Raw genomic sequence first — 56303 nt, 5'->3', positions numbered from 1 at the left:
CCGCGTCGGCCTCATGTTCCTGCCGATCGCCGCATGGATCGTCGGCTTCCTCATCTGCTCGATGAGCGGCCCCGGTGGCGACATCATGCTCGGAAGCGATTGGCGCACAGTGCTTCTACTGTTCTGTGGCCTGCTGCCGCCATCGCTGTACCTCTATGTGCGGCTCAACCCGGGGCTGTTCAGCCGCCGCTGAGTTCTGTTGCCGCCGTGGGTGTGCGGTCAACGTGGCGACGGCCCATCCGCCACCCAGCGACACCGCCGATTTCGCGCAGGTCACTTCGCGGGACTTGAACGTGGCCGAGCGGGCCGGCAGCAAAGGGTTCCGCCGCCGGGACGCGCTGCCGATGGCTGCTGCGCGGGATCAACGGGCCCCAAGCCGCCCGGGAGTAACTGCCTCGATGAGCGCCCATGCCTGGTCGATCGGGATGTCGATCACCAGGTAGCGCTTTTTACCCGCGGCGGTAGCGGCGACCACGGTGGCCACCCCGGAACGGTGTTGCCAGAAGGACTGGCGGACCGTCCAGCCGATCACACCGGGGGCCTCCAGGCAGTCCCGGTCGCGGTCGAGCGCGCCTGCGCGGGTGATCAGCCAGGCCGGACTGTGGTCTGTGGCCGGTAGGACGGTGTGGCCGAGCCCCCGGTAGCGGTCTTCGGCCAGTGCGGCGGCGATGACCGCGGCGATGACGGGCAGCAACCACCACCACGCCGAATACTCCACTCCGGCAAGGGAAATGATCAGCATGGCGGCCGCGACGAGGAGTATCGGCACCAATGCGCGGGAGTACCTGCGGCGATGCGCGGCCGGTCCATGCGCAGCCAGCGGCGCCGAGCCCAGCCGGGATGCGTTGTCCTGTCCGGTATTCGGTCGGTTCGGATCGTTCGGCGCGGCATCGGAATTCCCGGCGCCGCGGGGTACGAGCAGTTCTGCGAGCGTGCGTTCGACAGCCCAGCGCGGGGCTTGGGGCAAGATCTTCTGCCGAGGGTTGGTGCCGACCATGATGGCTTCGAGTTCAGCGGCGCCCGCCAGCCGCAGCAGCAGCGGCTCGTTGACCGTGGCGCCGCGGAAGCGGGCCAGGTCGAGGGTGATCTGGCGGGTGGTGAGCAGGCCGTGGCGCACGTGAAGAGTGCGGCTGTCGTCGAGGACGCGCAGGCCGAAATACGTTGCCAGATAACGGGCGCAGGCGGCCAGGCTGACCACGAGTACGAGGGCGACGAACACCGCGAGTCCGGCGAGCGCGAGAAATATCGCGGTGCCCTGTTCGATGCTGTGCACCGCGCCCGAGCGGAAGAGCCGCTCACCGAGTCCGTACTGGAACGCCAAACCCACGATCGGCGCGATGATCGCGAAGCCGGTCAGTGACAGCGGCGCGTAGCGCACCCAGCTCGGCTGCCAGTGTCCGATCTCCCGCGCGGCTCTGATGGGCGCGCCGGATGCATCCTGCGGCAATCCTTTTCGTAGCGGATCGGCATTCGAATCGGTCGCATCGACGTCGGGCGAGAGCGGAACCTGTTGTCCGGCATCGCCTGCGGTGTGTGCGAGTAGCGCCGCCCGCAGCGCGGGCACCACCCGTACGTCCAATGCGTCGAGCTTGAACTGTTCGCGCTTGTCCGCGTGCCGGCCGGTGCCGATCGCCAGGACCGCGAGCCCGAGCACCCGGTGCAAGAGGTCGGCTTCGATATCGACCGACCGGATTCGGGTGCGTGGCACCGAGAGTTTCTTGCGCTGAATCAATCCGGTGCGCAACTCGACGTGCGTCGGGCCGACCCGATAGGTGGTGGTGAACCAGCGGGTCAGTGCGAACCCGACGATGAGCGCAAGCACGATGATGCTCCACCCGTGATTGCCGCTGCTCGTGCCGAGAATGATCGCACCGATCAGCGCCGGGATGAACCTCACCACCTCGTTGATCGGGTGGACCAGCAGCATCCGCTTGTCGAGCCGCAGCCACGGCTGTTCGGTTTCCGCAGCGGCGGGAGCGGCGGGCTCGGTCATGTCGCGTCCCCGCGGTGCAGCGCGGCGATTTCGGTCAGCCGGGTGACGGTCTGCTCGGCGACCGGCAGATCGAGTGCGGAGATCTGCACCGCCCCCGCCGACGAGGCGGTCGTGACGGTCACCGTGGCAAGTCCGAGCAGCCGCTCCAACGGCCCGCGTTCGGTGTCCACGGTCTGCACCCGGGAGATCGGCACGACCCGGCTCTCCTGGGTCAACCAGCCGATTCGGGTGTAGACGGCCTCGTCGGTGACCTCCCAGCGATGCACGGCGTACCGCCACAGCGGCACCACACCGATGCTGAACACCGCGAACACCGCGAGAACCGCGAACACGATCAGCTGCGCCGCACGGTGCCCCGAGTCCACCACCACCCAGACGATCAGCGCTGCCAACGGAATGATCCAGGCCAGCACCGCCTGAACAGTCCACAACAGTTTCGCTTTGGGGCTGGGGCGCCAGGCGGGATCGGCCATGATCGTGCGCGGCTGCGACATGCCTGACATGGTTGCACGCTTGGGGGCCGGGGCTCGCGGTTTGTCACCACTCATGAGCACCGGAGGGAAGACGAATCCGGATGTTTGGCATCCTCCCCACTCTGCAGCTGCAGGTCGGGGATTCCTGCAAAGGCCTGGTGGCCTTCTCGATGGGTTCCTGCTTCATTGCGCCCTGCGGACATCGCTGCAGGTCTTACTGGTTGGCGAGACGCAACGGACTTGACGCGCAACGGGGAATAGCCCGCGCTGTCGCGGAGTTGTCACCGCCAACCACAACGGCGCGGATTTCGTGAACCTGGTCTGGCCGCGAAGACGCCGCGCGCAGGCGCGGCCAGTTCAACACCGAAGGAGACACACCGGGATGTGTAGCGCATGATCGAGGGCGTGACCGAGCTAGCGACCCCGAGCGTCCCGCCCGCACCGCCCACGCCGTCGGCCATGCGCCGGGCGTTGCGGCGGGCCCGCGATGGCGTGACCTTGAACGTGGACGAAGCCGCCGTGCTGCTTCACGCACGCGGCGAGGATCTGGTCGATCTGACCCAGAGCGCGGCCAGGGTGCGTGATGCCGGGCTGGAATCGGCGGGTCGGCCCAAGACCATCAGTTATTCGCGCAATGTGTTCATTCCGTTGACGCGGCTGTGTCGGGACAAATGTCACTACTGCACCTTTGTCACGGTGCCGGGCAAACTGCGCGCCGAGGGCAAGGCCATGTTCCTGGAGCCCGACGAGGTGCTCGAGATCGCTCGCCAGGGCGCGGCGCTCGGTTGCAAAGAGGCGCTGTTCACCCTCGGCGACCGTCCCGAGGACCGCTGGCCGGAGGCCGCGCAGTGGCTCGACGAGCGCGGTTACGACTCCACCCTGGACTACCTGCGCGCCGTGTCGATCATGGTGCTCGAGGAGACCGGGCTGCTGCCGCATCTGAATCCCGGTGTGATGTCGTGGGAGGAGATCTCGCGGCTCAAGCCGGTGGCCCAGTCGATGGGCATGATGCTGGAGACCACCTCCACCCGGCTGTTCACCGAAAAGGGCCAGTGCCACTACGGGAGCCCGGACAAGGATCCCGCGGTCCGGCTGCGCGCCATCACCGACGCTGGTCGGCTTTCGGTGCCCTACACCACCGGCATCCTGGTCGGCATCGGCGAGACGCTGCACGAGCGGGCCGAGTCGATCATGGCGATTCGCAAGCAGCACAAGGCATTCGGGCACATCCAGGAAGTGATCATCCAGAATTTCCGTGCCAAGAACGACACCGCCATGCGCGATGTCCCCGACGCGGGCCTGGAGGAATTCCGCGCAACCATCGCGGTGACCCGGCTGCTGCTCGGACCCGACGTTCCGGTGCAGGCGCCGCCGAACCTGGTGTCGCACGAGGAATGTCGCGCCCTGATCGACTCGGGCATCGATGACTGGGGCGGCGTGTCACCGGTGACGCCGGACCACGTGAACCCGGAGCGGCCGTGGCCGAACCTGGACACGCTGCGAGAGATCACCGAGGCCGCCGGTTACCAGCTCGTCGAACGCACCTCGGCGCACCCGAAGTACGTGCGGGCGGGCAACCCGTGGGTTGATCCGCGCATCGGCGCACACGTCGGCGCGCTCACCGACCAGGCCACCGGTCTGGCGAACCCGGACGCGATGCCGGTCGGCCTGCCCTGGCAGGAGCCGGACGAGTCGTGGGAATCGGCCGGACGAGTAGACCTGAACACCTCGATCGACACCGAGGGCCGTAACACCGAGAGCCGCAGTGATTCGGCTCTCGGCCAGGATATCGTCGGCGCCTTCGGCGATTGGGACACCATCCGTGAGCAGGCCCGCGACCTCGCGGTCACCGCACCCGAGCGGCTCGATTCGGAGGTGCTCGCCGCGCTGCGCGCCGCCGAGAGCGACCCGGCAGGACTCTCCGACGCCGAGTACCTGGCGTTGGCCACCGCCGACGGACCCGCGCTGGAAGCCGTGGCCGCGTTGGCCGATCAGCTGCGCCGCGATGTCAACGGTGACGACGTCACGTATGTGGTCAACCGGAACATCAACTTTACCAATATCTGCTACACCGGCTGCCGCTTTTGTGCGTTCGCCCAGCGCAAGGGTGACGCCGACGCGTTCACCCTGAGCATGGACGAGGTCGCGGACCGGGCCTGGGAGGCGCATGTCGACGGCGCCACCGAGATCTGCATGCAGGGCGGCATCGACCCGGAACTGCCGGTCACCGGCTACGCCGACCTGGTGCGTGCGATCAAGGACCGGGTGCCCTCCATGCACGTGCACGCGTTCAGCCCGATGGAGATCGTCAACGGCGCCTCCCGTGGCGGCCAGAGCATCCGCGACTGGCTGGTCGCCCTGAAGGAGGCGGGCTTGGACACGATTCCCGGCACCGCCGCGGAAATCCTCGACGACGAGGTGCGCTGGGTGCTCACCAAGGGCAAGCTGCCCACCTCGGCGTGGATCGATGTGATCACCACCGCGCACCAGGTTGGTCTACGCTCCAGCTCCACCATGATGTACGGCCACGTCGACAACCCGAAGCATTGGGTCGGACACCTGCGGGTGCTGCGCGGAATCCAGGACGAGACCGGCGGTTTCACCGAATTCGTGCTGTTGCCGTTCGTGCACCAGAGCTCGCCGCTGTATCTGGCGGGCGCGGCGCGGCCGGGACCGACCATCCGGGACAACCGCGCGGCGCACGCGCTGGCGCGGATCATGCTGCACGGCCGCATCGACAACATCCAGACCAGCTGGGTGAAACTCGGCACCGCGGGCACCAGGATGATGCTCAACGGCGGCTGCAACGATTTAGGGGGTACGTTGATGGAGGAGACTATCTCCCGCATGGCGGGCTCCCAGCACGGCTCCGCCAAGACCGTCGCGGAACTCACCGAGATCGCCCAAGGCGTCGGCCGTCCGGTTCGCGAGCGGACCACCACCTACGGTGTCCCGCAACACAAAATGTCGGTTCTGCCGCTATCGGTGGGATAGTTCGAGGCGCCGCAAAGACGCGGAGGCAAGGGGGTTCACACACCTTTCCGTGGTGTGCGGAACACAGTTGGTTAGGGCAGACTGACCCGGAGTAACCTGGGCTGCCCGGATAGTGTGACGCTGGGCGGACTATCCCCGCAGGTGAGGACAGACTAGGAGAGCGGCAGTGCCGTACATCATCGCTGAACCGTGCGTTGACGTGAAGGACAAGGCATGCATCGAGGAATGCCCCGTGGACTGCATCTACGAGGGTGGTCGCATGCTGTACATCCATCCCGACGAGTGCGTGGACTGTGGTGCGTGTGAACCGGTGTGCCCGGTGGAGGCGATCTTCTACGAAGACGACACCCCGGACCAGTGGAGTGGCTACGTGAACGCCAATGTCGACTTCTTCGACGAGCTGGGTTCGCCCGGCGGCGCGACGAAGGTAGGCAAGGTGGATTACGACCCGCCGTTCATCAAAGAGCTACCCCCCATGGCGAGTGAGTGAGATCTGACGTGTCACCGCGTGGCCGGGTCAGCAGTCTGCTACCCGATTTCCCTTGGGACACCATTGCTTCCGTGAAAGCGAAGGCGGCGGCGCATCCCGGCGGGATCGTCGATCTCTCGGTCGGCACCCCGGTCGATCCGGTGGATCCGCTGATCCGCGCCGCGCTGAGTTCGGTGGCCGAGGTGCCCGGCTACCCGACCACGCATGGCACGCCGGAGCTGCGGGCGGCGGCGGTCGACGCGCTCGAGCGGCGCTTCGGGATCACCGGCGTCGATCCGGCGGCCGTGCTGCCCGCGATCGGCACGAAGGAACTGATCGCCGGATTGCCGAGGCTGCTCGGCCTCGGCAGCGGTGATCTGGTCGTCATTCCTGAGGTCGCGTACCCGACGTACGAGGTGGGCGGGCTGCTGGCCGGTGCGCGGATCGCCAGGGCGGACGGTCTGACCCAATTGGGTCCACAGTCGCCCGCGCTGATCTATGTGAACTCTCCGTCCAACCCGACCGGCCGCGTGCTCGGTGTCGATCACCTGCGCAAAGTGGTGGCATTCGCCCGCGAGCGCGGCGCGATCGTCGCCTCGGACGAGTGCTACCTCGGCCTGACCTGGGAGGGGCACGCCGTCTCCATTCTCGACCCCGAGGTCTGCGACGGCGACCACACCGGCCTGCTCGCGATCCACTCGCTGTCCAAGACCTCCAACCTGGCCAGCTACCGCGCCGGTTTCGTCGCGGGCGATCCCGAACTGGTCGCCGAACTGCTCGAGGTGCGCAAGCACGCCGGGATGATGGTGCCGTTCCCGATCCAGGCCGCGATGACCGCCGCCCTCGGCGACGACACGCACGAGGCGCAGCAACGCGAGCGCTACCGCGCGCGCCGCGAGATATTGCGAAAGGCGTTGCAGGCGGCCGGTTTCCGGATCGATCACTCGGAGGCGGGCCTCTACCTGTGGTCCACCCGCGGCGAGAACTGCCGTACCACGCTGGAATGGCTGGCCCACCGTGGCATCCTCGCCGCACCAGGCGACTTCTACGGCCCGTCGAGCACCGAGCATGTGCGCATCGCGCTCACCGCGACCGATGAGCGGATTGCCGCCACGGCGCGGCGACTGAGCGACAACTGACAGTTCGGCGACACCTGCGAACCGGTCGGCGGGAGCAGATCCTTGCTGAGCCTTCGGTAGGGCGCGGCTACCACGTGACCGCGGCAACGGCGTTAGCCTGGTTTATGGACGCTGTCACGGTTGTCCCCACCCCCGGCAATGAGCCGGTGCACTCCTACGCACCGGGCAGTCGCGAGCGGGAATTGTTGGTTACCAAGCTTGCCGAGATCTCCGCCGAATCCGTCGATATTCCGCTGGTCGTCGGCGGCAAACATCGGCCGGGCATCGGCGAGCGGCACAATATCGTCGCGCCGCACCGGCACAGAAAGGTGCTGGGGACCTATACCGACACCACGCATTCGGAAGCGCAGGACGCCATCGATACCGCGATGGCGGCGGCGCCCGGCTGGCGGACGCTGCCGTTCGACGAGCGGGCGGCCATCTTCCTGCGGGCGGCCGACCTGCTGGCCGGGCCGTGGCGGGAGACAGTGGCCGCCGCGACCATGCTCGGGCAGTCGAAGACGGCCCAGCAGGCCGAGATCGACGCGCCGTGCGAACTGGTGGATTTCTGGCGATTCAATGTGGCGTTCGCGCGGGGAATCCTGGAGCAGCAGCCGGAGTCGAGTGCCGGAGTCTGGAACCGCCTCGACTATCGACCGCTGGAGGGGTTCGTCTACGCGATCACGCCGTTCAACTTCACCGCGATCGCCGGGAACCTGCCCACCGCACCCGCGTTGATGGGCAATACCGTGGTGTGGAAGCCGTCGCCGACGCAGACGCTGTCGGCGTTCTACACGATGCGGCTGCTGGAGGCGGCGGGTTTGCCGCCCGGTGTGATCAATATGGTGACCGGCGACGGCGTAGAGCTATCGGAGGTGGCGCTGGCCGATCCCCGGCTGGCGGGCATCCATTTCACCGGCTCCACCACGACATTCCAGTTCCTCTGGGGACAGGTCGGCGCCAATATCGGCCGCTACCACGGGTATCCGCGGTTGGTGGGCGAGACCGGCGGCAAGGACTTTATCGTCGCGCACCCGTCCGCCGACCCGGATGCCTTGCGTGCCGCGCTGATTCGCGGTGCCTACGAATATCAGGGCCAGAAGTGTTCGGCCGCATCGCGCGCCTACATCGCGCGATCGGTGTGGCGAACCATGGGCGACGATTTCCTGAATCTGACCAGGGAACTGAGCTACGGCGATGTGACCGATCTGTCGAATTTCGGCGGGGCACTGATCGATCGACGCGCCTACGACAAGAACGTGGCCGCCATCGAGCGAGCCAGGGCGGCGGGCATCGCGATCCCGGCGGGCGGCGAATACGATGACAGCGAAGGGTGGTTCGTGCGGCCGACCGTGCTGCTGGTGGATGATCCGCACGACGAGTCCTTCGCCACCGAGTATTTCGGACCCATCCTGTCGGTGCACGTCTACGACGATGCCGAACCGGGCGCCTACACCGCCGTGCTCGCCGAGGTGGAATCGGCGGCGCCCTACGCGCTGACCGGCGCGGTGTTCGCACAGGACCGCCACGCCGTCGAACAGGCCACCGCCGCATTGCGATTCGCGGCGGGCAACTTCTACATCAACGACAAGCCCACCGGTGCGGTGGTCGGCCAACAGCCCTTCGGCGGCGCCAGAGCCTCCGGCACCGACGACAAGGCGGGGTCGCCGCTGAACCTGCTGCGCTGGGCCTCGCCACGCACGATCAAGGAGACGTTCGTACCGCCGACGGATTACCGGTATCCGCACATGGGGGAAGCGTGATGAACTGCAGTTGTCCGGCCGCACGCCTTTGTCGCCGGGCTGGGGCGGCGTGATGAATCCGCTGAGACCTGTCATCCTCGCCGCGGCGGGGTCGCCGCGGATGAAGAAGGCGCTCACCGGAATTCCGGTTACCGCGAGCATCGTGCGGCGCTTCGTCGCGGGCGAGACCCGCGACGAGCTCACTCCGGTGGTGCGCGAATTGCTCGCCAGCGGCCGGACGGTCAGTGTCGACTTCCTCGGTGAGAACACCACCGATCGTGCGCAGGCGGATGCCACACTGGCGGAATATCTTTCGCTGATCAACGACCTGGCAGCGCTGAATGATGTTGTGGCGACGCTGAACGACGCGGCAGAGCAGGGTGGCGCGGCGGCGCGGGTGGAGGTGTCGGTAAAGCTGTCCGCGCTCGGGCAGGCGGTGCCGGAGAGCGGACCCGCGATCGCCACTGAGAACCTGCACATCCTGTGCACCAAGGCCGCTCAGGCGGGCGTGTGGGTCACCGTCGACGCGGAGGATCACACCACCACCGATGCCACGCTGGCGACGATCCGCGAGGTGCGGGCCGAATTCCCCCGGCTCGGTGCGGTATTGCAGGCATACCTGCGCCGCACCGAGGCGGACTGTCGCGAGCTGTCCGGCGGCGAATCGCGAATCCGGTTGTGCAAGGGCGCCTATCGCGAACCGCATGCCGTCGCCTTCCAGCGCGCGTCCGAGGTGACCGATTCCTACCTGCGCTGCCTGGAGATCCTGATGCGCGGGTCGGGTTATCCGATGGTGGCCTCGCACGATCCGGTCCTCATTGCCGCGGGCGAGTGCCTTGCCGCCGAAACCGGCAGGGGCGCGGACCGATTCGAGCACCAGATGCTCTACGGGATCCGCGACGTCGAGCAGTTGCGTCTGGCCACCGCGGGCAATGCGATGCGGGTGTACGTGCCGTACGGCAGTCAGTGGTACGGGTATCTCACCCGGCGTCTCGCGGAGCGCCCGGCGAATTTGACGTTCTTCCTGCGTGCTCTGGTCAGCAAATCCTGACCCGACACCGCCGTATTACACCAGCGGCTTGCCGAGGCGATGGCGCCTGCGCATGTCGTACAGGAAGGCATTCATCGGAAAGAGCCTGGCCTGCTTGGGAAGTCGGCTGTGCGCGGCGCCGATGACGCGCAGCAGCAGGTTCGCGAACCGATCCTGGCGAGGGCTCCAGGTCATGCGCATCTCGTCGCGCAGGTGCTGCGGCAGCAGGCTGGTGACGAAGAACCGCTGCACCGGGGCGAAGACGCGCAGCGGCCGGGCGACCATCTTCAGGTCGATGAGATGGTCGAAGTAGGCGCGGGTGCGTGCATCGATGGTCTTGGTGGCCAGGTTGGTGTTCCAGTACTCCTCGAATGCCTTCCGGTCGGCGGGCCACATCTCCGGCCGCATCTGCAGGGTGGTGCCGAATCGGGCGGCGTACTGGTAGAACACCGCCGCGGTGTCCTCGTCCAGCGGGCCGTGCAGCCGTTCCTCCAGATCGACGACGCCCCAGTACAGGCAGGCCGCCACCCACAGCTGCAACTTCGGGTCGAAAGCGTTGTACTCGACCGCGTCACCGGGCTTCGAGTGCACCGGTCGGTGCGACTGGTTGACTGCTTCCCGATAGACCGCTTTGTTCTGCTCGGTGCCCATCATCGCGACCGCCAGATATGTGAGCGTGGTGCGCAACCGCTTCCAGGGGTGCAGATCCACCCGGCCGGTCTCGACGGTGCTCTCTAGCACGCCGTAGGCCACGGGCTTCAGGCTCAGCTGCATGATGACGTTGGCAGTGCCGCCGAGGAAGGCCGCGACACCGCTCCAGAACTCCTCGATGGCGAAGTCGTCCGCTGTGCCGTAGCGACAGGTGATTGCCGGTCCGTGCGTCGTTGCGCGAAGGGGCGCGGTCATCGGCGGCCTCGTCTTTCCAGTGAGAAGATTGCATTTTCACCTTCTCATTGACTCGTTGGTATGTCAATCGGGCGGTATCGCCGCTCTGGACCAGCGGTTAGCTCAGTCGCATACGCCGCCGCAGGTCGAACATGTAGGCGTCTCATCGACCGGAACGTGTGTCAATCGACACGTACGGGCCAGCCGGTCGATGACTCTATGCAATGCTCGAGTTGTCATCGTTTCGGCGAGGTGGATAGGAACGGACATGGCGCGATTTGCCAGGCTGCTGCCGCTGTTGCGCAGCGCGAGGCCCGAAGACCGTAATCAGACCCGAGTGCTCGACGCGGCGCTGTTGGCGTTCCTCGACTTCGGCATCAAGCGCACCAGCATGGTCGAGGTCGCGCGCCGCTGCGGGCTCTCGCTTGCCACGCTCTACCGGCGCTTCGCCAGCAAGTCCGATCTCATCCAGGCTGTCGGGATGCGGCAGGCGCGGCAGTTCATCGACGAGGTCGACGCCACGCTGCAGCGGCAGGTCGATAATGACGCCAGCGCCGAGGATCAGATCGTCGAACTGTTCGTTGCCTTCCTGAATGGCTTGCGCGGCAACAAGTTACTGGATCGGTTGCTCAAGACCGAGCCGGAGATCGTGCTGCCCTACCTCACCGTCAAGGGCGCTCCTGTCATCGAGCTCGGTCGCGACTACCTGGCCGAATTCATTACTCGGTTGCAGGCGGAAGGGAAACTGCCGGAATACGATTCGGAACCGCTCGCGGAGATGATCGCGCGCACCGCGGTATCGCTGGCTCTAACGCCGCAGACCGTCATTCCGCTTGGCGACGACGCCAAGTCGCGACAGTTCGCGCGCGATCACGTGGTCGTCTCGTTCCGGGTTTGCTAGCGGGCCTGTCACACCGGCTGCAGGCCGAGTCGTCGCCGGACGCACAGTCGGCCAGGTAGAAGTTGATCGGAAACAGCTCGGCCTGCTTCGGCATTCGTGCCGATACTGTACCGAGGGGTGCGCAGGAATCCGGCGAGTTTTCGATCCTCGCGTGCGGTCCAGGTCATGCCCATCTCGGCGCGTAGCCGTTCGGGTAGCAGACCGGTGACCACAAATCGGTGCAATCTGGCGAAGGGCAGCCGGGCGGGCAGTGGCAGCATTTTCAGGTCGATCAGGTCGTTGAAGTAATCGCGCACCGCGTTCTCGTCGTTGAGAAAGATGTGAATCAACATTCTCACTCCCTCATAGGGGTGTCAACCGGCACCGGATCGGTTCATCGAGCTGTGTCGGCGTGATCGGCACCGGCGAGTCGGTAGCCAGCGTGGCTGCGTCGCGCATCGCCGAAGTAGCGTGAGCGAATGTCGTCCGGTGCGCCAATGCTGCTTTCTTCCCTGAACCCGCTCGCGGTCGCCGCCGGGGCGGACATCCCCGACGCGGTCACCATCGACGGGGTGACGCTCTCGCGCAGCGATTTGCTCGGCGCCGCGACCTCGGTGGCAGAACGCATAGCCCGCGCGGACCGGGTGGCCGTGCTGGCCAGGCCGACCGTCAGCACCGTGCTCGCGGTGGTCGGCTGCCTGATCGCGGGGGTCACCGTGGTGCCGGTGCCGCCGGACTCCGGGACCGCCGAACTCGAGCACATCCTCGGCGATTCGGCTGCACAGGCATGGCTGGGCGAGGCGCCCGCGGAGACGAACCTGCCGGTGGTGCCGGTGCGGGTGCATGCCCGCTCCTGGCACAGCTACGCCGAACCCGAGCCTGCCGCACCGGCATTCGTGCTCTACACATCCGGGACGACCGGTCCGCCCAAGGGCGTTGTGCTGAGCCGCGGCGCTATCGCCGCCGGGCTCGACGCGCTCGCCGACGCCTGGGCCTGGACGGCGGACGACATACTGGTGCACGGGCTGCCGCTGTTCCATGTGCACGGTCTGATCCTCGGCGTGCTCGGTCCGCTGCGGGTGGGCAGCCCATTGATCCACACCGGCAAGCCGACCCCGCAGGCGTATGCGGCCGCGGCGGGCACGCTCTATTTCGGGGTGCCGACGGTGTGGTCGCGCGTCGCCGAAGATACCTCTGCTGCACGGCAATTGGCCACGGCCCGACTGCTGGTCTCCGGCAGTGCGCCACTGCCGGTGCCGGTATTCGAGCGGCTGCGTGAGCTCACCGGCCAGGCGCCGGTCGAGCGCTACGGGATGAGTGAAACCATGATCACGCTGTCCACTCGTGCGGACGGTGAGCGGCGACCCGGCTGGGTCGGTGTCCCGGTCGCGGGCGTGCAGACCCGGATTCGTGATGAATCCGGTACACCGGTTCCGCACGACGGCGACAGCATCGGCGGCCTCCAGGTGCGGGGACCGATGGTGTTCGACGGCTACCACAACCGCCCCGACGCGACGGCCGAATGCTGGACCGACGACGGCTGGTTCAAGACCGGTGACGTGGCCGCCATCGACGCCGACGGCTTCCACCGCATCGTCGGTCGGGAATCGGTCGACCTCATCAAATCCGGCGGATACCGCATCGGCGCAGGCGAAGTGGAGACCGCGCTGCTCGGACACCCCGAGGTCGCGGAGGTAGCGGTGGTCGGACTGCCCGACGCCGACCTCGGCCAGCGCATCGTCGCCTATGTCGTATTACGTGGCGAGGCAACCGATTCCATCGAGAAGAACCTCATCGAGCATGTCGCCGAGCAACTTTCGGTGCACAAGCGTCCGCGCGAGGTCCGCGTGGTGGATTCACTGCCCCGCAACGCCATGGGCAAGGTGCAGAAGAAGCTGCTCGGCTGAGCGAGCTCGCCGAAGTCCGCGGCACCGCGGAGGCATTGACCGACGTGAAGACCTACCTCACCGGTGAGATCAGCGAACTGATCCGCATCCACCCGGAGCGGATTATCGCCTTCGGTCTCGCCGAATCGGCCTCGTAGTAGACGGCGGGGCCGGACCGCGGTCAGTCGTTGGCGTGCAGGGCGGCGTTGAGTTCGATGCCGGTGCCCTTGCGCAGCACCACTTCCACCGCCCCGGTGAGCGAGTTGCGGCGGAAGAGCAGGTTGTTCTGCCCGGCCAGTTCCGATGCCTTCACAACGGTGCCGTCCGGGGTGCTGACCTTGGTGCCCGCGGTCAGGTACAGGCCCGCCTCGAGCACGCAGTCGTCGCCGAGCGGGATGCCGAGGCCGGCGTTGGCGCCGAGCAGGGAGCGCTCACCGACTGAGATGACGGTCGTGCCGCCGCCGGACAGGGTGCCCATGATGGACGCGCCGCCGCCGATGTCGGAGCCGTCGCCGACCACCACTCCCGCGGAGATGCGGCCCTCGACCATCGAGTTGCCCAGAGTCCCGGCATTGAAGTTCACGAAGCCCTCGTGCATGACCGTGGTGCCCGAGGCCAGGTGCGCGCCGAGCCGGACCCGGTCGGCGTCGCCGATGCGCACGCCCGACGGCAGCACGTAATCCACCATCCGCGGGAACTTGTCTACGCTGTAGACGGTGACCGGACCGCGGGCGCGCAGCTTGGCGCGGGTCACCTCGAAGCCCTCCACCGCCGCTGGGCCGCAATTGGTCCACACGACATTGCTGAGCAGGCTGAACTGGCCGTCCAGGCTCACGCTGTGCGGGCGCATCAGCCGATGCGAGAGCAGGTGCAGGCGCAGGTAGACATCGTGCGCGTCGACGGGTGCGGCGGACAGATCGGCGATCGTGGTCTGTACCGCGATCACATCGACGCCGCGGGCGTCGTCGAAGCCGACCAGGCCCGCGAGCTCGTCGGGAGCCTGGTCCAGCCGCTTGGTGCCGGTCTCGGTGAACTCGCCCAGTCGCGGGTTCGGGTACCAGGTGTCCAGGACGGTCCCGTCCGAGGTCACGTTGGCGATACCGACTGCTGTTGCTCCCTGAATGCTCACGTCAAGAGAGAATACCGACTGCGACCGCCCAGCAGGACGCCACGTCGATGACCTCGAGCCCAGCAGGCACGCACCGCGGACTTAGGCTGACACGATGACCTTCGACCTGCGCGCCGACCCGATCCAGCTCACCGCCGCCCTTGTCGACATCGAGAGTGTCTCCCGCGATGAGGAGCCGATAGCCGACCTCGTCGAGCGGGCGTTGCGCGAGCAGACGGTCGGCTTCGAGGTGCTGCGGCACAAGAATGTGGTGCTCGCTCGCACCGACCGGGGGCTGCCGACGCGGGTGATCCTGGCCGGGCACCTGGACACCGTGCCCATCGCCGACAACGTGCCGAGCCGGTTCGAGGTGGAGGGCGGGGAGCAGGTGCTCTACGGCTGCGGCACCGTCGACATGAAGTCGGGTGACGCGGTGTTCCTGCATCTGGCCGCGACCGTCGCCGAACCCGTGCACGATCTGACGTTGATCTTCTACGACTGCGAGGAAATCGCCGCCGAATTCAACGGACTCGGCCGCATCGAACGCGAGCTGCCGCAGTGGCTGGCGGGCGATCTGGCGATTCTGGGCGAACCGTCCGGCGGCTGGATCGAGGCGGGTTGCCAAGGCACGCTACGTGTTCGGCTGACCACCTCGGGCGTGCGCGCGCATTCGGCGCGGGCGTGGCTGGGCGACAACGCCATTCACCGGCTCGCGCCGGTCCTGCAGCGACTCACCGACTACAAGGCACGTGAGGTCGATATCGACGGCTGTATCTATCGGGAGGGGCTGTCCGCGGTCCGGGTCGCCGGTGGCGTGGCGGGCAATGTCGTCCCCGACGCCGCCGAGGTCGACGTCAACTTCCGCTTCGCACCCGACCGCACCGTCGACCAGGCGGTCGACCACGTGCGCGAGGTGTTCGCCGGTCTCGAGCTGAGTTTCGAGGTGACCGACTCCGCGCCGGGCGCGCTGCCCGGCCTGACCGCCCCGGCCGCGAAGAACCTCCTCGCCTCGGTGAACAGCCACGGTGGTGGCGGCGTGCGCGCCAAATACGGCTGGACCGATGTTTCCCGCTTCGCCGCGCGCGGCATCCCGGCGGTGAACTTCGGCCCTGGCGACCCCAACCTGGCGCACAAGCGAGAGGAGCATGTGCCGGTCGCCCAGATCACTGCGGTCACCGCCATGCTGCGCACCTATCTCACCGGCGCCGTCTGATCGGAACCAAGGTAGCGACCTGCACTCGGTTACGGCCCGGTAGCGTGGCACCCATGTCCACCGAAGCCGCCGATGACGAGGTTGCCAGCACGCCGAAGTCGACCCCCAAATTCCGCGGACCGATAATGTTTCGCCGCGACCGCAAGCCCGGTGGCACCGCAGATCAGAATCTGTTGGACCGGCACGGACCGAGCGACTGGGTGCACACCGACCCGTGGCGGGTGCTGCGCATCCAGGCCGAGTTCGTCGAGGGCTTCGGTGCGCTCGCCGAGGTGCCGCGCGCGGTCACCGTGTTCGGTTCCGCGCGCACCCAACCCGGCCATCCGGAATACCACGCCGCCATGGCCATCGGCGGTGCGCTGGCACAGGCCGGGTTCGCGGTGATCACCGGCGGCGGGCCCGGCGTGATGGAGGCGACCAACCGTGGCGCCTCGGAGGCGGGTGGATATTCGATAGGCCTCGGCATCGAGCTGCCGTTCGAGCAGAGCCTCAACGAGTGGGTCGACCTCGGTATCAACTTCCGCTACTTCTTCGCCCGCAAGACGATGTTCGTGAAGTACTCGCAGGCATTCGTCTGCCTGCCCGGCGGTTTCGGCACCCTCGACGAGCTGTTCGAGGCGCTCACCCTGGTGCAGACCCACAAGATCACCCGCTTCCCGATTATCCTGTTCGGCACCAAATATTGGGCGGGACTGGTGGATTGGCTGCGCGATTCACTCGGTGGCTCGGGCAAGATTTCGCCGGGAGACCTCGGTCTGCTGCATGTGACCGACAGCGTCGAGGAGGTCTGCGACATCGTGCTCGGTGCGGTGGAGGCGGGCGGCGCCAAGGACGCGATCGGGACGGAGGACCAGTGGTGAGGGAGTCGGTGTATTCCGTATGCGTCTACTGCTCGGCCAGCACCGCCGACCCGGCCCACATTGCCCTGGCCGCGCGCGTTGGCACCGAGATCGCCAGGCGCGGTTGGCAATTGGTTTCCGGCGGCGGCCACGTCTCGATGATGGGCGCGGTGGCCACCGCGGTGCGGGCGGGCGGCGCGAAGACCATCGGCGTGATCCCGAAGCACCTGGTGCACAGAGAGGTCGCGGATGTCGACGCCGACGAACTCGTCGTCACCGACACCATGCGCCAACGCAAGCAGACCATGGAGGATCGCGCCGACGCCTTCCTGACACTGCCCGGCGGCATCGGCACCCTCGAAGAATTCTTCGAGACCTGGACCGGCGGTTATCTCGGCCAGCACGACAAGCCGGTGGTGGTGCTCGACCCCGTTGGCTTCTATGACGGCCTGTTCCGGTGGCTGGACGAACTGTACGACCGAAAGTTCGTGTCCGACTTCGCCAGGGATCGAATCACCGTCGCCACCGATCTGCAGTCGGCCTTCGCGGCGCTGGAACCCCTTGCGGCGCTGGATGACAGCGCCACCCCGGACGAGGAGAATTGACTGCGTGAGCACCGATGCCCGCCCGACGGTCAGCCTGTTGGATATCGCACGAGGACTGCCGGGCATGGCCCTCGACGCTCCGTCGATGCTGCGTAGCGCCCGCGGCATGCTGGTCGGGCCGGGCGACAAGTCCTCGGTCGGGTTGTATTTCCAGCGCAACGCGCACCGGTATCCGGACCGGCTGTTCCTGCGGTTCGAGGGCAAGACCTTCAGCTACGGCGACGCCAACGCGGAGGTGAACCGGTACGCGAGCGTGCTCGCACAGCGGGGCGTACAGCGCGGCGACGTGGTCGGCGTGCTGATGACCAACCGGCCAGAGACCATGTTCGTGGTGCTGGCCACGGTGAAACTCGGCGCGACCGTCGGACTGCTCAACCACAATCAGTGCGACACCGTGCTTGCGCACAGCGTCGGACTGCTCGACAGCGTGCTGAACGTGGTCGGCGAGGAATGCCGGGAGGCGTTGGACTCGCTTGCCGAGCCGCTTGCCGATGTGCTCTACGCGCAGGATCTGGACAACGCCGCCCGGGATGCGAACGCCGCCGATCCGCCGGTGTGTGCGGAGATCACCGCGCGGGAGCGGGCCTTCCTGGTCTTCACCTCCGGCACCACCGGGCTGCCCAAGGCCAGCGTGATGACGCACCTGCGCTGGACCAAGAGCATGGCCGGACTCGGTGGACTCGGAATTCGCTTGCACGGCACCGACACTCTCTACTGCTGCCTGCCGCTCTACCACAACAATGCGCTGACCGTCGCGCTGTCGTCGGTGCTGGCCGCGGGCGGCACTTTCGCGCTCGGCCGGAAATTCTCCGCGTCCGGATTCTGGGACGAGGTCATCCGGGAGAAAGCCACCGCATTCATCTATATCGGTGAACTGTGCCGGTACCTGCTCAACCAGCCTGCCAAGCCGGTGGAGCGCCAGCACAAGATCCGGCTCGCCGTTGGCAATGGTCTGCGGCCGGAACTGTGGGATGAATTCAAGAACCGTTTCGGCATCGACCGCATCGTAGAGTTCTACGGCGCCAGCGAGGTGAATATCGCCTTCGTCAATGCGTTCGGGGTCGACCGCACCGCCGGATTCGGGCCGCTGCCGTACGCGATCGTCGAATACGACGATGCCACCGGAAAGGCCAAGCGCGGCAACGACGGTCGGCTGCGGCGGGTGCCTTCCGGCGGAGTCGGGCTGCTGCTGGCCGAGGTCACCAGTCGCTCACCGGCCGACGGCTACACCGACAAGGCCGCCTCCGAGGCCAAGCTGGTACGCGACGGTTTCACCGACGGCGACGTCTGGTTCGACACCGGCGACCTGGTCCGCGATCAGGGCTGGCACCACATCGCCTTCTTTGACCGACTCGGCGACACCTTCCGCTGGAAGGGCGAAAACGTCGCCACCACCGAGGTCGAGGGCGCGTTGGCGCAGGCAGACGCGATCTCACAGGCCGTGGTCTACGGCGTAGACATTCCCGGTACCGACGGCAAAGCGGGCATGGGAGCGGTGACGCTGTATCCCGAGGCCGAATTCGATGGGCACGCGCTCGCCGCGCAGGTCTATGCGCAGTTGCCCGGATACGCGGTGCCACTGTTCGTCCGGGTGGTGCCCGAACTGGAGCAGACCTCCACCTTCAAGAGCCACAAGGTGGAACTGCGCAAGCAGGGTTACGAGCCGAACGACGACAGCTCGCTCTACGTGCTGGCAGGCCGATCGGAAGGCTATGTGCCCGCCTACGACAACTACGCCGCCGATGTCGCGGCAGGCCGCGCACCCAAGAACTGACGGAGACCCCGCTGGTTCCGGTGATGGCGGGACCTAGCGAGCTCAGCGGCGTTGATACTTCCCAATCTCGCGCTCGGGGTGTTCGGGTCGGTGTCTCGATGCGCCCGCACCGGGTACTGGTTGCAACACGAGTCGGTACAGTCGGAGCCATGTTCAGCCCCACCGCAGCGCCGCTTCCGACTTTGTGCGGCAGGCCGGTGGCGACGGATCGCGCGCTGGTGATGGCGATCGTCAATCGCACTCCTGACTCTTTCTACGACAAGGGCGCGACGTTCACCGACGCGGCGGCCATGGACGCTGTCGCGCGGGCCGTCGACGAAGGCGCTGATCTGGTCGATATAGGTGGGGTCAAGGCGGGTCCGGGTGCGATGGTCAACCCGACCGAAGAGGCCGGGCGGGTGGTCCCGTTCGTGGCGGCGATCCGGGACAAGTACCCCGAGCTACTCATCAGCATCGACACTTGGCGTGCCGAGGTGGCAGCGGCCGCGGTGGACGCGGGCGCGGATCTGATCAACGACACCTGGGCGGGCGCCGATCCGGATCTGGTCTGGATGGCCGCGGATCTGGATGCCGGAATCGTGTGCAGCCACACCGGCGGCGCGGTGCCGCGGACCCGGCCGCATCGGGTGCGCTACCCCGATGTGGTGGCCGAAGTGACCGATACCGTGGTGCAAGCCGCCGAGAATGCGGTTGCGGCAGGGGTGGGCAAGGATTCGATTTTGATCGATCCGACGCATGATTTCGGCAAGAACACCTATCACGGGCTCGAGTTGTTGCGGGGAATCGACGTTCTTGTAAATACCGGATGGCCAGTCTTGATGGCGCTCAGCAACAAGGATTTTATCGGGGAGACTCTAGGTGTCGGTCTTTCCGAACGGTTGGAGGGCACATTGGCAGCAACGGCATGGTCGGCCGCGGCCGGCGCCCGAGTCTTCCGAGTCCACGAGGTTGCCGAAACCCGGCGCGTAGTAGACATGATCGCCGCGATTCAGGGCATCCGGCCCCCCGCACGAACCTTGCGAGGTCTGGTATGAAAATCCAACACCGCGAGCCCGCCTGGGCGACGACCAATACATGGGACACACCCGATTGGACGGTCGACGAACTCGTCGCCGCCAAGGACGGGCGCACCGTTTCCGTGGTGCTGCCTGCATTGAACGAAGAACGCACCGTCGCCGACGTGGTGGCCAGCATCCGGCCGCTGCTCGGCACACTTGTCGACGAGTTGATAGTGCTGGACTCCGGATCGACGGATGCCACCGCCGAGCGCGCCACCGCCGCGGGCGCCGAGGTGATCAGTCGGGAGGAGGCCGTGCCCGAACTCGATCCGCAACCGGGCAAGGGCGAGGTGCTGTGGCGGTCGCTGGCCGTGACCAGCGGTGACCTCATCGCCTTCGTCGACTCCGACCTGATCGACCCGGATCCGGCCTTCGTGCCGAAGCTGCTCGGTCCGCTGCTGATGGTCGACGACATGCATCTGGTCAAGGCCTACTACCGCAGGCCGCTGCGCCAGGGCTCCGCGGTCGACGCACACGGCGGCGGCCGCGTCACCGAGCTCGTCGCTCGACCGCTGCTGGCCGCATTGCGTCCGGAACTGTCCGACGTGCTGCAGCCGCTGGGCGGCGAATACGCGGGCACCCGCGACCTGCTGACCTCGGTGCCGTTCGCGCCCGGCTACGGCGTGGAAATCGGGCTGCTGCTCGACACCTACGATCGCCTCGGTCTGTCCGCGATCGGCCAGGTTAACCTGGGTGTCCGGACCCACCGCAACCGCCCGCTCGCCGACCTCGGCGTGATGAGCCGCCAGATCATCGGGACCGTGCTCGGTCGTAGCGGGGTGCAGGACTCCGGTGCCGCGCTCACCCAGTTCCCGCTGATCGGCGACGCCTTCACCGCACACAGCACCGCGGTGTCGCTCGCCGACCGTCCACCGATGAACACGCTGCGACCCGCTCGCGCAGCGGCGTGACCGGTCGCCGGGGAACCACCACGCTGCCACGTACATGCTCTGGTCGTGCTGAGCTGGTTCCTCGGTGCCGTTGTCGTCCGCGTCGGCCTCGACCGGCATCGAGCATCCAGCTGTAGTCGATCAGTGGTGGATGGGTCCGTCGAGCGGGCGGGCGGATCCGCGACCGCGTTCGGCCAAGATCTGGGCGGCGATGGAGATCGCGGTCTCGTCGGGGTGCGGGCGCCGGTGCGGCACCCCTTCGGCGGCGGTCAGGATCTCGATGACCAGTGCTTCGGCGGAACCCGTGCACTGCACCGAACTCGTGCCGGGCGCCGAGCTGATGGCCGCGGTGATCTCGGTGGCGGGGACCGCAGAATGCGTCGGCCGCAGCGGTCAGGGGCCTTCGACTCTGCGTCTCATGGCGGATATCGAGGACCTTGGCTCGTGGTCGTGGCGGTAGACGGGGGTGAGGAGTTCGGCTTCCTGTGGCTCACCGGTCGCGCGGTCGTAGCGGACGGCGACGAGCACGGAGAACAGGTGGGCGGCCGAGCGCTCGTGCAGGGTGGCAAGCCGGGTGGCGAGCAAACGGATGGCACCCAGTGAACCCGGCGGATGCAGGCCGTCGATGATCAGAACGGTGCCACGCCCGTCGGGACGGGGTAGGCGGGCCAGATAGGCGATGTCGTGTGGTTCGGGACCGCCGGGCCGGTACACCCGCCGGGCCGCGCGGTCCTCGATGCCGCGGCGGGCATCGCCTGCCCTGGCCACCGCGCGACGCAGCCGCGGATCGGCCGTGATCAGCTGGCGCACGCTGGGGGACAATTCGGGACCGCCGAGCACGATCAACCCGTCCCGGTTCAGATCGATCGGCCTGCCCGGCAGGAAATGCTCGACCGTGGCGGTGAAGCCTAACTCGTGCAGCAACTCGACGAGCCGCTGCGCCGCCGCGGGATCCGGAGCGCCGAGCACCCGGCCGCTGCGCACCTCCGGGGCGAGCACGGTGAGCGACCCGTGCCCGAAGAACAGACCCTCGGGCGCGGGGCCCTGGGTACTCACCTGATGGATCCGGGCGCGGGAAAGTCCCGCCGCCGCACCGATTCTTGCGAAGGTCCAGCCTTCGGCGTGCAGCTCCCTGATCACCGCACGGCGGATCCTGGTGAGTTCGTTGACGGTCTGCTGCGCCGCCGCCACCCCGTCGGTGGCTGCCTTCAATCGCTCGACCTTGTCTTCGATCGCGAAAACGCGCGCCACGTCATCGGCCGACATGTGCGAAGTCTAGACATCTGGACACGACCCGGTGTCTAGCCTGCTTGACAAGAGGCGGGCTTTTCAGGTCGCGTCGATGTCGATCGGGGGACGTTCGTTGCGCTCCAAGGGCTTTTCCAGCTTGGGCATCGGGTACTCGGGCATCCCGCCGCTGCTGCCCAACAGGTCCTTCTTGTCCGGCACCGCGCTCTCCAAATCGCGGAACAACGAATCGTCGCCATTGAGAAGGTGTTTGGTCACCATCGAACGCGGCGACATCTGGCGCAGCTCGTTCAGATCGGCCAGCGGCTTGCGCAGTTCATCGAATTCCGGGCCGAGCTCCTGCTGCAGCTGCTGGGTGGCGCCACTGGCGTAGTCACGCACTTGGCGCAGGCTGCGCGTAGTCCAGCGAACCGCGCCGGGCAGTCGCTCCGGGCCGAGGATCACGAGGGCGGCGACGAGCAGGATGACCATCTCGCTCCAGCCGATGTTGCTGAACACAGGTCTAGGCTACCTGGGTATCCCTGCCCAGCTCAGTCGGATTCCAGCGTGACCGGCACGTCAACCTGCCTGCCGTCGCGGATCAACTGCACGTTCACCGTCTGGCCGATCTTGCTGGACTGCACCGCGACGACCAGCTCGTCCGGACCGGTCACCTCGCGGTCGCCGATCTTCACGATCACATCGTTCTCGACGATCCCGGCCTTCGCCGCCGGACCGTTGGGCGTGACATCGGCGACGGCGGCGCCGCTCATCACGTCGTTGGCAACCTGCTTGGTGCGGGCGCTGAGCCCGATCATCGGATGGTGCATCTGACCGTCGCGGATGAGGGTCTGGGCCACCTCGGCCATCATGTCAACCGGAATGGCGAAGCCGAGACCGACCGAGCCGCCGGTCTCGCTGCGGATCGCGGAATTGATGCCGATGACCCGGCCCTCCATGTCGACCAGCGCGCCACCGGAGTTACCCGGGTTGATCGACGCGTCGGTCTGCACTGCATCGATCACAGCCTTGGTGTCGCTGCCCTCGCCGGACAGCGCGACCGGGCGGTGCATCGCACTGACGATGCCGGAGGTGACGGTCTTGCTCAGGCCGAGCGGCGAACCGATCGCCAGCACCTCGTCGCCCACCTGGACGTCCTTGGACTTGCCCAAATTGGCCACGGTGAGATTCTTCACATCGACCTTGAGCACCGCCAGGTCTGTCTTCGGGTCGCGTCCGACGATGTGCGCGGGCACCCGGGTGCCGTCGGAGAAGGTCACCTGGATGGCCGCGCGATTCGACTTGTCCTGCGCCGCCATCGAAATCACGTGATTGTTCGTCGCGACATAGCCCGCGCCGTCGATCACCACGCCGGAACCGGTCGCGCCGTTGTCGCCGACGGTGACCCGGATCGACACCACCGCCGGCAGCACCGCGTTGGCGACCTTGGCGATCTGACTGTGCGGCCGCTCGATATCGGCGTTCTGCGCGAGGGCGACCTTGCGCGAGGTCAACGGCGCGGCGGCCTCGGCGGTCAGCCTGCCGGCCAAGCCGCCGAGCACGCCGATCGCGAGAGCGACCACGGCGAGCAGGACCAACGCCTTCGGCGCCACCCGGGAACCGAACAGCACCTCGCGGGCCGAGACCTTCTTCGCCTGCGGTAGCGGTCCGGGCTGCGGCGTGGACACGGCGGGCGGACCGAGGCGGGCGCCGGTCTCCGGATCGCGCCACGGGTCGACCGGACCGGCCACCGGGGCAGTCGGGTCCACCGCGGCGGGATCACGCTGCAGGATGTCGGTGGAACCCTCGGGACGCCCGAATGCCTCGGCCAGCACGGCGTCCGGCGGGCGGTTCTGCACATCCGGGCCGAGTTGCGCTGCAGCGGATCCGTTCTGGGGTGTCGCGGGCCCGGCGAACGAGCCGGTCAGGCCCGAGGGGCGGCGGAAGGCCCGCGCGGTATGCGTGTCGACATGGGGTCGATAGACCGGGCGCGGCCCGAGCACGGGCGCGTCCGACGGCCTCAGGTTCCCCCGGTTGGCCGCCGAATCCGGGGTGTCGGCCGATCTGCTGTTCGTCGATTCGGTGGTCACTCGCCAAACTCTACTTGCGCCACCACGTTGTCCACCGGGTCGCGGTGAACGAATCGGTCAAAAAGCCGAAGACAGCCTCATTGCGCGGGGTCCCGGTGGTGGGCCGTGCCGAGGCGCTCGTCGCGCCGCCCGGCAGTTCGGCCAGCGGAATACGCGTCAGGCTGTCATGCAGGCCGATGGGGATGGAGACGTGACCGCCCTGGCGCAGCGCAATACGCGCCTGCTGCTGCGCATCGACCTCCGCCGCGCATTCCGGGCAGAGGGAAAGGTGTTGAGCGGCCCGCAAATAAGCATTCATCCGTAGCTCGCCGTCGACATAGGCCGCGATTGCCTCGCTGGCCAGATGTTCGGTGGGGCGAAAACGCGGCTGCCTGGCATTCGAGCTGCCTGGCACCCCGTGCGGCGAAAGACCTGACGTGCTGGAGTCGCCACTCATTCGGTGCTCATCCTTCCGACATCATCCAATGCTCGGGTGACGTCGGCACCCGACAAATCACCCTATGTTCGCGTCAGCGGTGAACTGCTGCTCACTTCCATTATGCGCAAGGTAGTCGCGCAGTGCCTGACGGCCGCGGTGGATCCGGCTGCGCACGGTGCCGAGCTTGACCCCGAGGGTCGCGCCGATCTCCTCGTAGGAGAGGCCCTCGATGTCACACAACACGACCGCGGCGCGGAATTCCGGAGCCAGCGAGTCCAGCGCGGACTGCAGGCCGGGGTCCAGCCGGGCATCGTGATATGCCTGCTCCGGGCTGGGACCCTCGGCGGGCACCCGGTCGTAATCCTCCGGCAGCGCCTCCATCCGGATCCGGTTGCGCCTGCGCACCATGTCCAGGAACAGGTTCGTGGTAATGCGGTGCAACCAGCCCTCGAAGGTGCCAGGCTGGTAGTTCGACAGCGAGCGGAACACCCGGATGAAGGTCTCCTGGGTAAGATCATCGGCGTCTTGGGCGTCGCCGGAGAGACGGTAGGCCAGCCGGTATACCCGGTCGGCATGTTCACGGACCAGTTCGTCCCAGGACGGCATCACCGATCGGTCGCCCGTGGCATCGAACGCAGCGGTACCGCTCAGCTCGTTCATGGACTCTGCTGCCGTCTCGGCTTCGATCGGCAGTACTGGCTGGGTGGCGTAATCACGCGCCGCATCGACCATGTGGATGGAGCTACCTCCTACTCGGGACCGTGAGCTCTGGGACTCGGCGCCGATCCGTATCCGCGGATCTTTGCTGACAGTTACAACCGACAACGTGTATGTCGTTGTTCCCGCGTCCCGCACCGGGCGGTCAGCTGGTCTTGCGTAGAGCTCACTCTTCTTTGTTCCGATATGCCGGGGATATGGAGACCCTGAGGGACACCTGAGAATCTGAAGCCGGGCTCCCCGAGCCTGTCTCTCGAATCGGTTATCGCTTCTTATGACGCCGTTGTTGCCACGAACGAAGGACATAAACGCGTGCGGCCGAATCGGTGTCGGCACTTCGGGCATGGGCCTGCCGCACAACATTCGACGCACTCACTCGTGTGCTGAAAACGCGGGGAGGCGGACTCGCGGGATAGCCTGCTTACGTGGCATCGAACTTGGAGCGAAATCTCTCCTACGTGGAGGAATCCGTCGTGGAGGACGAAGTTCTCGTCAGTGCGCGTGAACGGGCCACCGAACTCGGTGCGGCGCCGGTGCCGCCGTCGGTCGGCGCCCTGTTGAGCATCTACGCACAGCTGCTCGGCGCGCGGACGGTGGTCGAGGTGGGTACCGGGGCGGGCATCAGCGGGCTGTGGCTGCTGGATGGGATGCGCGAGGACGGCACGCTGACCACCATTGATTCTGAGCCCGAACACCAGCGTGCCGCCAAGGAGGCGTTCCGTGCCGCCGAGATTCCGCCCGCCCGCACCCGGCTGATCAACGGACGCGCCCTCGATGTGCTGCCCCGCCTCGCCGACGGCGCCTACGACCTGGTGTTCATCGATGCCGCGCCGCTCGAGCATCCGCAGTACGTCACCCAGGCCGTGCGCCTGCTGCGTGCGGGCGGCGCCATCCTGCTGCACAATGCGCTGCTCGGCGGTCGCGTCCCCGATACGACCCAGCGCGACGCGGCCACCCAGGCCGTGCGCGCGGCCACCAGGGCGATCGCCGAGGACCCGGAACTCACCAGCGTGCTGATTCCGGTCGGTGACGGTCTGCTCTGCGCCTCGCGCGGATAGTTTCGCCGGGGGGCCTGATTCCACCGTCCGATGACGGGTACCCGATCGCGTGCAAGGCCGCGACACAGCGCGGTCCCGAAAGCGGTAGAGGTACAACCATGTTGGAACGTGGATCGCAGATCCTCGAAGTCGGCCAGTGCCGCGCCCCGCTCACGGCACGGGCGCCCGTGGGCGCTCGCACAGTCGGCCGACCAGTGCGCGGGCACGGGGCCACTGCCTGGCGATCGCGCTGAGTTGACGGACCTCGTCGAGCAGATCGCGGGCCGCGGGCAGGCGTAGGACGCCGGTACCCTCGGGCCTGCACTTGCGGATGTCCAGCGCGGCTAGACCCAGACGCCCTTGCCGACGGTGACTACGCCGCCGTGGCTCACGGCGAAGCGTTCGCGGTCGCGATCGGTGTCCACGCCGATGATTTCGCCCTCGCCGACGACCACGTTCTTGTCCAGGATGGCGCGGCGGACCACGGCGCCGCGACCGATGCGCACGCCGGGCATGAGCACGCTGCCCTCGATGGTGGCGCTCTCGTCGACCATGACATTGGAGCTGAGCACCGAGTTGCGAACGGTGGCGGCCGACAGGATGGAACCCGAGCCGATGATGCATTCCTGCGCCAAGCCACCCTGCGCGAACTTCGCGGGCGGCAGGTTTTCCGCGGCGCCGCGAATCGGCCAGTGCTTGTTGTAGAGGTTGAACACCGGATGCACCGACACCAGATCCATGTGCGCCTCGTAAAAGGCGTCGATGGTGCCGACGTCGCGCCAGTAGCCGCGGTCGCGGTCGGTGGCGCCGGGAACGTCGTTGTCGGCGAAGTCGTAGACGGCGGCCTCGCCCGCGGCAACCAGCGACGGGATGATGTCGCCGCCCATGTCGTGGTCGGAGTCGGCGCTGTCGGCGTCCGCGCGGATCGTATCCACCAGGACCTTCGTGGTGAACACGTAGTTGCCCATGGACGCGAAGGTCACGTTCGGGTCGTCGGGCGTGCCGGGGGGATGCGCGGGCTTTTCCAGGAACTGGGTGATACGCCCGGACTCGTCGGAGTCGATGCAGCCGAAGGCTCTCGCCTCGCTGCGCGGCACCCGGATGCCCGCCACGGTGACGCCCGCGCCGGAATCGATGTGCGCCGCGAGCATCTGCTCGGGATCCATCCGGTAGACATGGTCGGCGCCGAAAACCACGATGTAATCGGGATCCTCGTCGTAGATCAGGTTCAGCGACTGCATGATCGCGTCCGCGCTGCCGGTGTACCAGCGCGGACCGAGCCGCTGCTGGGCAGGCACCGGCGTGATGTATTCACCGCCGAAACCCGATAGTCGCCAGGTCTGCGAGATATGCCGGTCGAGCGAATGCGATTTGTACTGCGTGAGTACACACAATCGCAGGAAGCCCGCATTGACCAGGTTGCTCAGCACGAAGTCGATGAGCCGGTAGGCGCCACCGAAGGGGACTGCCGGCTTGGCCCGATCCGCGGTGAGTGGAAATAGGCGCTTCCCCTCGCCACCGGCGAGCACGATCCCGAGTACGTGCGGCTGGCTCCTCACAATGCCCAAACTACCGTGTAGTACGGGCGCGAGTGGCCTCTGTGGATATGAACGTCTACTTTGAACCGGTGAGCTTGGGCACGGACGGCGGGGGATCGGCGGAATCCGGCGGTACCGGCGGAAGGGAGCACAGCGCTGAGCGCCGGGAGCACAGCGCCGAGCACGACAGGCTTCGCGTCGCCATGTTGACTCGCGAATATCCACCCGAGGTCTACGGCGGGGCGGGCGTGCACATCACCCAGCTGGCTGCACAGTTGCGGCAGTTGTGCGAGGTGACCGTGCATTGCATGGGCGTACCGCGCACGGATGCCGTGGTGCACCAACCGGATCCGATGCTCTATGCCGCCAACGCCGCGCTGCAGATGATCTCGGCCCAGCTGCGCATGGCCGATGCCGCCGGGCAGGTGGACGTGGTGCATTCGCACACCTGGTATACCGGGCTGGCCGGGCACCTCGCCGCCACGCTCTATGGGATTCCTCACGTGTTGACCGCGCATTCGCTGGAGCCGCGGCGGCCGTGGAAGGCCGAACAGCTCGGCGGCGGCTATCGGCTGTCCTCGTGGTCGGAACGCAACGCCGTCGAACACGCCGACGCCATCATCGCGGTGAGCAGGGGCATGCGCCACGATGTTCTCGACGCCTACCCGGCGATCGACCCGGATCGGGTTCATGTGGTGCGCAACGGCATCGACGCTACCGTGTGGCATGCTGGTCCGCCCGCCGTGGACTCCCGCCAGATCCTGACCGAGCTCAGGGTGCGCACCGATCGGCCGATCGTGGCCTTCGTCGGTCGGATCACCCGACAGAAGGGCGTCGGGCACCTGCTCGCCGCGGCGAGGAACGTCGATCCCAATATCCAACTGGTGCTGTGCGCCGGTGCGGCCGACACCAGGGAGCTCGAGCAGGAGGTGTCCGCGGCGGTCGGCGAGCTGCAGCGCACTCGCGGCAATGTGTTCTGGGTGCAGGAGATGCTGCCGACCGAGCAGATCCGGCAGATCCTGGCCGCCGCCACGGTATTCGTCTGTCCCTCGGTCTACGAGCCACTGGGCATCGTGAACCTGGAGGCGATGGCGTGCGCGACCGCGGTCGTCGCCTCCGATGTCGGTGGTATCCCGGAGGTCGTCGCCGACGGCGCGACCGGTCGGCTGGTGCACTACGACGCGGGCGCGGGCGAACAATACGAGCGAGAACTGGCGGTGGCCGTGAACGAGGTCGCCGGTAACCCCGTGCTGGCCGCGGAATTCGGCGCCGCCGGCCGGGCGCGGGCGATCGCCGAATTCGATTGGTCACAGGTCGCGGCCCGCACGGTTCAGGTCTACGAACAGGTCCGCAATCTCTGACGCCGAGCCGGTCCCCGTTCTCAGTTCGACGGTGCCCGATAGGTGGACACCAGTACCGACGCGGTGACGTCGGCAACCTCCGGTATGGCGGCCAGCCGCGAATCCTCGGACAGTTCCGCATGGTGTGCGGATGGGCCCATTACCACGACATTCCGCACATCGGCACGGGCGAGCCGCATCGAATACTCGACGACGGTACGGTCCACGCTCTCGAAATGGCCGGACATCGCCTCGGCCAAGCGCCGATCCTTGTCCGGGTCCACACTCACCATGCCGAGCGGTCCGATCAGCTCGGCCAGATGTCGTTCGGTGGGGGTGGCAACGACGAACAGACCGTCCGTCGCGAGCGCCCTGGCCACCTCGCTGGGATTGCGTGGCGCGAACACCGAGAGCACCCGGCTCAGCGCGCCGTCCCGGATCGGCAGTCCGCGCCAGGCGTCGGCAAGCACAGATGCGGCGCGCGGATGCGCACGGGCGCCGCGCCGCGCCGCGGGCTTGGCCACGTCCAACGCGATCCCGCGAGCGTCCGGCGCGGCGACGAGCACCCCGTTGAGGTAATAGCCAGTGCCTGCACCGACCTCCAACACGGTGGCGGGCGCGTCGTCGCCCGAGGTAACGGCCGCGGCGACCGCAGTGGCGATCGGCGCGAAATGTCCTCCGCCCTGGAATGCGGCACGCGCGTCGAGCATCGCCGCGGTATCACCGGTCATCTTGGTCGACGCGCCAGTCAACAGACTGACGTAACCCTGTCGGGCAACGTCGAAACTGTGCCCGGTTCCGCAGCGCAAAACCCGATCCTGAAATTCGAATCCCAGGCCACATTCCGGGCAGGCCAACAGACCGGCCACATCAGCAAGTGCCGAGCGACTAGCTGGTGACACTCTTCAGTTCGTCACCGAGCGCTGCTGCCTCATCCGGCGTGAGTTCAACGACCAAACGCCCGCCACCCTCGAGTGGAACCCGCATGACGATTCCACGCCCTTCCTTGGTTGCTTCGAGGGGACCGTCCCCGGTGCGGGGCTTCATGGCCGCCATCCTCTGCTCCCTCCAGATCTGCGCGATATGCTGCGCACTTTCTTGGAACTCCAGTTGTCACCAACAGGCGAGCTCGCCGGCATTTGGCGAGCTACACCGGTCCTATTCTTCCCTATCGCCGGAGTGGACGGATACCTGAGTTCGAAATGTGACCGCTGGGTCGGTGTTGGGCAGGTCACCTCAGACCCAGCAATCGGCCAGGTGATCGTCGACCATTCCGGTCGCCTGCATCAGTGCGTAGGCGGTTGTCGGGCCGACGAAACGGAATCCTCGTCGCTTCAATTCTTTTGCCAGAGCAATGGATTCGGGCGTGGTCGCGGGTACGTCGCCGACCGCGCGCGGGCGCGGGCGCGGCGGTGGCGCGAACGACCAGATCAACTCGTCGAGGCCGCTGTCGAGGTTGCGAGCAACCCGGGCGTTGGCAATCGCGGCGTCGATCTTCAATCGGTTGCGCACGATGCCGGGATCGGCGAGCAGCCGGGCCACATCGGCGTCGCCGAACTCGGCCACCCGGTCGATCGCGAACCCGGCAAATGCGGTGCGGAAGGCGGGCCGCTTGCGCAGGATGGTGATCCAGGCCAGCCCCGATTGGAACGCCTCGAGGCACAGCCGCTCGAACATGGCGTCGTCGCCGTGCTGCGGCTTGCCCCATTCGAGATCGTGATAGTCGCGGTAGAGCTGGGATGCCTCCGACCACGGGCAGCGGATCCGGCCATCGGTCGCCACAGCGTCGACCGCGGTCGTCTCAGCGGTCACTTCGGCTCGGGCGCGACCGACGCCTGCCGTGCGACGCTGCGCGCCTCGGCCAGCTGTAGCTGCAGCTCGTCGATCCTGGCGGCCAGCCGGGTCAGCGCCCAGTCCACCTCGCCCGCCTTGTAGCCACGAACCACCTGCTGGAACCGCAGCGCCCGCACATCGGCGCCGCTGATCCCCTCGGTGGGCAGCACGGTCGCCGTCGTTCCCTCCGGTAGTGGGCCGAGCTCCTCCGACCGCCCGAAGACCGCACTGGCGACCAGAAACAGCACCGCGGCGACCAAGCCGACGATCAGCACATACAACAGCAGCGTGAGCATGCCTACGAGCTTATTGGGCCGCACCGACACCGGGCACGGCTCACCCCGCGGAAATCAGTCTTTTGTCGCGACGACTGATTTCGCACGGACATGGGTAACTCGTCGGGTACGCCCAAAACCCGATTAGCGGCGCGTCGTGTCGATGCCGAGGGACATGCCCGCCAGACCCCGGCGGCGGACGGCGAGTTTGTCGGCGATGTCCAGCAGCGCCTTGGCGGCCGGGTTCTCCGGGTCGCGCAGCACGAGGGGGGTGCCTTCGTCGCCCGACTCGCGCAGCGCCTGTTCGATCGGGATCTGGCCGAGCAGCGGAACATCGGCGCCGACGGCCCGGGTCAGGCGCTCGGAGACGGCCTGGCCGCCGCCGGAGCCGTAGAGGTCCATCCGGGTGCCGTCGGGCAGATCGAGCCAGGACATATTCTCGATGACACCCGCGATGCGCTGGCGGGTCTGCAGTGCGATCGCGCCCGCGCGCTCGGCGACCTCCGCGGCAGCGGGCTGCGGGGTGGTGACGACGAGGATCTCCGCGCCGGGAATGAGCTGGGCGATGGAGATGGCCACATCGCCGGTGCCGGGCGGCAGGTCGAGCAGCAGGACGTCCAGATCGCCCCAGAACACGTCGGCGAGGAACTGCTGCAGTGCCCGGTGCAGCATCGGGCCGCGCCACACCACCGGCGTATTGCCCTGGGTGAACTGCGCGATGGAGATCATCTTCACGCCGTGCTTGCTCGGCGGCATGATCATTCGCTCGACCTGGGTCGGCCGGGCGTCGGTGCCGAGCATGCGGGGGACCGAGTGACCGTAGATGTCCGCGTCCAGCACACCCACCGAGAGACCGCGCGCGGCCATCGCGGCGGCGAGATTCACCGTGACACTGGACTTTCCGACGCCGCCCTTACCGGAGGCCACCGTGTACACGCGGGTCAGCGACCCGGGCTGGGCGAAGGGGATCACCGGATCGGCCGAGTCGCCTCGCAGTTGCTTGCGCAGGTTGGTGCGCTGCTCGTCGTCCATCACGTCGAGCTCGACCGTGACGGCGCCGACGCCTGCGACGTCGGCGACCGCCTTGGTGACCCGCTGCGTGATCTCGGTGCGCAGCGGGCAACCCGCTGTCGTCAGATAGACCTCGATGTGGACATTGCTGTCGGCGCCGATCGCAATACTTTTCACCATGCCGAGTTCGGTAATCGGTTTGCGGATCTCCGGATCGTCGACCTTTGCGAGGGCTCCCCGCACATCCGCTTCCGTAATCACTGACATGGCACAATTTTACGTTGTGTCAGATTCGTGGCAGCTGTCCGGGCCGCGGAGCGATGCCGCTGCTGTAGGACGTTGCCCATGCCATGACGTTCGCGACATAGGCCATCGAGTTGTTGTAGCGCAGAATCGCCTTGGTCTGCTGGGTGAGATCGCGCATGTTCAAACCGCCGTCACACAGGTACTTTCCGGCGGTCAGCGCCGCGTCGAAGAGGTTCTGTGGATCGGCGATGCCGTCGCCGTTGCCGTCGGAGGCGTAGTGCTTCCACGTCTCGGGCAGGAACTGCATCGGTCCGATGGCGCGGTCGTATCCGGCGAGACCGTCGAGCGCGCCGCCGTCGGAATCGTGGATGACGTGGTTGCCCGACAGGCTGCCGTCGAGCACCGGTCCGTAGACCGGCGTCAGCGGATTGCCGTCCGCGTCGGCCTTGCCGCCGAAGTCATGTGTCGATTCGACTCGGCCGATGCCGGCGAGTAGATACCAGGGCATGCCGCAGGCCGGGTTCTCGGCGGCGAGGGTGCGTTCGGCGGATTGGTAGGCCGCGATGGCGATGCCGGGGACACCCAATGGCCCTGCGGGCAGGGCTGCGGGCTGTCTACCGCCCGGCAGCGCAACGGTTTTCACGACGGGCGGCGCGCTCGGCGCCGGTCGGGCCATTGCGTGGGCGACGAATTCGGCCGCCGCTACTGGTTCCGTGACGGCCGGGGGCCTGGGCCCGTGCTCCCCCGGAAGATGTTGCTGGACTGAAGCTGCAAATTGATTGGTGCTACCCACGTCGCTCGCGGCGGTGACCGCCACGAGTCCAGCGGGAACCAATCCGGTCAATGCGATTACGGAGCTGCGCCTAACGGTCGCGGGCGGCTGTTTTCGGTGACGTCCCACTGTGCGGTGACCCTCCATTGACTCGATGACGAGCCCTTCGTGATGGACGAAGAAGAGAGTACCGCATTCGAGACCTTTTTGTTATTACTTCGTTACCTGTTTCCCAGTGTGGCTCAGCCCTGTGGTGCCTGAAGTGGGATAACGATGCCGAACGGCAACGTAATGCCCGGCGCCTGAGTGGGGGTCGGTGCGACCGGAGGCGCCGGTTCGGCGGACTTCGTCGGGCCCGGCTCGGGAGTCTCGGCGGGTGTCTGAGCCTGCTGCTCCGGCGTCTGCTGAACCTGCGGCTGAGCCGCCGCGTCGGGCCCGGGCTGCGGCTGTACGCATTCGGCGGGGCGGGGTTGGTTCTGCTCGTGCTGGGGCTGGTCGGTGGCGTAGGGTTCTTCGCCCGCCCCGTAGGTCTGTCGGGGTGCGAGGGGTTTCGCGCGTTCGCCTGGACGTGGCATCACGGCCGGAACCACAGGCGGGTCACAGGGATTCGCGGGTTTCGGTGCGGGCGGCGGGCAGAAGATACCGCACGGGATCGGCGGCAGACCGGGGATGGTGATCATCACTTGGGTCGGAGCCGCGGGGTTGACGGTGGTCGCGGTGTTCGGTGGCAACTCGGTGGTGGTCGTGGTGACCGTCGTGTTGACCGCGGCCACGTCCGGCCCGGCCTGAATGGGCGAGGTGCCCGGCGGGATCAGATCGGGGGCGATGCTGACCTGGCTGGGAGTGCCGCCGGTGCGGTAGGCCACCGACCAACTCAACACGTTGACGGCGTAGGCCATCGAGTTGTTGTAGCGCAGCACCGCGCGTAGTTCCTGGGCCGGGTCACGTAGGTCGAGCCCGCCCGAGCACAGGTACTTGCCCGCGGCCAGCGACGCGTCGAACACGTTGTGCGGGTCGGCGATTCCGTCACCGTTGCCGTCGGCGGCGTAGCGAGACCAGGTGCCTGGCAGGAACTGCATCGGGCCGATGGCGCGCACCGCGCTGCCGTCGGCGGCCTTGATCACTTCGTTACCCGGCAGGCTGCCGTCCAGCGCCGGGCCGAAGATCGGCGCGACGGTCGTGCCCGCCGCATCGGTGCGTCCGCCGCCCGCGTGCCCGGATTCGATGCGGCCGATACCGGCAAGCAGGCTCCAGGACAGACCACAGCCGGGCATCGAGGATTCCAGCGCCAGTTCGGCATTGCGGTAGGCCGCGAGCACGAGCTCCGGAATGCCCAACGCGCCGCCGGTCATGGGCAGCGAGATGTCGTACAACGGCACCGAACCCGCGAACATCGGCATGCCATCGACCCCCGGAGTCATCGCTCGAAGTTTGCGGGGCGGCTCAGGCGTCACCGGAAGCAGGCCAACAGTCCGGGACAATGGCGCGTCCGCGGCATTGCTCGCCGCATCACCGACGCCGCCGGGGCCGGTCGACGCGGCGAGCAGCGCCTCCGGAGCCTTGGGTGGAATGCTCGATTGTGTTGTGTGAGAAGCCGATCCAGCGGAGACGAGACCCGCGACGACAAGGGCCGACACGGTTATCGGAGCAGATATTCGCATTCGGCCACACCAATCCTCTACGTCGTGAGAGCACGTGTCCGGTACATCCCCTGCCCGGCAGCTCGGGACAACGTTCTCCAGGTTACCCACCAGTAGGTGTGTTGTTGAGCATTTCCGGTCAATCATGAGCTCGTAGCGGCCATTCCGGGTCCACGCCCTGCTTTCGGCCGGAGCTTTTCTTGCGATTCGCCTTTGCGGGCTTATCGGAGCTGGGCGCCTGATCCGAAGACCCGGCCGCGGCCTCGATGCGGTCGAGCACCTCCCGCATCTCGTCCAACTCCCGGCGCAGGTAGTCGCGGGTGGCCACCTCTCCGACCGCGATGCGCAGTGCCGCGAGTTCGCGGGCGAGAAACTCGGTGTCCGCCTTGGTCTGTGCGGCGCGGGTCCGGTCCTCTTCCAACGACACTCGGTCGCGATTGTCCTGTCGGTTCTGCGCGAGCAGGATCAACGGCGCCGCGTACGCGGCCTGGGTGGAGAACGCCAGGTTGAGCAAGATGAACGGATACGGGTCCCAGCGCAGCGCGATTACGAACACGTTCAGGCCGATCCAGAAGATCACCATGACGGTCTGGATCGCCAGGTATCGACCGGTGCCGAGGAACCGAGCGACCCGTTCACTGCTGCGGGCCAGCGCCTCGGCATCCCAGTCGATCCGGAACCGGGATTCGACCGGCGTCTCCAGACGCTGACGCGCCGTGCTCAGTCCCGTCTTGCTCCCGCTCGAGGGTTTGTCATTCATGTCCCGCCACTCCCTCGTGCGTCTCTTCGTGCTCGCGCCAATCCTCCGGCAGCAGATGATCGAGGACATCGTCGACGCTCACCGCACCGAGCAGGTGATTCTCCTCGTCGACCACCGGCCCGCAGACCAGGTTGTAGGTGGCGAAGTAGCGCGTCACCGCACCGAGCGGGGCATCGGCCCGAAGTGGGGCCAGGGTGTCCAGGACGCCGCCGACCAGATGCGCGGGCGGCTCACGCAGCAGCTGCTGGGTGTGCACGCAGCCGAGGTAGCGGCCGGTCGGTGTCGCGGTCGGCGGGCGCACCACGAACACCATGGAGGCCAGCGCCGGAGTCAGATCCGGATTGCGCACCCGGGCCAGCGCCTCGGCGACCGTGGTCGCCGGGGTGAGGATCACCGGTTTCGGGGTCATCATGCCGCCCGCGGTGTCGGGTGAATGCTCCAGCAGTCGGCGCACCGGCTCGGATTCTTCCGGATCCATCAAGGCCAGCAGCGATTCACGTTCCCCCTTGGACAGCTCGCCGAGCAGGTCGGCGGCGTCGTCGGGGTCCATAGCCTCGAGCACGTCGGCGGCGCGGCGCACCTCCAGGTGGCCGAGCAGGTCGACCTGGTCGTCGTCGGGCAGCTCCTGCACGACGTCGGCGAGCCGTTCGTCATCGAGTGCCTCGGCGACCTCGATCCGCCGCTTCTCCGGCAGCTCACGCAGCAGGTGCGCGACGTCGGCGGGGCGCAGGCCCTCGAACTGCGACAGCAATTGGGCGACGTCCTGGCCGGGCCTGCCCACCTCGTAGGGGGTGAGACCGGTCACCTGCGTCCAATCCACCACGTGCACGGTGCGGCGGCGGCCGATGCGCCGGTGCCCGCGCACCGCCACCCTGGTCACCACCCAGTCCCTTGTCCTGGTCTGCTCGATCCCCAGATCGGCCACGAAGACCCCGACACCGGCGAGGTCAGGCAGATCCGGATCATTCACGCGCACCGTGGAATCCACAATCTGAGCGATCGCGAGAAGTTCGCCCGGCCGCTGCGCGAAACGGCGCAGGCTCACCGTGCCGGTATTCAGTGTCACGACGCCGGGCTCGATCGCGGTGACCCGCAGCATCGGCACGAAAATCCGCCGCCGGGTGGGCAATTCGACGACGAGGCCGTGGACGCGGGGCTGTTGGCCGTTGTACCGGATGGCCACGACGACGTCGCGGATCCGGCCGATAGACTCGCCGTCCGGCCCCAGCACTACCAGGCCGGCGAGCCTGGCGACGTAAACCCTGGTTGCTGCCATGGCTGTCAGGCTAGAGGTTCGCTGACCAGTGCACGTACCACGCCACAATCGACGGGGGTGATCGTGAAGCCGCGCCGTTCGGTGCTCGCCTGCCCCGCGGCAACCCGAAAATGATCGAGAAGGCCAAGGGCCAGATCGACTCCGCCAACGAGATTTTCAGCCCGCGCCAGGCCGATTACGACTGCGCCGAGCTGATTCTGGACGCCTATGCCTTCCACACCTCCGCGGCGGGCGGTGCGCGCGGTGCGGTGATGCTCGGTGACGAGATGATCGACGAGGCGAGCGCGAAGATGGCCCAGGTGATCCCCGACAAGGGCCGGGCGGCGGGAATGACGCGTTCGTCTCAATGAGAGCCACCTTGCGTTTCACACCAGCGAACGACCAGTAGGAATAGCACAATAGAGACATGACGAATCCCATGGGGAACGCGAACCGCGCGCGGCAGGGTCTGCCGACGCCGCCGTCGGGCTGGCCGGTGGGCTCCTACCCGACCTATGCCGAGGCGCAGAAGGCGGTCGATTTTCTGGCCGACGGTGAGTTCACGGTGCAGGACGTGACCATCGTCGGCGTCGACCTGATGCAGGTCGAGCGCGTCCTATACCGCCTGACCTGGGGCAAGGTCATCGGTGGCGGCGTAGCGTCGGGCGCCTGGCTCGGCCTGTTCCTCGGCCTGCTGCTCGGTCTGTTCACCACCAGCGGTGCGCTGGGTCCGCTGTTGGTCGGCCTGGTCGGCGGCATCATCTTCGGCGTCATCTCCACTTCGATCCCGTACGCGGCGACCAAGGGGCAGCGCGACTTCGCCTCCACCATGCAGTTGGTGGCGGGCCGCTACGACGTGCTGTGTGATCCGAAGTCGGCCGAGCAGGCGCGCGACATGCTGGCACGGCTGGCGATCTGAGCGCATGGAGGTAGTGGAGCAGGTCCGCACCGGAGTGCTGGATCACTTCGGGATGAACGCTTCCGGTGTCGATTCGGCGTCTGTGACGTTCCTCGGGTTGGAGCCCATCGAAATACTGCGAATCCCCGCGGGCGATCTGGTGCACTACGTCACGCTGGGTGGCTCGCGCCATCCGATGGGCGATCCCGGTGACCTGCTCGCGGATCCGGTGCGCGGGCCGCGCGCAGAGTTGGTGCTGAGCCTGCGGGCCGGTGCGTGTGCGAGTTCGGGGCTGGCCCGTACGCTCGGTGTCCTCGCCGCCGCACCCGCGGTGGAAGGTGTTGTGCTGCAAGCGGATGCGCTGCTCGACCTGGGTGAGCCGATATGGCGGGATACGCCGTTCACCGCGGTTCTGTTGGGCGAGAGCGAAATTCCCGAGGTGGTGTTGCCAGAGCCTGCCGAACCGGTTCGGTATCTCACGGTGGTCCCGGTGACCGCGACCGAAGCAGCCTGGGTGCGGGTGCGTGGTGCGCAGGCCTTGCGGGATGCGTGGACGGAAGCGGGCATCGACATCCACGATCCGACACGGGGCGCGGCCAGTCTCTGACTGTATTCGGCGTGGTTCGCGCTTACAGCCAGTTGTTACGATGAAAGTTGATGTACAAGCCGGTGCAGATGGTAACGATCACCGCAAGGACAACCGGATAACCCCAGGTCTGCTTCAATTCCGGCATGTGCTCGAAGTTCATCCCATAGATGCCCGCGATCATGGTCGGCACCGCGGCGATGGCGACCCAGGACGAGATCTTGCGCATATCAGTGTTCTGCTGCACGCCGATCTTGGCCAGCGCGGCGCTGACCAGCTCGCTCAGCGATTCGTCGAAATCGGAGATGCGTTCGGCGACGGCGGTGTGGTGGTCGGCGACGTCGCGGAGGTAACGGCGAATCTCCTTGGGCAGCGGTAGATCCGGCTTGTGCCCGAGCAGTTGCAGCGGAATCGCGAGCGGATTGACCGCGCGCCGCAGTTCGACGACTTCACGCTTGAGCTGGTAGATCGACTCGATGGTGACCTGATTGTGCGGGGTGAAGACCTCTTCTTCCATCTCATCGATATCGTTCTCGACCGATTGGGCCACCTCGATGTAGGAATCCACCACATGGTCGGCGACTGCGTGCAGCACCGCGCCTGGGCCGAGGGCGAGTTGTTCGGGACGGTCCTCCAATTCCCGTCGGACACCCGCGAGTCCGGTGTGCTCGCCGTGTCGCACGGTCACCGCGAAATCGGGGCCGGTGAAGACCATGATGTCGCCGGTCTCGACGATCTCACTGATGGCGTGCAGGTCGTGCTCGACGTAGCTGACGGTGCGCAGCACCAGGAACAGGGTGTCGTCGTAGCGGTCCAGTTTGGGCCGCTGATGGGACTTCACGGCGTCTTCGACGGCGAGCGGGTGCAGGCCGAAAGCCTTTGCGATGTTGGTCATTTGGAACTCGTCGGGCTGGTGCAGGCCGACCCACACGTAACCGGTTCCGCGCGCGTGGATCTCGGCGAGGGCGGTCTCGTGGGTGAACCGGCCCGGTAGCCGTTTGCCTTCGACGTAGACCGCGCAGTCGATGACGGCCCGCGCGGTGGGGACGGGAATGTGGGGCAGCGGGGTCGCCGCCCGGGCCTGGCCGCGGAACGACGGCAGCGGCGGTATAGAAGGCACGGCATGATGCTACGTCGCGTGCGCGTGCGGTCGGTGGTCACGGCACTGTAAGACTGGAAGCGTGCGCATCGACCTGCATACCCATTCGACCGCGTCCGACGGCACCGACACCCCGGCCGAACTTGTTCGGAACGCGGCCGCCGCCGGCCTGGATGTCGTCGCGATCACCGATCACGACACCACTGCGGGGTGGTCCGAGGCGGTGGACGCGCTGCCGAAGGGGCTGACGCTGGTGCGCGGGATCGAGATGTCGTGCGTCGGCCTCGGTGAGGACGGCTGGCCGGTTCCGGTGCATCTGCTTGCGTATCTGTTCGACCCGACCGATCGCTGTTTCGCCGGCGAGCGGGAGCGGTTGCGCGCCGAACGCGTCGACCGACTGCGTGCGATGGCCGAGCGGATGCGGGCCGACGGGCTGCCGATCGATCCCGACGCGGTGCTGGCTTCGGCCGGGCCATCGGCCGGGCGTCCGCATCTGGCGCGGGCGCTGGTCGAGGCGGGTGTGGTGCCGAGCGTGGACGCGGCTTTCACCGAACTGCTTGCGCCGCACGGACCGTATTACGCCGAGAAGGCCGACACGCCGCTGCGCCGGGCTGTCGAAATGATCGCCACCGCGGGCGGGGTGAGCGTGCTCGCGCATACGAGGGCGCGCAAGCGCGGCCGGCTATTGGCGCTGGCGGATATTCGGGACCTTGCCACGGTCGGGCTCGGCGGGCTGGAGATCGACCACCCGGACCATTCGGCGACCGACCGCGCGGTGCTGGGAGAGCTGGCGGCGGAGCTGGGTCTGCTCACCACCGGCTCGTCGGATTATCACGGTGCCAACAAAACCATTCGGCTCGGTGAATTCACCACCGATCCGGCGCAATTCGAGAAACTCGCGGGCAAAGCCACGGGGGTGCCGGTGATCGCCTCGTGAGAGTGGTGCGCGGCATGAGCGGAGTTGTCGCCGCCGGGACGTTCGTGCTCACACTCGTTGTCGTCGGCACCGCGATCGTCGCTGCCCAGCGCAAGTTTCCCGGCCCGGGCGGCGTGTCGGTGACTTGGCATCTGGCCGCGTCCGCGATCGCCGTGGTGGCGCAGATTTTTTCAGATAGACATCGGGGTTTTGTCGCTTTTTCCGGATCGGTGGTTGTTTTCTTGGTGGCAGGTTTATTGCTGTGGACCCAGTGGTGGAGCTGAAATTCCCATAATGGTTGCGGCCGGGTGAATTGTGGTCGAATATTTCTCTTTGTGAGCGAAATCGAGACGGAGGTACTGGTTCTGGGCGGCGGCCCCGCCGGGGCCTGGGCCGCCGTCTCCGCCGCCGCCACGGGTGCCCAGGTGGTACTGGTCGACAAGGGCCGCTGCGGTACCAGCGGACCCACCGCGTTCGGGACGACATCGCTGTGGAATATCCCGCCCGGCTCGGCCAGGGACGAGGCGGTGGGGCGCGCGTACGCGCACGGCGGCGGTCTCGGCGACCCGGACTGGATGCTGCGGGTGCTGGAGGAAACGCACCTGCGGGTCGAACAGTTGGCGCGGTGGGGCTATCGATTCCCCGGTGAGCGGGGAACGCCGTCGGGGGAGGGGTGCACCGCGCTGCGGGTGTGCCTGGACGGCGCGAGCTATCTGCGCCGGATGCGCCGCAGCCTGCTCGACGCGGGGGTGCGCATTCTCGATTACCATCCCGCGCTGCAACTGCTCGTCGATCGCGACGGTGTGGTGGCCGGGGCGGCCGGGGTGCAGCAGCACAACAGGTTTGGCGGTTGGTCGGTGCGGGCCGGTGCGGTGGTGGTTGCGACCGGCGGCTGCGCGTTCCTGTCCGGCGGCGCCGGCACCGATGTGGACACCGGCGACGGACTGCTGCTCGCCGCCGAGGCCGGTGCACAACTGTCGGGCATGGAATTCTCCAGCGCCTACGGTCTGGAGCCGGTGCTGAATTCGACGTTCACCCCGGGCCTTGCCCTGCATTTCGCCACCCTCTACGACGAATCCGGCGCCGCCATCACCGGCCACCGCTCCGCGGCCTTCGAGGCGATCGCCGACGGCCGCCGCGTATATGCCGCACTCGACGACGTGCCCTATGCGGTGCGCTGCTGGTTGTCCAGGCAGGGCGTGGTGGACCGGACCAGGCGGGTCCCGTTGCGTGCGGTGCTGGAGGGCACCGTGCGGGGCACCGGTGGATTGCGCATCGCCGGAACGGACTGCGCGACCACGGTGGCCGGACTCTACGGCGCGGGCGATGTGACCACGCGGGAACCGATCACCGGAGCCGTAAGCGGATTCGGCGGGCAGGGCGGCGCGTGGGCTATCGCCTCGGGCGTGTGGGCCGGGTCGGGCGCCGCTGGATTCGCGCGAGCCAGGGGCAAGCTCGGCCCGGCCCGCGAAGTGCCCGGGGCGGGACTGAATGCGGTGGCGCGCATCGACCCGCGCGCGGTGGTCGGGCTGGTGCAGGAACACACGCTGCCGCTGCGGCGCAGCTACTGGCGCAGTGCCGGGAGCCTGCACGACAGCATCGCCGAACTCGACGGCATGTGGCCGGGCGCCGAATTCGATCTCGGCGGAACCGGCGCGGACCGACTGCGGGCCAGGCAGGCGGCGTCACTGCTAGCGGTCGCACGGTGGACCAAATACAGCGCGCTCGCGCGGACCGAGAGCCGGGGCATGCACCGGCGCACCGACCACCCGGAGGCTGCGGCCGATTGGCGGGTGCGGCTGACGTCCGGGGGGCTCGACACGGTATGGGTGCGGGCGGACGTGCGAGGGTCGGTGGCCCCCGACCTCACCGCGGGCCATCCGCTGCCGTTGTGAGCAGTTGCGAGGTGCGAGTTTCCGCTTACCTTCGGGTAATTCCGGCGGCCTACCCTCGGAGAATGGCGCAGAACCCGGATCCGACACGCCGGTTTGGTGAGTCGTCGACCCGGCTGGCAGAATGTTGCGGATTCCCATCCTTCGCCACCGTCGGGTTCGGGAATCACGGGGATCTCCGCGTCGCGACGCACCGTCGCGACCCGAGGATCTCTCCGTATGTTCCGTCCGGACCTACCCGTCCGGGTCCCGCTCTGCGGATCAGTGCCGCGCCACGTGATCGAGTCCTCAGCATTGCTTGCCCGATAGCAAGCCGCCTCGAAACGGACCGGTCAGCGCACTTGATGAGCGGTAAGAGTCACCTATTACCTATGTACCCGGCGGTAGCCGTTTCCCGGTTGTGCCCGACCCGAGCAGGAGTGAAATCGTGTCACCTGTGACTGACGCACCGAATGTTACTGCCAGCCTTCCCGAGATCACTCACGAAGAGATTTTCGCGGGTCACCTCGGCGGTAAGCTCTCGGTCGAACTCGCCGCGCCGCTGCAGACTCAGCGCGACCTTTCGATCGCCTACACTCCCGGCGTGGCTCAGGTCAGCCGCGCGATTGCCACCGACGAGGCGCTGTGTAAGCGCTATACCTGGACCGATCGGCTAGTCGTCGTGGTCAGCGACGGCACCGCCGTGCTCGGCCTCGGCGACATCGGCCCGCGCGCCGCGCTGCCGGTGATGGAGGGCAAGGCGGCGCTGTTCAAGAAGTTCGCCGGCCTGAACTCGATCCCGATCGTGCTGGACACCAAGGATTCCGACGAGATCGTCGAGACGATCATCCGGCTGCGCCCGAGCTTCGGCGCGGTGAACCTGGAAGACATCTCGGCCCCGCGCTGCTTCGAAATCGAGAAGCGGCTGATCGAGGCGCTCGACTGCCCGGTCATGCACGACGACCAGCACGGCACCGCCATCGTGGTGCTCGCCGCCCTCAACGGCGCCGCCAGGGTGCAGGGCCGCGGCACCGCCGGGCTGAAGGTCGTGGTGTCGGGAGCCGGCGCCGCCGGTGTCGCGTGCACCAACATCCTGCTGGCAGCGGGCGTCCAGGACGTGACCGTGCTCGACTCCAAGGGCATTGTCGGCCGCGACCGCAGCGACCTCAATGACGTGAAGGCCGAACTGACGCTGCGCACCAACCCGCGCGGGCTGACCGGTGGCGCCGCCGAGGCGCTGGCCGGCGCCGACGTGTTCCTCGGCCTGTCCGCCGGACTCATCGCCGAGGAGGTCATCGCCTCGATGGCCCCGGAGTCGATCGTGTTCGCGATGTCCAACCCCGACCCGGAGATTCACCCCGAGGTGGCCCGCAAGTACGCCGCCATCGTGGCCACCGGCCGTAGCGACTTCCCGAACCAGATCAACAACGTGCTTGCCTTCCCTGGCGTCTTCAAGGGCGCCCTGGATGCCGGTGCGCGCCGCATCACCGAGGGCATGAAGATCGCCGCCGCCGCCGCCATCCTGAGCGTGGTCGCCGACGAACTGGGCCCGGAGAAGATCGTCCCCAGCCCGCTGGACCCGCGCGTCGCCCCGGCCGTCGCCGCGGCCGTCGCGGCCGCCGCCCGCGCCGAGGGCGTTGCCTGATTCCGGCGTAGTCGGTACTGACACGAAGGCGCCCCGCTCATTTCGAGCGGGGCGCCTTCGTGTTTCTTTGCTGCTTTCGTGTTCGCTCAGTCTGCGGTACGCACGATGGAGGCCGGTGTCAGCGCTACCTGGCTCGAGCGGCGCAGGCGGCCGGTGCCCGGGGCGCTGGCCCAGACAGTGAAGGCGAGCAGGCCGTCGAGGAACATGGCGAGCAGGGCTACCAGGAGCGCGCCGACGAGCACGCGGTCGTAGCGGTAGAGGCCGATGCCGTCGAAGATGTAGCGGCCGAGGCCGCCGAGATTGACGTAGGCAGCGATGGTCGCGGTGGCGACCACCTGGAGGGTGGCGCCGCGCAGGCCGGCGAGCAGGATCGGCAGGGCGTTGGGGACTTCCACGCGGAACAGGATCTGGGTTTCGGTCATGCCCATGGCGCGGGAGGCGTCGACGACATCCGCGGGGACATTGGCGATTCCGGCGTAGGCGCCCGCCAGCAGCGGCGGGATGCCGACCGTGACGAGGGCAAGCAGCGGCGGCGCCGGGCCGAGACCCATCAGCAACACCAGGAAGGTGAGCAGACCGAGGGTGGGCAGGGCGCGCATGGCGTTGGCGAAGCCGACGAGCACGGCCGCGCCGCGCTTTGTGTGGCCGATGATCAGTCCGAGCGGCACCGCGACGACGGCCGATGCGACGACCGCGAGGAAGCTGTACCAAAGGTGTTCGGCGATGCGGTATTCGATGCCGGTGGGCCCGCTCCAGTTCGCGCCGTCGGTGAGGTAGTGCCAGGCGTCCAGGAAAAGGTTCATGCCGCTGCCCCTTTCGCTTTCGCGGCCCTGGCATCGGCCCGCGCCCACGGCGTCGACCAGCGGCCGATCGCGTACACCAGCCGGTCGAAAATCAAGGCGAGCGCCAGCGTCACGATGATGCCCGCGATGATCTCGTCAGGGTAGTCACGCTGATAGCCCTGGGTGAACAGCTTGCCGAGCCCGCCGACACCGATCAGCGCGCCGACCGAGACCATGGCGATATTGGTGACCACCACCACCCGCAGGCTGGACACGAACACCGGTACGGCAAGCGGCATATCGACGGTCAGCGTGCGCCGCAGTGGACTGAACCCGACCGCGTCGGCGGCATCGACCACATCGGCGGACACCGAATCCAGCGCCGTGGGCACCGCGATCACCAGCAGCGCGGTGGAATACACGGTGAGCGCGATGATCACATTCAGCGGGTCGATGGTCGAAATTCCCACCAGCGGCGGGATGATCACGAACAGCGCAAGCGACGGCACCGTGTAGGCCAGGCTGGATACCGTCACGGTGACCCGCCGCAGCCACGACACCCGACGGACCAACGCCCCCACCGGAATCGCGATCACGAACCCGAGCGCCAGCGGCACCAACGCGAGGTACAGGTGGGTCTTGGTGAACCCCATGATCTCCGAAAAATTATCGATCAAATACCTCATGCGGCCCACCACCCCGCGCGTGGTCCGCTCATTGCGCGGCATCCTGTTCGAAGAAGTGGCGGTTGCGTTCGGCGTCTTCGGATGCGCGTTGCCCGGCCAGTTGCGCGAGGATCTCGGTGGCCAACACGCCACCGCGCACGGCGCCCGAATCATCCACGGCCACACCGATTCCGGAGGGCGAAGAAATCGCGGCGTCCAGCGCCTGGCGCAGGTCGCCGGCGGGCGTGAACAGCGACCCGCCGGCGGCCATACTATCGTGCAGCGGCCGTCGCGCCCGCACCCTTTCGACACCGGTCACATCGACCCAACCGGTGGGGCGACCGTCCGCGTCGACCACCAGCACCCAATCGCCGCGCTCCAGGCGCAGCTTTGCCACCTGGTCGGCGGTCGCGGTCCGGATCTCATGCAACGGAACGCCATTCGCGGTCCGGAAGGACAGTCCGCGATAGCCGCGGTCGCGGCCGACGAAATCGGCGACGAAATCGGTGGCGGGCTGGGACAGCACGCGTTGCGGCGGATCGTACTGTTGGAGCACGCCGCCGCGCCCGAACACCGCGACCCGGTCGCCGAGGGTGATCGCCTCGTCGATGTCATGGGTGACGAACACGATGGTCTTGTGCAATTCGGCTTGCAGCCTTTGCATTTCGACCTGGAGCTCGGCGCGCACCACCGGATCGACCGCGCTGAACGGCTCGTCCATCAGCAGTACCGGCGGGTCGGCCGCCAGTGCCCGTGCCACGCCGACGCGCTGCTGCTGCCCGCCGGAAAGCTGCGCCGGATAACGCCCGGCCTGCGAACGGTCCAGGCCGACCCGGTCCAGCACCTCCAGCGCCGCCGCTCGGGCCGCCCGTCGCGAATCACCGCGCAGCACCGGCACCGTCGCGACATTGTCGACGACGGTGCGGTGCGGAAGCAGCCCGCCGCTTTGGATCACATATCCGATGCCGAGCCGCAGCTTGACCGGATCAACCGCCGAAATATCCTGCCCGGCAATGGTGATCGTGCCGGTACTCGGGCGGATCATTCGGTTGATCATCCGCATCGAGGTGGTCTTGCCGCAGCCGGACGGGCCGACGAACACGGTGAAGGATCCCGATTCGACGCGCAGGTCGAGTTCGGTGACGGCTTGGGTGCCATCCGGATACGTCTTGCTGATACCGCTGAATTCGATATCGGACACGCTTGGGGCTCCTAACCGATCTGCGTGTTCAGCCCCTGGGCGGCAACCCATGCCACGGCAGCGGCCTTGGGTTCGGTCTTACTGCTGCCGGAGACCGCATCGTTGAGCTTGATCAGCTCGTCGGTGGTCAGTTTCGCGGAGACGGCGTTCAGCGCGTTGAGCGCCTTGTCGGTCTTCTTGGCGGCATTGAACAGCGGGACCACGTTCTGCGCCGGGAAGTTGTGCTTCGGATCTTCCAGCACGACAAGGTTGTTCTGCGCGATCGCGGGCGAGGTGGTGAAAATATTGGCTGCGGTCACCTGGCCGTCGATCAGTGCGCGCACCGTGGCGGGCCCGCCGCCATCGGCGATCGGCACGAAGTTGTTCGCGGCGATGTCGAGGTTGTAGTTCTTCTTCAGCCCGGGCAAACCGCCTGCTCGCTCCTGGAATTCGGCAGGCGCGCCGAACTTCACCTCGGCCGAATGGGCGGCGAGATCGCCGATGGAGTGCAGATTCCAGCGATCTGCGGTGTCCTTGGTGACTACCACCGCGTCGGAGTCCTGGCCGGGCGCCGGGGTGCCGATGGCGAGGTCGGAGCCGAGCGCCTTGGTCAGCGCGCTGTCGATGTCGGCCGAGCTGGTGGCGGTCGCGTTCTTGTCCAGGTACTGCAGCAGGTTGCCGTTGTACTCCGAAATCACCGAGATCGCGCACTGACGCAGTGCCGGGATGTAGGCCTCGCGGCTGCCGATATTGAGCCGGGTGTCGACCTTGAATCCGTTGACGCGCAAGACTTCCGCGTAGATGTTGGCGACGGTCTCGGATTCCGGGAAGTTCGCCGAGCCGACGGTCAGCCCATCGCCCCCGCAGCTGCCCTTTGCCGCGAGTGGATCGGAGTTGCCGCATGCGGACAGGATCATGGCTGCGGCCAGCGCCGAGGCGGCGACGAGGAACCGGGCCGCGCGCAGCGTCAGCCGCAGCGCGGACCGCCCCGGCCGCGCGGCATCGGGGGAGATCGTGGTTTTCACTGGAATCCTTCCGGCAAGGGCAAGGGCGGGGGCCGCGCCTGAACGGCCACCGGTACATTCTGGTTGTTCATACTGCCCGTTGCATGGTGTTCCTGTTGGCTACGGAGGGTTGGTGTCACCGGATGGTATTGGCCGCGTCGAGGCGGGTAGTGGCTCGGGCATTGGTCGTCGCGGCCGTTGCGCTGGTCGTATCCTGCGGGAACGCTGATCAGGCCCCGACTATCGCGGTGGGAGCGGGTAATTCGGTGGAATCAAATCTGCTTGCGCAAATCTATTCGGGAGCACTGGCGCGCACCGGCGCGCACACCTCCGTCACCGCGAATCTCGGCCAGCGCGCCGACTATCTGGCCGCGCTGGACGCGGGCACCGTGGCGGTGGTCGGTGAATACAACGGCGAACTGCTCGCCTTCCTGGACGCCACCTCGCGGGCGCACAAGCCCGACGGGGTGACCGATGGGTCGAACCGATCGACGCCGCAGGAACTGTCGGTGACCGAGGCGCTGAACCGGTCGCTGCCGGAGGGGCTGGCAGTCTCCGATCCGGCCGACGGTACGGACCTGCGATCTCGCGTGCTGCTGTCCGCGGCGGTAGCGGCCCGTGACCAGGTGCGGTCGATCCGCGGCCTCGCCGTGCGCTGCGGTGAACTCGAGGCCGGGGTGGCTCCGGTGCCCGGCGTGCTGTCCGCGCCCACCAATCCGGTGCAGGTATCCGGCTGCGGCTTCGCCGGGACCAAGCCCTTTCCCGATGCCACCGCCTTGCGAAAGGCATTGCTGGACGGCGAGATCCAGGTCGGAATTCTGACCGGGCCGCCCGCCCTTGCGCCCGGCGCGACCGACGGGCTGACCATCCTGTCCGACGACGACTACGCGGTGCGAGCCGAGAATGTGCTCGCGGTGTTCCGCAAGAACATGCTCGACGAGCGCCAGACCCGCAAGCTCAACTACGTCGCGGGCGAACTCACGACCGATGACCTCGTCGACATGATCCGCCGAGTGCGCGACGGCGCGGTGCCGGCGGACGTGGCCCGCGCCTGGTTGGACGAGCACGCTTTGTAGGCGCCGCGTTCGGCGGCCGCCACCGTCGGCTCGGGTGTTGCTCGATCGTCGCGACGCGGCAGCCGTCCAGCGGTTTCTATGCGCCCGATCACACTTTCGCTCGGTCGCAGCATCTTGCGGTCCCATTGTTCCGCGCCGTATATTCCACATGGAATATTTAGTTAGAGAGCATGTCGGTAGCCCCGACTAGCGTGCGTGGTCTCGGGAGTTGCAGGAGGTGACCCGTATGCGGCAGCAGGCGCGCTCCGCGGTGACGCCATTGGCGATCGCCGTGCTCGCATTGCTCGAAGAGCGGCCCATGCATCCCTACGAGATGTATCAATTGCTGATCGCCCGCCGTGAAGACTTGCTGGTAAAGGTGCGGCCGGGTTCGCTTTACCACACGGTGGCGCGACTGGCCGATCAGGAACTGGTGCGGGCCGAAGGGGTCGCCCGCGAAGGGAATCGGCCCGAGCGCACCACCTACCGGATCACCGAGGACGGCCGCACCGCACTGCGCACCAGGATCACGGAGATCCTGCGGTATCCCGCACCGGAATATCCGATATTTCCCGTCGCGCTCGCCGAGGCGCACAATCTACCCAAACCGGATGTGCTCGCGCTGTTGCGGGAGCGCCTCGAGCAGCTGGAACGCGATCTCGCCGATGTGGAGATAATGGTCACGTGGGTGGGGATGAAGGGTGTCCCGCGCCGCTATTGGATTGTGCTCCCGCACCGGCGCGCCACCATCGCCGCGGAGATCGAATGGGTCGGGAACCTGCGCGCCGAGCTCGAGAGCGGCGAGCTGGAGTGGGAGGAATTCGATCAGACCACCGGTGTCCGGATCGCCGATCACCACACCTGGCCCGACGCCGCACATTCCGCGCCGCCCCCGGCGCCCCGACACGGGGCGCGGACGATGCCGTTGTCCCCCTGATCGAACTGTCCATTCGCTGAACGTTGTCATCCGGAGCATTCCAGATAGGAACGAAATCCATGTCCACCCAACGCAACCCGTGGCTGGCGCTCTTCGCGCTTGTCGTCGGCTTCTTCATGATCCTGCTGGACATGACGATCGTCGCGGTCGCCAATCCGGCGATCATGAGAGATCTGGGCGCCGACATCTCCCAGGTGATCTGGGTGACCAGCGCCTACCTGCTCACCTACGCGGTGCCACTGCTGATGACCGGTCGGCTCGGTGACCGCTACGGACCCAAGAACATGTACCTCATCGGCCTGGCCGTATTCACCGCCGCGTCGCTGTGGTGTGGCCTGTCCGGAACCATCACCATGCTCATCGGCGCGCGTGCCGTGCAGGGCCTCGGCGCCGCGCTGATGACCCCGCAGACGATGGCCGTGATCACCAGGACCTTCCCGCCGGACAAGCGCGGCGCGGCCATGGGTCTGTGGGGCGGCGTGGCCGGTCTCGCCACTCTGGTCGGCCCGATCCTCGGCGGCGTGCTGGTCGATGGGCTCGGCTGGGAGTGGATCTTCATCGTCAACGTCCCGGTAGGCATCGTCGCCTTCGCACTGGCGGCATGGCTGGTTCCCGCGCTGCCGACGCACGAGCACAAGTTCGACATCCCCGGCGTGCTGCTCAGCGGTATCGGCCTATTCCTGCTGGTGTTCGGCATCCAGGAGGGCAACACCTACGACTGGTCGCTGCGCATCTGGCTGATGATCGGCGCGGGCGTGGTCTTCCTCGCGCTGTTCGTGGTGAACCAGGCGCGCAATACCGGCGAGCCGCTGTTGCCGTTGAGCCTGTTCCGTGACCGAAACTTCGCGCTGTCGAACGTGGCCATCGCCACGATGGGCGCTGCGGTCACCTCCATGATGGTGCCGTCGTACTTCTACCTGCAGGCCGTGCGCGAGCTGTCACCGACCAAGTCCGCCTTGGTCTTTGCGCCGATGGCGATCGTCACCGGTATCTTCGCGCCGGTCATCGGCAAGTACTCCGACAAGTTCCATCCGCGGATTGTGCCGACCATCGGTTTCATGGGGTTCGCGGCATCGGTCTTCTGGTTCGCGGCGGTGATGAAGCCGGATTCCTCGATCGTGTGGTTCCTGCTGTCGGCGGCGCTGGCCGGTATCGCCAACGCCTGCATCTGGGCGCCGCTGGCCTCGACCGCCACCCACAACCTGCCCGTGCAGTTGGCCGGTGCCGGAGCTGGCGTCTACAACACCACCCGCCAGGTGGGGTCGGTGCTCGGCAGCGCGGCCATCAGTGCACTGGTCGCCGCCCGCATGACCGCCAACGGTCTGTCCGGCGGCAAGGTCTCCGAGGGTGGTGGCGGCCCCGTCCCCGCGTTCGTCAAGGACGCCTTCAGCACCGCCCTCAGCCAGGCCATCCTGCTCCCCGCGGGCATCCTGCTCATCGGCGTCATCGCCGCGGCCCTCTTCATCCGCCACGGACAGTCCGCGACCGCGGGCCGGAAGGAGGCACCGACCGAGGCCGACACCGTCGCTGCGTGAGTTACGTGTGCCCCGTGAGCAATTCGCTCGCAGGGCACCACTCGTCAGCGGATGAGGTCTGCGAGCTGGTTCCAGTCGATCTCGACGCGGATCGGGACGTCGATCTCTGTCGTGGTATCGGTCGGTTGGAGTTTGCAATGCGAACGATATTGGCCGAGGACATGATCCAATACGTGGATCTCAATTGTGGCGACACGATTGTCGGCTACCCAGACCAGCCAGTACCACGGAATACCGGCAAGCGCGTATTCCGCCTTCTTTTCGGCCGTATCGACGATTTCGGTCCCGGGGGACACCACCTCAACGGCGAGTTTCACCAGCGACGCAGGCAACGGCCGTAGGTCATTCGGGGCGCAGTCGATCAGAGCGACGTCAGGTCGACGGATAGTGGCCCTCGGAAATTCCCAGAGCACCACATCGAAATCCATGTCGACATCGAGGCAGCCTCCGTACCGGCTGACATGTGACACGGCGGCGGCCTCGATAAGTTCGCTGATCCGGCGAGAGGCCTTCTGATGTACCCGTTGTGGTGACTCGGCCCGAACGACCTCGCCGTTGACCACTTCGACCTGACGGCAGTAGTCCTCTGGCAGCTTTTTCCAGATCTCCACGGTGACCGGTTCTGGCTGCAAATTGTCGGAAGTCGCCCAGTCGAAGATGGCGGACACGTGCGCTCCTTGGGATTGGGTCCAGATCACGGGAACTGCGCCGATTACCTGGTCTGATCCTATCCCGGTGTCAGTTCACCTGGACCGTGACCGTGGGGTAGCCGGAAGCGCCGTCGGGGACGACGTCGCGGCGGTCGGCGGTTTGGGTTTCGCCGGTGCCGTCGGTGGCGCGGGCGCGGATGGTGTGGGTGCCGGGGGTGGCGGTCCAGTCGTAGACCCATTGGCGCCAGGTGTCGATGGATTGTTCGGTGGACAGGCGGGTGGGTTGCCAGTCGCCGTTGTCGATCTGGACCTCGACGGTTTTGATGCCGCGGTGTTGGGCCCAGGCGATGCCCGCGATCGGGTTGGTGCCCGCCGTCACGCGTGCTCGGGAGCGGGGGGTATCGATTCGCGCTTCGGTCTTGATCGGGCCGTTGGCCGACCAGCCGCGGCGGGTCCAGTAGGCGGTGGCGCGGTCGAATCGGGTGACCTCGAGTTCGGTCACCCATTTGGTGGCGGAGACGTATCCGTAGAGGCCGGGCACGACAAGCCGGGCCGGGTAGCCGTGCGCGACGGGTAGCGGTTCGCCGTTCATGCCGACCGCGAGCAGGGCGTCGCGGCCGTCGGTCAGCAGGGCCAGCGGGCTGCCCGCGGTGAAGCCGTCGATGCTGTGCGAGAGCACCATATCGGCGTCCGGGTGCGGGCCCGCCTCGGCGAGCAGTGCATCGAGGCGATAGCCGCGCCAGCGGGCATTGCCGATCAGGTCGCCGCCCACCGGATTCGAGACACAGGCCAGTGTCGCCAGGCTCTCGACCACCGGCCGATTCGCGAGATCGGCCCAGCTGATGCGGATTTCGCGATCCACCATGCCGTGGATGCGCAGCGACCAATCGTCTATGGACACCTGCGGGACGATCAGCGCGGTGTCGATCCGATAGAAATCGGCGTTCGAGGTGAGATACGGCGTCAGCCCCGGCACTCGGAGATCCGCGTCCGGCAGCAGCGGTGTCTGTGGTGCGGTCGGCCCCGGTATTTGTACGGCCGCACGCTCACCGGAAACATCCCGTCGGTGCGCACCCAACAGCCGTCCACCGACTCCGGCGAGCACGGCCAACCCTCCGGCGACGGCCAGGCCGCGCAGTACCTGCCGCCGTTCTGGTGTTGCCAACCCCCGCTGCTGTGTGGTGTCGGCTTGCCGTGGTACCGGGTCGTCGGCCCGATTCGTAGCGGCTACCTGCTGCGGTGTGGTGCCTGCCGGAATGGACGTATCGACCGGGGTGGCGCCGCTCGGTGCCTGGGGCGTGGGTTGTGTTGCTGCACTGGTGGATTCGCTGGCCGCTGCGGGTGCTGCGACATCGTCCTGTCGGTCGCCGGCGTGGTCGATGGTGGTTGCGTCGGCCGCGCCTGCGGTCGGATCTGCTGTGAATTGTTTTACGGTATCGATGCTTCGGGCGGTCGAGCCGCGGGTGGGTGCTGTTGGCGGATTGCCTGCCGGTGGTGTGATGGCTGCCGGTCCGGACGCGGGTGTTGCGGTCGTTTCGACGGCCGCATCGATACGGCGGGTCAGGGTGCGCAGGGCGTAAATGCCTGCGGCGACGCCGATTACGGTGGGGAGGGCGCCGACGATGCTGTCGCTGCGGTTGGCGGCAGTGACGGCCGCGATGACGCCGAAGAGTGCCAGCAGGATGGAACCGGCCGCCCGAGTGGTACGTTCGATCGCGCCCGCCACTCCGGCGGCCAGGACGGCGACCACCGCGATACACACGAACAGCACGGTTTTGTCGTTGGTGCCGAAGTTGCTGATGACCCATTCACGCAGGCCGTCCGGAGTGTGGTCCACGACGGTACCGCCGAGGGCGGTGAGTGGCGCGCGGTCGGGTCCGCCGAACGCGGCGAGCAGTTCGGCGACGCCGAGCGCCAGCCCGGCCGAAACGATCCCCGCTACCACACGCAGCATTCGCAGATCGGCCATGAACTGAGCCTACTGCCGTGGTCGACCACAAAATATGACCAAACGGTGACACGACGAGGTCGATCGGTTGCGGCGCGTTGCGCAGGCCTTTCCGTACAAGCAAAGGCGCTGCCCGCGACTTCCATCGCGGGCAGCGCCTTGTGTCTCAGCTCAGCTGTAGATTTTCTCCACCTCGGAGGCGTACTGCTTCATGACCACCGCGCGCTTGAGCGACATCTTCGGGGTCAGTTCGCCGGTCTCCTGGGTCCAGTCGACGGGCAGAATGCGGATCTTCTTGATCGCCTCGGCGTGCGACACCTTCTTATTGGTGTCGGCGACGGCGGCATCGACCTCCGCGACCAGGTCCGGGTTTTCGATCAGCTTCTCGATCGGGGTGTCGGCAGGCAGACTGTGGCGCTCCTTCCAGCCGGGCAGCGCCTCCGGGTCGAGGGTGATGAGCGCGCCGACGAACGGCTGGCCGTCGCCGACCACCATCACCTGGCTGATCAGTGGATGGGCCCGCAGCGAATCCTCCATCAGCCCGGGGGAGACGTTCTTGCCGCCCGCGGTGACGATGATTTCCTTCTTGCGGCCGGTGATGGTGACGTAACCGTCGCCATCGATGGCGCCGAGGTCGCCGGTCTTGAACCAGCCGTCCGCGAACGCCTCCTCGGTGGCCTCGGGATTGCCCCAGTAGTCGTGGAACACTACGGAACCGCGCAACAGCAGCTCGCCGTCCTCGGCGATCTTCACGCCATGGCCCTCGATCGGGCGACCGACGGTGCCGACCCGGAGGTTCTCTGGGGTGTTCACGGTGATGGCCGCAGTGGTCTCGGTGAGCCCGTAGCCCTCGTAGATGGTGACGCCGATGCCACGGAAGAAGTGGCCGAGGCGTGCGCCGAGCGGTCCGCCGCCGGACACCGCCGCCTCACACTGCCCGCCGAGCGCGACGCGCAGCTTGCTGTAGACGAGCTTGTCGAACAGCGCGTGCTCGAGCTTCAGGCCGAGCCCGGGGCCACCGTTGTCGAGCGCCTCGCTCCAAGCGACGGCGGTCTCGGCGGCCGCGTCGAAGATCTTGCCCTTGCCGCCGTCGTGCGCCTTCTGCTTGGCGCCGTTGAACACCTTCTCGAACACGCGCGGCACCGCGAGGATGAAGTGCGGGCGGTAGCTGCCGAACTGCTCGACCAGGGTGGACCAGTCGGAGGTGAACGCGACGATGACCTTGGCGTCGAACGCGGCCAGCGTGACGGCCCGCGCGAAGACGTGCGCTAGCGGCAGGAACATCAGCGTCTTCTTGCCCGCGGTCACGTACTTGCCGAGCGCGATCCGGCCGGACTTCGACTCGGCGTAGAGATTCGAGTGCGAGAGCATGACGCCCTTGGGGCGACCGGTGGTGCCGGAGGTGTAGATCAGGGTGGCGGGCGAGGCCGCGTTGACCTGTGCGCGGCGCGCGTGCACGGGCTCGTCGTCCAGGTCGGCGCCGCGACTGGTCAGCTCCTCGATGGCGCTCTTGTCGATCTGCAGGGTTTCCTTCAGCTCCGTCAGCGCGCCCGCCTCGATCTCATCGATGACCGCGCGGTGCTTGTCGCTGTCGACGATCAGGAGCTTGGTCGCGGAGTCCTGCAGGATCCACTTGGCCTGCTCGGCGGCGGAGCTGTCGTAAATGGCGACGGTGCAGGCACCGGCGGCCCAGATGGCGAAGTCGAGCACGGCCCACTCATAACGGGTGGGTGCCATGATGGCGACGCGGTCCCCGAGTTCGATGCCCGAGGCGATGATTCCCTTGGCGACGCCGGTGACCGTCTTCGCGAAATCCGCGGCGGTCACATCGGCAAAGCCACCGGTCCCGTTCGGGATGTTGAACAGCACCACGCCGGGCGACTGCTCGGCGTGCCGAAAGACGTTATCGGAATTGTTCGCGTCTTCCGGGATGGTGTAGGAAGCCGGGACTTCGAACTCTCGCATCGGTGCCCTTCCACGTGGGTTTACTCGCCAGTAATCTACGACACCTCTGACCGGGGCGGTCGCTCGACCACCGAAAACCGGTTCGGTGCATAACGCTGCCCGATCGGGCCTATCCTAGGTCGCGCATCGACACGGGCTCGATGGCTTCGCGCAGGAAATCGGCCAACTCGGTCAATGCGGCGGCGGCAGGCGCGACCAGCGCCGCTTGCAGTTGCGCGACATGCCACAGTCCCTGCGTTTCGGTGAAACGCACAGGCACGCCCGCCGTCCGCAAAGCGTCCGTCAATTCGATGCACTGCGAGTGCAGCAACTCGCTCTTGTCGACCTGCACGTAGGTCGGCGGCAGCCCGTGCAACTCACCGGTCAGCGGCGCGTAGCCGGGGGCGGTCGAGTCGCCGCTGCCCAGGTAGGCGGCCGCGCAGGCGCGCGACCACAGCTTGTTGATCACCAG

55 protein-coding genes and 1 pseudogene (2 of these 56 running past the window's edge) are annotated in these 56303 nt (G+C 67.1%); 26 read left to right on the top strand and 30 right to left on the bottom strand.

The genetic code is table 11. From position 1 onward, the window contains the following. Window positions 1-193 carry the 3' portion of a hypothetical protein gene (locus tag ACV7NQ_RS10590; RefSeq protein WP_463359461.1) on the top strand. Its footprint begins 251 nt before the window's first position, so 193 of the gene's 444 nt are visible here — the last part of the coding sequence; the start codon falls outside the window, past its left edge; it ends in the stop codon at window positions 191-193. Window positions 194-361: 168 nt separating this feature from the next. Here ACV7NQ_RS10590 and ACV7NQ_RS10585 read toward each other — a convergent pair whose 3' ends face one another. Both ACV7NQ_RS10585 and ACV7NQ_RS10580 read right to left on the bottom strand, forming a co-directional pair. Beyond that, the gene (locus tag ACV7NQ_RS10585; RefSeq protein ID WP_463359460.1) at window positions 362-1993 is read right to left on the bottom strand and encodes a PH domain-containing protein; all 1632 of its coding nucleotides are present in this window, start codon (window positions 1991-1993) and stop codon (window positions 362-364) included. Next, window positions 1990-2487, bottom strand: coding sequence for a PH domain-containing protein (locus ACV7NQ_RS10580; protein ID WP_463365615.1), 498 nt, complete (start codon window positions 2485-2487; stop codon window positions 1990-1992). The genes ACV7NQ_RS10585 and ACV7NQ_RS10580 overlap by 4 nt, the downstream gene beginning before the upstream one ends. Before the next feature lie 372 nt (window positions 2488-2859). Between ACV7NQ_RS10580 and ACV7NQ_RS10575 the strand changes: the two genes are divergently transcribed. From ACV7NQ_RS10575 to ACV7NQ_RS10555, 5 genes are all read left to right on the top strand, one after another. Further along, entirely contained in the window at window positions 2860-5460 is a 2601-nt protein-coding gene (locus tag ACV7NQ_RS10575) for a bifunctional FO biosynthesis protein CofGH (protein WP_463359459.1), read from the top strand. A gap of 166 nt (window positions 5461-5626) precedes the next feature. After that, on the top strand, window positions 5627-5950 hold the full coding sequence (gene fdxA / locus ACV7NQ_RS10570; RefSeq protein WP_014987978.1) for a ferredoxin: 324 nt from the start codon (window positions 5627-5629) through the stop codon (window positions 5948-5950). Between the two features lie 8 nt (window positions 5951-5958). After that, window positions 5959-7068, top strand: a complete 1110-nt coding sequence (dapC, locus tag ACV7NQ_RS10565; protein ID WP_463365614.1) for a succinyldiaminopimelate transaminase — start codon at window positions 5959-5961, stop codon at window positions 7066-7068. 104 nt (window positions 7069-7172) lie between these two features. Next, on the top strand, window positions 7173-8810 hold the full coding sequence (pruA, locus tag ACV7NQ_RS10560) for an L-glutamate gamma-semialdehyde dehydrogenase (RefSeq protein WP_463359458.1): 1638 nt from the start codon (window positions 7173-7175) through the stop codon (window positions 8808-8810). Between the two features lie 52 nt (window positions 8811-8862). Beyond that, window positions 8863-9840 carry a proline dehydrogenase family protein gene (locus ACV7NQ_RS10555; protein WP_463365613.1) on the top strand — a complete coding sequence of 326 codons (978 nt, stop codon included), beginning with the start codon at window positions 8863-8865 and terminating at the stop codon, window positions 9838-9840. 15 nt (window positions 9841-9855) lie between these two features. Here ACV7NQ_RS10555 and ACV7NQ_RS10550 read toward each other — a convergent pair whose 3' ends face one another. Beyond that, window positions 9856-10725, bottom strand: a complete 870-nt coding sequence (locus ACV7NQ_RS10550) for an oxygenase MpaB family protein (protein ID WP_463359457.1) — start codon at window positions 10723-10725, stop codon at window positions 9856-9858. A 247-nt stretch (window positions 10726-10972) separates the two neighbouring features. On the opposite strand from ACV7NQ_RS10550, the gene ACV7NQ_RS10545 reads away from it, so the two are divergent. Beyond that, window positions 10973-11605: a TetR/AcrR family transcriptional regulator gene (locus tag ACV7NQ_RS10545; protein ID WP_463359456.1), complete on the top strand. Its 633-nt coding sequence runs from the start codon at window positions 10973-10975 to the stop codon at window positions 11603-11605. Window positions 11606-11613: 8 nt separating this feature from the next. On the opposite strand, the gene ACV7NQ_RS10540 is transcribed toward ACV7NQ_RS10545, so the two are convergent. Continuing rightward, complete coding sequence (locus ACV7NQ_RS10540; protein WP_463359455.1) at window positions 11614-11937, bottom strand: oxygenase MpaB family protein; 324 nt, start codon at window positions 11935-11937, stop codon at window positions 11614-11616. Between the two features lie 144 nt (window positions 11938-12081). Between ACV7NQ_RS10540 and ACV7NQ_RS10535 the strand changes: the two genes are divergently transcribed. Further along, entirely contained in the window at window positions 12082-13491 is a 1410-nt protein-coding gene (locus ACV7NQ_RS10535) for an acyl-CoA synthetase (RefSeq protein ID WP_463359454.1), read from the top strand. Window positions 13492-13651: 160 nt separating this feature from the next. Here ACV7NQ_RS10535 and dapD read toward each other — a convergent pair whose 3' ends face one another. After that, window positions 13652-14599, bottom strand: a complete 948-nt coding sequence (gene dapD, locus ACV7NQ_RS10530) for a 2,3,4,5-tetrahydropyridine-2,6-dicarboxylate N-succinyltransferase (protein ID WP_463359453.1) — start codon at window positions 14597-14599, stop codon at window positions 13652-13654. A gap of 94 nt (window positions 14600-14693) precedes the next feature. Here dapD and dapE point away from each other — a divergent pair, with 94 nt between their 5' ends. The 6 genes from dapE to ACV7NQ_RS10500 all read left to right on the top strand — a co-directional run bounded on the left by dapE (window position 14694) and on the right by ACV7NQ_RS10500 (window position 20978). Beyond that, entirely contained in the window at window positions 14694-15791 is a 1098-nt protein-coding gene (gene dapE, locus ACV7NQ_RS10525; RefSeq protein ID WP_463359452.1) for a succinyl-diaminopimelate desuccinylase, read from the top strand. Between the two features lie 53 nt (window positions 15792-15844). Next, a complete protein-coding gene (locus ACV7NQ_RS10520; RefSeq protein ID WP_463359451.1) occupies window positions 15845-16651 on the top strand; it encodes an LOG family protein in 807 nt (268 codons plus the stop codon). Beyond that, window positions 16645-17235 (top strand): LOG family protein, encoded by a 591-nt coding sequence (locus tag ACV7NQ_RS10515; RefSeq protein WP_463359450.1) that lies wholly within the window; start codon window positions 16645-16647, stop codon window positions 17233-17235. The genes ACV7NQ_RS10520 and ACV7NQ_RS10515 overlap by 7 nt, the downstream gene beginning before the upstream one ends. A gap of 4 nt (window positions 17236-17239) precedes the next feature. Beyond that, window positions 17240-19009 (top strand): long-chain-acyl-CoA synthetase, encoded by a 1770-nt coding sequence (locus tag ACV7NQ_RS10510; protein WP_463359449.1) that lies wholly within the window; start codon window positions 17240-17242, stop codon window positions 19007-19009. Between the two features lie 149 nt (window positions 19010-19158). Next, window positions 19159-20043 (top strand): dihydropteroate synthase, encoded by an 885-nt coding sequence (gene folP, locus ACV7NQ_RS10505; protein ID WP_463359448.1) that lies wholly within the window; start codon window positions 19159-19161, stop codon window positions 20041-20043. Beyond that, the gene (locus tag ACV7NQ_RS10500; RefSeq protein ID WP_463359447.1) at window positions 20040-20978 is read left to right on the top strand and encodes a glucosyl-3-phosphoglycerate synthase; all 939 of its coding nucleotides are present in this window, start codon (window positions 20040-20042) and stop codon (window positions 20976-20978) included. Before folP ends, ACV7NQ_RS10500 begins: the two co-directional genes overlap by 4 nt. Before the next feature lie 120 nt (window positions 20979-21098). Here the strand turns inward: ACV7NQ_RS10500 and ACV7NQ_RS10495 are convergent, their stop codons facing one another. From ACV7NQ_RS10495 to sigE, 6 genes are all read right to left on the bottom strand, one after another. After that, entirely contained in the window at window positions 21099-21272 is a 174-nt protein-coding gene (locus ACV7NQ_RS10495) for a hypothetical protein (protein ID WP_463366107.1), read from the bottom strand. A gap of 78 nt (window positions 21273-21350) precedes the next feature. Further along, window positions 21351-22223 (bottom strand): hypothetical protein, encoded by an 873-nt coding sequence (locus ACV7NQ_RS10490; RefSeq protein WP_463359446.1) that lies wholly within the window; start codon window positions 22221-22223, stop codon window positions 21351-21353. Between the two features lie 63 nt (window positions 22224-22286). Further along, a complete protein-coding gene (tatB, locus tag ACV7NQ_RS10485) occupies window positions 22287-22703 on the bottom strand; it encodes a Sec-independent protein translocase protein TatB (protein WP_463359445.1) in 417 nt (138 codons plus the stop codon). Between the two features lie 32 nt (window positions 22704-22735). Continuing rightward, window positions 22736-24274: a S1C family serine protease gene (locus ACV7NQ_RS10480; protein ID WP_463359444.1), complete on the bottom strand. Its 1539-nt coding sequence runs from the start codon at window positions 24272-24274 to the stop codon at window positions 22736-22738. A 10-nt stretch (window positions 24275-24284) separates the two neighbouring features. Beyond that, entirely contained in the window at window positions 24285-24710 is a 426-nt protein-coding gene (locus ACV7NQ_RS10475) for a hypothetical protein (RefSeq protein ID WP_463359443.1), read from the bottom strand. 57 nt (window positions 24711-24767) lie between these two features. Then, on the bottom strand, window positions 24768-25424 hold the full coding sequence (gene sigE, locus ACV7NQ_RS10470) for an RNA polymerase sigma factor SigE (protein ID WP_463365612.1): 657 nt from the start codon (window positions 25422-25424) through the stop codon (window positions 24768-24770). A gap of 410 nt (window positions 25425-25834) precedes the next feature. Here sigE and ACV7NQ_RS10465 point away from each other — a divergent pair, with 410 nt between their 5' ends. Next, window positions 25835-26467: an O-methyltransferase gene (locus tag ACV7NQ_RS10465; RefSeq protein ID WP_463359442.1), complete on the top strand. Its 633-nt coding sequence runs from the start codon at window positions 25835-25837 to the stop codon at window positions 26465-26467. A 323-nt stretch (window positions 26468-26790) separates the two neighbouring features. Here ACV7NQ_RS10465 and glgC read toward each other — a convergent pair whose 3' ends face one another. After that, on the bottom strand, window positions 26791-28005 hold the full coding sequence (gene glgC, locus ACV7NQ_RS10460; protein WP_463359441.1) for a glucose-1-phosphate adenylyltransferase: 1215 nt from the start codon (window positions 28003-28005) through the stop codon (window positions 26791-26793). Between the two features lie 182 nt (window positions 28006-28187). On the opposite strand from glgC, the gene glgA reads away from it, so the two are divergent. Further along, entirely contained in the window at window positions 28188-29345 is a 1158-nt protein-coding gene (glgA, locus tag ACV7NQ_RS10455) for a glycogen synthase (RefSeq protein WP_463365611.1), read from the top strand. A 20-nt stretch (window positions 29346-29365) separates the two neighbouring features. Here glgA and ACV7NQ_RS10450 read toward each other — a convergent pair whose 3' ends face one another. The 9 genes from ACV7NQ_RS10450 to ACV7NQ_RS10410 all read right to left on the bottom strand — a co-directional run bounded on the left by ACV7NQ_RS10450 (window position 29366) and on the right by ACV7NQ_RS10410 (window position 37137). Beyond that, the gene (locus ACV7NQ_RS10450) at window positions 29366-30193 is read right to left on the bottom strand and encodes a putative RNA methyltransferase (RefSeq protein ID WP_463365610.1); all 828 of its coding nucleotides are present in this window, start codon (window positions 30191-30193) and stop codon (window positions 29366-29368) included. Window positions 30194-30212: 19 nt separating this feature from the next. Next, window positions 30213-30380 carry a DUF3117 domain-containing protein gene (locus ACV7NQ_RS10445; protein ID WP_011211259.1) on the bottom strand — a complete coding sequence of 56 codons (168 nt, stop codon included), beginning with the start codon at window positions 30378-30380 and terminating at the stop codon, window positions 30213-30215. Between the two features lie 180 nt (window positions 30381-30560). Beyond that, window positions 30561-31136, bottom strand: a complete 576-nt coding sequence (locus tag ACV7NQ_RS10440) for a DNA-3-methyladenine glycosylase I (protein ID WP_463359440.1) — start codon at window positions 31134-31136, stop codon at window positions 30561-30563. Next, window positions 31133-31453 (bottom strand): DivIVA domain-containing protein, encoded by a 321-nt coding sequence (locus ACV7NQ_RS10435; protein ID WP_463359439.1) that lies wholly within the window; start codon window positions 31451-31453, stop codon window positions 31133-31135. The genes ACV7NQ_RS10440 and ACV7NQ_RS10435 overlap by 4 nt, the downstream gene beginning before the upstream one ends. 123 nt (window positions 31454-31576) lie before the next feature. Further along, a complete protein-coding gene (locus tag ACV7NQ_RS10430; RefSeq protein ID WP_463359438.1) occupies window positions 31577-32710 on the bottom strand; it encodes an Mrp/NBP35 family ATP-binding protein in 1134 nt (377 codons plus the stop codon). 19 nt (window positions 32711-32729) lie between these two features. After that, window positions 32730-33590, bottom strand: a complete 861-nt coding sequence (locus ACV7NQ_RS10425; protein ID WP_463359437.1) for a lytic transglycosylase domain-containing protein — start codon at window positions 33588-33590, stop codon at window positions 32730-32732. 113 nt (window positions 33591-33703) lie between these two features. After that, a complete protein-coding gene (locus ACV7NQ_RS10420) occupies window positions 33704-35122 on the bottom strand; it encodes a lytic transglycosylase domain-containing protein (protein WP_463359436.1) in 1419 nt (472 codons plus the stop codon). Window positions 35123-35240: 118 nt separating this feature from the next. Beyond that, entirely contained in the window at window positions 35241-35861 is a 621-nt protein-coding gene (locus ACV7NQ_RS10415; protein WP_463359435.1) for a DUF1003 domain-containing protein, read from the bottom strand. After that, window positions 35854-37137, bottom strand: a complete 1284-nt coding sequence (locus ACV7NQ_RS10410; protein ID WP_463359434.1) for a magnesium transporter MgtE N-terminal domain-containing protein — start codon at window positions 37135-37137, stop codon at window positions 35854-35856. Before ACV7NQ_RS10410 ends, ACV7NQ_RS10415 begins: the two co-directional genes overlap by 8 nt. Window positions 37138-37268: 131 nt before the next feature. Here ACV7NQ_RS10410 and ACV7NQ_RS10405 point away from each other — a divergent pair. The 3 genes and pseudogenes from ACV7NQ_RS10405 to ACV7NQ_RS10395 all read left to right on the top strand — a co-directional run. Beyond that, a pseudogene (locus ACV7NQ_RS10405) lies at window positions 37269-37487 on the top strand (CoA ester lyase); the annotation flags it as partial. 56 nt (window positions 37488-37543) lie between these two features. Beyond that, the gene (locus tag ACV7NQ_RS10400) at window positions 37544-38035 is read left to right on the top strand and encodes a YflT domain-containing protein (protein ID WP_463359433.1); all 492 of its coding nucleotides are present in this window, start codon (window positions 37544-37546) and stop codon (window positions 38033-38035) included. A gap of 4 nt (window positions 38036-38039) precedes the next feature. Beyond that, the gene (locus tag ACV7NQ_RS10395) at window positions 38040-38621 is read left to right on the top strand and encodes a suppressor of fused domain protein (RefSeq protein WP_463359432.1); all 582 of its coding nucleotides are present in this window, start codon (window positions 38040-38042) and stop codon (window positions 38619-38621) included. Between the two features lie 22 nt (window positions 38622-38643). Here the strand turns inward: ACV7NQ_RS10395 and ACV7NQ_RS10390 are convergent, their stop codons facing one another. Further along, on the bottom strand, window positions 38644-39720 hold the full coding sequence (locus ACV7NQ_RS10390) for a magnesium and cobalt transport protein CorA (protein WP_463359431.1): 1077 nt from the start codon (window positions 39718-39720) through the stop codon (window positions 38644-38646). A 61-nt stretch (window positions 39721-39781) separates the two neighbouring features. On the opposite strand from ACV7NQ_RS10390, the gene ACV7NQ_RS10385 reads away from it, so the two are divergent. The 4 genes from ACV7NQ_RS10385 to ACV7NQ_RS10370 all read left to right on the top strand — a co-directional run bounded on the left by ACV7NQ_RS10385 (window position 39782) and on the right by ACV7NQ_RS10370 (window position 44131). After that, window positions 39782-40636, top strand: a complete 855-nt coding sequence (locus tag ACV7NQ_RS10385; RefSeq protein ID WP_463359430.1) for a PHP domain-containing protein — start codon at window positions 39782-39784, stop codon at window positions 40634-40636. 14 nt (window positions 40637-40650) lie between these two features. Continuing rightward, window positions 40651-40899, top strand: a complete 249-nt coding sequence (locus ACV7NQ_RS10380; RefSeq protein WP_463359429.1) for a hypothetical protein — start codon at window positions 40651-40653, stop codon at window positions 40897-40899. Between the two features lie 51 nt (window positions 40900-40950). Then, window positions 40951-42510 (top strand): FAD-binding protein, encoded by a 1560-nt coding sequence (locus tag ACV7NQ_RS10375; RefSeq protein ID WP_463359428.1) that lies wholly within the window; start codon window positions 40951-40953, stop codon window positions 42508-42510. Window positions 42511-42934: 424 nt separating this feature from the next. Further along, on the top strand, window positions 42935-44131 hold the full coding sequence (locus ACV7NQ_RS10370) for an NAD(P)-dependent malic enzyme (RefSeq protein WP_463359427.1): 1197 nt from the start codon (window positions 42935-42937) through the stop codon (window positions 44129-44131). Window positions 44132-44217: 86 nt separating this feature from the next. Here ACV7NQ_RS10370 and ACV7NQ_RS10365 read toward each other — a convergent pair whose 3' ends face one another. The 4 genes from ACV7NQ_RS10365 to ACV7NQ_RS10350 are packed head-to-tail and all read right to left on the bottom strand — an operon-like array spanning window position 44218 to window position 47675. Beyond that, a complete protein-coding gene (locus ACV7NQ_RS10365; protein WP_463359426.1) occupies window positions 44218-44934 on the bottom strand; it encodes an ABC transporter permease in 717 nt (238 codons plus the stop codon). Continuing rightward, window positions 44931-45599 carry an ABC transporter permease gene (locus ACV7NQ_RS10360; RefSeq protein ID WP_463359425.1) on the bottom strand — a complete coding sequence of 223 codons (669 nt, stop codon included), beginning with the start codon at window positions 45597-45599 and terminating at the stop codon, window positions 44931-44933. The genes ACV7NQ_RS10365 and ACV7NQ_RS10360 overlap by 4 nt, the downstream gene beginning before the upstream one ends. A 28-nt stretch (window positions 45600-45627) precedes the next feature. Continuing rightward, entirely contained in the window at window positions 45628-46830 is a 1203-nt protein-coding gene (locus ACV7NQ_RS10355) for an ABC transporter ATP-binding protein (RefSeq protein WP_463359424.1), read from the bottom strand. Beyond that, on the bottom strand, window positions 46791-47675 hold the full coding sequence (locus tag ACV7NQ_RS10350) for an ABC transporter substrate-binding protein (protein WP_463365609.1): 885 nt from the start codon (window positions 47673-47675) through the stop codon (window positions 46791-46793). The genes ACV7NQ_RS10355 and ACV7NQ_RS10350 overlap by 40 nt, the downstream gene beginning before the upstream one ends. 353 nt (window positions 47676-48028) lie before the next feature. Here ACV7NQ_RS10350 and ACV7NQ_RS10345 point away from each other — a divergent pair, with 353 nt between their 5' ends. The 3 genes from ACV7NQ_RS10345 (at window position 48029) to ACV7NQ_RS10335 (ending at window position 51289) form a co-directional block, all read left to right on the top strand. Continuing rightward, window positions 48029-48838, top strand: a complete 810-nt coding sequence (locus ACV7NQ_RS10345; protein ID WP_463359423.1) for a glycine betaine ABC transporter substrate-binding protein — start codon at window positions 48029-48031, stop codon at window positions 48836-48838. 226 nt (window positions 48839-49064) lie between these two features. Next, window positions 49065-49754 carry a PadR family transcriptional regulator gene (locus ACV7NQ_RS10340; protein WP_463359422.1) on the top strand — a complete coding sequence of 230 codons (690 nt, stop codon included), beginning with the start codon at window positions 49065-49067 and terminating at the stop codon, window positions 49752-49754. Between the two features lie 59 nt (window positions 49755-49813). Next, a complete protein-coding gene (locus ACV7NQ_RS10335; protein WP_463359421.1) occupies window positions 49814-51289 on the top strand; it encodes a DHA2 family efflux MFS transporter permease subunit in 1476 nt (491 codons plus the stop codon). Window positions 51290-51333: 44 nt separating this feature from the next. Here ACV7NQ_RS10335 and ACV7NQ_RS10330 read toward each other — a convergent pair whose 3' ends face one another. The 4 genes from ACV7NQ_RS10330 to ACV7NQ_RS10315 all read right to left on the bottom strand — a co-directional run. Then, on the bottom strand, window positions 51334-51957 hold the full coding sequence (locus ACV7NQ_RS10330) for a Uma2 family endonuclease (RefSeq protein WP_463359420.1): 624 nt from the start codon (window positions 51955-51957) through the stop codon (window positions 51334-51336). Between the two features lie 70 nt (window positions 51958-52027). Then, complete coding sequence (locus ACV7NQ_RS10325) at window positions 52028-53908, bottom strand: molybdopterin-dependent oxidoreductase (RefSeq protein WP_463359419.1); 1881 nt, start codon at window positions 53906-53908, stop codon at window positions 52028-52030. Between the two features lie 150 nt (window positions 53909-54058). Then, on the bottom strand, window positions 54059-55852 hold the full coding sequence (locus ACV7NQ_RS10320; RefSeq protein WP_463359418.1) for an AMP-dependent synthetase/ligase: 1794 nt from the start codon (window positions 55850-55852) through the stop codon (window positions 54059-54061). Between the two features lie 109 nt (window positions 55853-55961). Continuing rightward, window positions 55962-56303, bottom strand: the 3' end of a protein-coding gene (locus tag ACV7NQ_RS10315) for an alpha/beta hydrolase (protein ID WP_463359417.1). The gene runs 576 nt beyond the window's last position; only the last 342 of its 918 coding nucleotides appear in the window; the start codon falls outside the window, past its right edge — the gene reads right to left on this strand; its stop codon occupies window positions 55962-55964.

Source organism: Nocardia sp. Tas62D01 (assembly GCF_055232035.1).
Note: the sequence above shows the minus strand (reverse complement) of the source record. Positions and strands in the feature narration are given on the sequence as shown.

Bases quoted from the DNA above. Each gene is read 5' to 3' on its own strand.
- ACV7NQ_RS10585 (WP_463359460.1), bottom strand. From the start codon at position 1,993: ATGACCGAGCCCGCCGCTCCCGCCGCTGCGGAAACCGAACAGCCGTGG.
- ACV7NQ_RS10580 (WP_463365615.1), bottom strand. From the start codon at position 2,487: ATGTCGCAGCCGCGCACGATCATGGCCGATCCCGCCTGGCGCCCCAGC.
- ACV7NQ_RS10575 (WP_463359459.1), top strand. From the start codon at position 2,860: ATGATCGAGGGCGTGACCGAGCTAGCGACCCCGAGCGTCCCGCCCGCA.
- pruA (WP_463359458.1), top strand. From the start codon at position 7,173: ATGGACGCTGTCACGGTTGTCCCCACCCCCGGCAATGAGCCGGTGCAC.
- ACV7NQ_RS10555 (WP_463365613.1), top strand. From the start codon at position 8,863: ATGAATCCGCTGAGACCTGTCATCCTCGCCGCGGCGGGGTCGCCGCGG.
- ACV7NQ_RS10550 (WP_463359457.1), bottom strand. From the start codon at position 10,725: ATGACCGCGCCCCTTCGCGCAACGACGCACGGACCGGCAATCACCTGT.
- ACV7NQ_RS10545 (WP_463359456.1), top strand. From the start codon at position 10,973: ATGGCGCGATTTGCCAGGCTGCTGCCGCTGTTGCGCAGCGCGAGGCCC.
- ACV7NQ_RS10540 (WP_463359455.1), bottom strand. From the start codon at position 11,937: ATGTTGATTCACATCTTTCTCAACGACGAGAACGCGGTGCGCGATTAC.
- ACV7NQ_RS10535 (WP_463359454.1), top strand. From the start codon at position 12,082: ATGCTGCTTTCTTCCCTGAACCCGCTCGCGGTCGCCGCCGGGGCGGAC.
- dapE (WP_463359452.1), top strand. From the start codon at position 14,694: ATGACCTTCGACCTGCGCGCCGACCCGATCCAGCTCACCGCCGCCCTT.
- ACV7NQ_RS10520 (WP_463359451.1), top strand. From the start codon at position 15,845: ATGTCCACCGAAGCCGCCGATGACGAGGTTGCCAGCACGCCGAAGTCG.
- folP (WP_463359448.1), top strand. From the start codon at position 19,159: ATGTTCAGCCCCACCGCAGCGCCGCTTCCGACTTTGTGCGGCAGGCCG.
- ACV7NQ_RS10500 (WP_463359447.1), top strand. From the start codon at position 20,040: ATGAAAATCCAACACCGCGAGCCCGCCTGGGCGACGACCAATACATGG.
- ACV7NQ_RS10490 (WP_463359446.1), bottom strand. From the start codon at position 22,223: ATGTCGGCCGATGACGTGGCGCGCGTTTTCGCGATCGAAGACAAGGTC.
- ACV7NQ_RS10475 (WP_463359443.1), bottom strand. From the start codon at position 24,710: ATGAGTGGCGACTCCAGCACGTCAGGTCTTTCGCCGCACGGGGTGCCA.
- sigE (WP_463365612.1), bottom strand. From the start codon at position 25,424: ATGGTCGATGCGGCGCGTGATTACGCCACCCAGCCAGTACTGCCGATC.
- glgA (WP_463365611.1), top strand. From the start codon at position 28,188: ATGTTGACTCGCGAATATCCACCCGAGGTCTACGGCGGGGCGGGCGTG.
- ACV7NQ_RS10445 (WP_011211259.1), bottom strand. From the start codon at position 30,380: ATGGCGGCCATGAAGCCCCGCACCGGGGACGGTCCCCTCGAAGCAACC.
- ACV7NQ_RS10435 (WP_463359439.1), bottom strand. From the start codon at position 31,453: ATGCTCACGCTGCTGTTGTATGTGCTGATCGTCGGCTTGGTCGCCGCG.
- ACV7NQ_RS10430 (WP_463359438.1), bottom strand. From the start codon at position 32,710: ATGTCAGTGATTACGGAAGCGGATGTGCGGGGAGCCCTCGCAAAGGTC.
- ACV7NQ_RS10420 (WP_463359436.1), bottom strand. From the start codon at position 35,122: ATGCGAATATCTGCTCCGATAACCGTGTCGGCCCTTGTCGTCGCGGGT.
- ACV7NQ_RS10415 (WP_463359435.1), bottom strand. From the start codon at position 35,861: ATGAATGACAAACCCTCGAGCGGGAGCAAGACGGGACTGAGCACGGCG.
- ACV7NQ_RS10410 (WP_463359434.1), bottom strand. From the start codon at position 37,137: ATGGCAGCAACCAGGGTTTACGTCGCCAGGCTCGCCGGCCTGGTAGTG.
- ACV7NQ_RS10400 (WP_463359433.1), top strand. From the start codon at position 37,544: ATGACGAATCCCATGGGGAACGCGAACCGCGCGCGGCAGGGTCTGCCG.
- ACV7NQ_RS10395 (WP_463359432.1), top strand. From the start codon at position 38,040: ATGGAGGTAGTGGAGCAGGTCCGCACCGGAGTGCTGGATCACTTCGGG.
- ACV7NQ_RS10380 (WP_463359429.1), top strand. From the start codon at position 40,651: ATGAGCGGAGTTGTCGCCGCCGGGACGTTCGTGCTCACACTCGTTGTC.
- ACV7NQ_RS10365 (WP_463359426.1), bottom strand. From the start codon at position 44,934: ATGAACCTTTTCCTGGACGCCTGGCACTACCTCACCGACGGCGCGAAC.
- ACV7NQ_RS10360 (WP_463359425.1), bottom strand. From the start codon at position 45,599: ATGAGGTATTTGATCGATAATTTTTCGGAGATCATGGGGTTCACCAAG.
- ACV7NQ_RS10355 (WP_463359424.1), bottom strand. From the start codon at position 46,830: ATGGGTTGCCGCCCAGGGGCTGAACACGCAGATCGGTTAGGAGCCCCA.
- ACV7NQ_RS10350 (WP_463365609.1), bottom strand. From the start codon at position 47,675: ATGATCCTGTCCGCATGCGGCAACTCCGATCCACTCGCGGCAAAGGGC.
- ACV7NQ_RS10340 (WP_463359422.1), top strand. From the start codon at position 49,065: ATGCGGCAGCAGGCGCGCTCCGCGGTGACGCCATTGGCGATCGCCGTG.
- ACV7NQ_RS10335 (WP_463359421.1), top strand. From the start codon at position 49,814: ATGTCCACCCAACGCAACCCGTGGCTGGCGCTCTTCGCGCTTGTCGTC.
- ACV7NQ_RS10325 (WP_463359419.1), bottom strand. From the start codon at position 53,908: ATGGCCGATCTGCGAATGCTGCGTGTGGTAGCGGGGATCGTTTCGGCC.
- ACV7NQ_RS10320 (WP_463359418.1), bottom strand. From the start codon at position 55,852: ATGCGAGAGTTCGAAGTCCCGGCTTCCTACACCATCCCGGAAGACGCG.